Origin of the sequence: Streptomyces sp. NPDC002793, from assembly GCF_040295485.1 — a bacterium.
In the GTDB taxonomy this organism is placed as follows: domain Bacteria; phylum Actinomycetota; class Actinomycetes; order Streptomycetales; family Streptomycetaceae; genus Streptomyces.
The window spans coordinates 1-57,671 of sequence record NZ_JBEOVL010000012.1 but is presented as its reverse complement, the minus strand read 5'-3'; the positions used below and the strand labels follow the sequence as shown (position 1 = coordinate 57,671).

Genomic DNA, 57,671 nt, shown 5'->3' with positions numbered 1-57,671 from the left:
CCTCGTGCGGCTCGGTGATGCCCCGCGCCCCGTGCTCGACGGCGTACGCGTAGGCCGCGCGGGCGTCGGGGACCTCGATGGCGAGGTCGACCACGCCGTCGCCGTGCGCGTGCACGTGGTCGGCGAGGAAGGTGCCCCACTCGGTGGACGCCTTGATGACGGAGGTGAGGACGAAGCGGGCGGAGCCGTTGGTCAGGACGTAACTCGCGGTCTCGCGGCTGCCGTTCTCCGGTCCGGAGTAGGCGACGAGCTTCATGCCGAAGGCGGTCGAGTAGTAGTGCGCCGCCTGCTTGGCGTTGCCCACCGCGAAGACGACCGCGTCCATTCCCTTGACCGGGAAGGGATCGGCCTGCCGGGCGGTGTCGGGGGTGATGTGCACAGTCTCAGTCATGTCCGAAGGTTCCCGCCGCTTCGCAAGGTGCGCAACAGTTCGCGGATCCACTGGTCAATCTGCCCACCCTGGCGCCAGGATGGGCGGGCTGTCTGTACAGGCTGACCACCGGGAGGCGGATCATGGCGATCGATCGACTGGACGGCCGGCTCATCGTGCTGCTGGCCCGTGAGCCCCGTATCGGCGTACTCGAGGCGTCACGGCGGCTCGGGGTGGCGCGCGGGACGGTGCAGGCGCGGCTGGACCGGCTTCAGTCCAATGGCGTCATCCGCGGCTTCGGCCCGGACGTGGACCCGGTGGCGCTCGGCTATCCCGTCACCGCGTTCGCCACGCTGGAGATCAAGCAGGGCCAAGGCGCCGACGTGAGGAACCATTTGCGTGGCGTGCCCGAGGTGCTGGAACTGCACACCACGACGGGCCACGGCGACATGCTCTGCCGGCTCGTCGCCCGCTCGAACGCCGATCTCCAGCGGGTGATCGACCTGGTCGTCGGCTTTGATGGCATCGTCCGGGCCTCCACGGCGATCGTCATGGAAAACCCGGTACCGCTGCGTATTATCCCGCTGGTTGAGCAGGCTGCAGAGGACACCGACTGAGCCGAGGGAGCAACATGTGAATTTCTGGGAGTATGTGGGCACCAGGCATCAACAGCTACTCACGGATGCGTTCCAGCACGTCAGCGCCGTCTTCCAGTGCATGGTCATCGCCACCGTTCTCGGCATCCTGATCGGTGTGGTGAGTTACCGCAGCGGCTGGGGCGGCTCACTGGCGATCACCTCCACCTCGGCGATCCTCACCATCCCCTCGCTCGCGGCGATCGGCCTGCTGATCCCGCTGGTCGGCCTCGGGGTCCCGCCCACGGTGATCATCCTGACCCTGTACGGGCTGCTGCCCATCGTCCGTAACTGCATCGTCGGGCTGCGCGGGGTCGATCCGTCCCTCGTCGACGCGGCGAAGGGCATCGGGATGTCCCGGACCAAGCGGCTGTTCAAGGTGGAGCTGCCGCTCGCCTGGCCGCCCATCCTCACCGGCATCCGGGTCGCCACCCAGATGCTGATGGGCATCGCCGCCATCGCCGCCTACGCATCGGGCCCCGGTCTCGGTAACGAGATCTTCCGCGGGCTCGCCTCACTCGGAAGCGCCAACGCCATCAACCAGGTTCTCGCCGGCACGATCGGCATCGTCATCCTCGCTCTGCTCTTCGACGCCGCGTACGTACTGCTCGGGCGGCTCACCATCTCTAGGGGGATCCGTGCCTGAGACCGCCACCGGGACGCCCGAAGGGGCCCCGCCGCGCCCGGCCACCTCGGGCGCCACCATCCAGCTGGAGAACCTCTCCAAGTCCTACCCCGGCAGCCCCACTCCCGCCGTGGACAACGTCTCCATGGACATCAAGGCCGGTGAGACCGTGATTCTCGTGGGCCCTTCGGGCTGCGGGAAGTCCACCACGCTGAAGATGATCAACCGTCTGATCGAGCCGACGTCCGGGCGGATCAGGATCAACGACGAGGACGTCACCGACATGGACCCGGTGAAGCTGCGCCGCAAGATCGGCTACGCCATCCAGTCCTCCGGTCTCTTCCCGCACATGACGGTCGCGGAGAACATCGCCCTCGTGCCGAAGATGACGGGCTGGTCGAAGTCCGGGGTGAAGGACCGGGTCGAGGAGATGCTCGACCTGGTCGGCCTGGACCCCCGGGAGTTCCACGGGCGGTACCCGCGCCAGCTCTCCGGCGGGCAGCAGCAGCGCGTGGGGGTGGCGCGGGCACTGGCCGCGGACCCGCCGGTGCTGCTGATGGACGAGCCGTTCGGGGCGGTCGACCCGATCACCCGCGACCACCTCCAGGACGAGCTGATCCGGCTCCAGCACGAGCTGCACAAGACGATCGTCTTCGTCACCCATGACTTCGACGAGGCGATCAAGCTGGGTGACCGGATCGCGGTACTGCGGGAGCGTTCGCACATCGCGCAGTTCGACACCCCGGAGGCCATCCTCACCAATCCGACGGACGACTTCGTCTCCGGTTTCGTGGGGGCGGGCGCTGCCCTGAAGCGGCTCAACCTCACTCGCGTACGGGACGTGGGGATCGCCGACTTCCCCACGGTGACCGTCGAGGACCCGCTCCAGTCGATCTTCAACAAGCTGCGCGACGGTCAGCACAACGAGCTGCTGATGCTGGACCGCCGCAACCGTCCCTACAAGTGGCTGCGGCGCGGCGACCTGATGCGGGCCAAGGGTTCGCTCGCCAGGGCCGGGCAGCTGGTGCACGACACGGTGACCCGGGACGCGACGCTGCACGACGCCCTGGAGGCGGTGCTGACCGACAGCGGCGGACGGGTCGCCGTGACGGGCAGGCGCGGTGAGTTCATCGGCGTCGTCGACATGCACACCCTGATGAACTCCGTCCAGGAACTCCTGGAGGACGACCGGCTCACCGCGATGGAGCACGAGCACGATCTGGAGGAGCTGCGGGCCCACCGGACGGAGCAGGAGCTGGAGGGCGGTGGCAGCGGGCTATGACCCCCAGTCATCAGGCACCCCCCAAGGGTGCGCGACCGCCCGGAGAGCACGATGTGGGAGGCCACGCCTTCCGTGACGAGGAGGCGGAGCCCTTCGCACCGCCGTCCGGTCCGGCGCGCCGGATCACCTGGAAGAAGCTCGTGCTGGTGCCGGCGGTCCTCGCGGTCGTCCTCGTGGCGACGTACCTGTGGATCACCAACGTCGACCTCGACTCGATCGCGCGGAACTCGCTGGCCGGCGACAACGTCGAGGTGCGCTGGTGGCAGCACGTCAGGCTGACCGCCATCTCGACCTTCTGGGTACTGATCATCGCCATCCCGCTCGGCATCGCCCTGACGCGGCGCCGGCTGAAGAGGGCCGCCCCCTGGGTCACGGCGCTCGCCAACATCGGCCAGGCGACACCCGCGATCGGGCTGCTGGCCCTGCTGGTGATCTGGCTGGGCATCGGCCCCTCCACGGCGATCATCGGCATGGTGATCTACGCGGTCCTGCCGGTGCTCTCCAACACGGTGGCGGGACTGAACTCGATCGAACCGACCCTGGTGGAGGCCTCCCGGGGCATCGGGATGTCGGCGATGGGCACGCTCACCAGGGTGGAACTGCCCCTCGCGGTCCCGCTGATCCTCGCGGGCGTACGCACGGCGCTGGTGCTCAACGTGGGCACGGCGACCCTCGCCACCTTCGGCGGCGGCGGCGGTCTCGGCGACCTGATCACCTCGGGGATCCAGACGCAGCGCATGCCGGTGCTGGTGCTCGGATCCGTACTGACGGTGGTCCTGGCCCTGTTGGTGGACTGGCTGGCCTCGCTGGTCGAACTGTGGCTGACGCCGCGCGGACTGGAGGAAGCGTGAGGGTACGCACGGGCCTGGCATCGACGGCCGCACTCGCCCTCCTGCTCACGGGCTGTGGGCTGAAGAGCGGATCGCCGCTGGTGGACGAGGTGGAACCGGGATCGGTCGGCCAGGGGCAGCCGCTCAAGGGCGCGTCCCTGACGGTCACCTCGAAGAACTTCAGCGAGAACATCGTCCTCGGGCACATGATGGGCCTGATCTTCAAGGCGGCGGGCGCCGAGGTCCTGGACCGCACGAACCTGCCGGGGTCGATCAGCGCGCGCGAGGCCGTCGCCCAGGGCGAGGCCGACGCGCTGTACGACTACACGGGCACGGCCTGGATCACCTATCTGGGCCATGCCGAACCGATCGTCGACCCGCAGAAGCAGTGGAAGGCGGTCCGCGACGAGGATCTGGACCACGGGGTGACCTGGCTGCCGCCGGCCACCCTCGACAACACCTACGCCCTGGCCATCAGCAAGAAGAGCAACGCCGAGCACAAGCTCAGGACGCTCTCGGACGTGGCCGCGCTGGCGAAGAAGGACCCGAAGGCCGTCACGGTCTGCGTGGAGAACGAGTTCGCCTCGCGTGACGACGGACTGCCGGGCATGCAGAAGAAGTACGGGATGAAGCTGCCGGCCTCGAACATCCAGAAGATGGACGCCGGGATCATCTACACCCAGGTGTCGGAGTCCGACTCCTGTCTGCTGGGCGAGGTGTACACCACGGACGGCCGGATCAAGGCGATGAACCTGGACGTCATGGAGGACGACAAGCAGTTCTTCCCCAACTACAACGCCGCGCCGGCCATCCACACGGCGACCCTCGACAAGTACCCCGAGATGGTCGGGCTGCTGGCGCCGGTCACGAAGAAGCTGACGACGGAGCTGGCGCAGGAGCTGAACTCCAAGGTGGACGTGGACGGGCAGGACCCGCACGAGGTGGCGAAGGACTGGCTGGTGAAGGAAGGATTCATCAAGGAGGGCTGAGCGGCGCGCGGGCCGGACTCAGGCCGACCGTGCGGCCCGCGCCGCACGGTCGGCCTGACGGTCGACGGGGGCGGAAGAGAGCGGCGCGGCGCCGCGGGTCAGCAGCTCGGGACCGAGCCTTCCTGGTCAAGGGCGCGCAGCGAGGACACCGCGCTCTGCAGTGTCGTGACGGGGATCAGCTGCAGACCCTCGGGTCGCTCGGCCTTCGCCTGCTTGCACTCGGCCTTCGGCACCAGGAAGACGGTCGCGCCGTCGCGCCGGGCGGCCTGCGTCTTCAGGGAGACCCCTCCGACCGCGCCGACCGTGCCGTCGGCCTGGATCGTTCCCGTACCGGCGACAGTGCGCCCGCCGGTCAGATCGCCGCCTGAGCCGTCGCCGGCCAGCTTGTCGATGATGCCGAGCGAGAAGAACAGGCCCGCGCTGGGCCCGCCGACATCGGCGAGGTTCAGGGTGACGTCCACCGAACCGGGCTTCCTGTCCAGGTAGTTCAGGGCCGCGTCGACGGCGACGTTCTGCGACTTCTTCATGTCCTGGAGGTTGTGCCGCTCGATCTCCTTCTCGGAGCCGCCGGACGGGTAGACCGAGTCACGCGGCATGACCGCCCGGTCCGTCCTGAACCAGCTGTCCACCACGTCGCCGATCCCGATGTCGGCCGTCGGTGACGTGGCGAGGATCGTGGTCATCAGGAGCTTGCCGTCGGTGGTGCGGGACGGCGTTCCCTTGATCGTGATGACCGGCTTCCCCTTGTCCTCCCCCAGGACATCGGCGGTGGTGCCGGGCTGCGCCACGGTGAACGGCAGCGGCGCGAAGGCCGCCGTACCGAACAGGGCGAGTACGGGCAGCGCGCAGAGGGCGAGCGTGCGGGGGCGGGAGAGACGAATGGCCACCCGCCCAATCTATCCGCCGCCCGCCTCCGGCTCCGACCGCCCCGGCGGGGTCGCCCGATCCACCGGCCGGGCGGTCCGTACGCACAGCACGCCGGCGGTGGCTGCGGCCGTACCCCTTACCGCAGCGCGTCGGCGACCTCGCGGGCCGCGTCGAGGACCCGCGGCCCGACTCGTTCGGGCACGGCGTCGGCGAGCATCACCACTCCCACGCTGCCCTCCACGCCCGAGACCCCGACGAGTGGGGCCGCCGCACCACAGGCACCGGCTTCGAGCTCGCCCTGGGTGAGGGTGTAGCCCGGGTGGTCGGCCGTCTTCTGCCGGGCGGTGAGAATGGCCCGGCCCGCGGCGCCCCTGTCCAGGGAGTGGCGGAAGCCGGCCCGGTAGGCCACGTGGTAGTCGGTCCAGGTCGGCTCGACGACGGCGACGGCGAGCGCGTCCGCACCGTCGACGAGCGTGAGGTGGGCGGTGGCCCCTATGTCCTCGGCCAGCGAACGCAGCGCGGGCAGCGCCGCCTCTCTGACGAGGGGGTGCACCTGGCGGCCCAGGCGCAGCACACCCAGCCCCACTCGGGCCCGGCCGCCGAGGTCACGCCGGACGAGCGCGTGCTGTTCCAGGGTGGCGAGCAGTCGGTAGACCACGGTGCGATTGACGCCGAGTTTGTTCGACAACTCGGTGACGGTCAGGCCGTGGTCGGTATCGGCGAGCAGTTTGAGGACACGCAGTCCCCGGTCGAGCGTCTGCGAGGTCTCCGCGGTCACGACGCCCTCTCCCTCGTGGTGAGCGGGGCGGTTGTCTCTCCGGGGTGCCGACGCCGGTCCCACGACGACGCACACAGAGAGGCCGCCGACTGGCCATGGCACCGGCTGCGCTCCGCGGCCACATTGCCACGGGGCGTTCATATTTCGGGGACATTAGCGAGCGGGTCCGCTCAGCGGAAGCCCTCGTCCAGAATCCGGTCTCCCTCCGGAGCGGCACGGCATAACCGCCGGTCAGCGGCGAACCGTCCGGTACGCGAACATCTACGCGCGTTCACGTCGGGTGACGCGGGGCGACGCTCCGTGCATCACACGTGAACGATTGTTAACGCACCGTAAATAATTGAGCCGAAACTTTCCCCTCCCCCGGCGCTCGCCACGCCTCCCCGCGCCCCCTCGACAGACGCGAGCCCGGCCTCTCCCGGCCGGCCGAGGCCCCCGACGCCCTGCCCCGACAACACGACGGGCCCCGGCGCGGGGGCGGATCGCTCCGCCCCCGCGCCGGGGCCCGTGAGGGGCCGGGGTCACCGCATCCGGGTGGCCCACTCCTGGACCTTCTTGATCCGGTCCTGGATCTGCCCCGCCGTCGCCTCCGCGCTCGGCGGGCCGCCGCACACCCTCCGCAGCTCGGTGTGGATCACCCCGTGCGGCTTGCCGCTCTGGTGCGTGTACGCCGACACCATCGTGTTCAGCTGCTTGCGCAGCTCCAGCAGCTTCTTGTGCGTGACCACCGGCCGGTCCTCGGCCGCCTTCTCCAGGAGGTCGGCCTCCGCGGCCGGCTTCTGGCGGCTGTGCGCGATCTGCCGGGTCTGCCGCTTCTGGAGCAGCAGCTGCACCTGGTCGGGTTCGAGGAGGCCGGGGATGCCCAGGTAGTCCTGCTCCTCCTCGCTCCCCGGGTGCGCCTGCATGCCGAACTCGGCGCCGTCGTACAGCACCCGGTCGAAGACGGCGTCGGACTCCAGCGCCTCGAAGGGCAGCTGGTCCTCGGTCTCCTCGTCCTCCAGCTTCTCCGCGTCCGCGAGGAGCTTGTCCTCCTCGGCGAAGGGGTTCTCCTCGTCGCTGCCCTTCTTCGGCTTGTCGAGGACGTGGTCGCGCTCGACCTCCATCTCGTTCGCGAAGTCGAGGAGCATCGGGATGGTCGGCACGAACACGGAGGCCGTCTCACCCCGGCGCCGTGACCGCACGAAACGGCCGACGGCCTGGGCGAAGAAGAGCGGGGTCGAGATGGTCGTGGCGTACACGCCGACCGCGAGGCGCGGCACGTCGACACCCTCGGACACCATCCGCACCGCGACCATCCAGCGCGAGTCGTCCTGGCTGAACTTGTCGATGTTCTTGGACGCGGCCTTCTCGTCGGAGAGAACCACCGTGGGCTTCTCCCCGGTGACAGCCTTGAGGATCTTGGCGTAGGCGCGCGCCGACTCCTGGTCCGTCGCGATGACGAGCCCGCCCGCGTCCGGGATGCCCTTGCGCACCTCGGTCAGCCGCTTGTCGGCGGCGGACAGCACGTTGGGGATCCAGTCGCCGGTGGGCGAGAGCGCGGTGCGCCAGGCCTGCCCGATGGCGTCCTTGGTCATCGGCTCGCCGAGGCGGGCGGCGATCTCGTCCCCGGCCTTGGTGCGCCAGCGCATGTTGCCGCTGTAGCTGAGGAAGATCACGGGGCGGACGACCCCGTCGGCGAGGGCGTTGCCGTAGCCGTAGGTGTAGTCGGCCGAGGAGCGGCGGATGCCGTCGTTGCCCTCCTCGTACGCGACGAAGGGGATCGGGTTGGTGTCGGAACGGAACGGCGTACCGGTGAGCGCGAGCCTCCGCGTCGCCGGGTCGAACGCCTCCTGGCATGCCTCGCCCCAGGACTTCGAGTCACCGGCGTGGTGGATCTCGTCGAGGATCACGAGCGTCTTGCGCTGCTCGCACCGGTTGCGGTGCAGCATGGGGCGCACGCCGACACCGGCGTACGTGATCGCGACCCCGTGGTACTCCTTGCTCACGGGGCCGGCGCTGTACTCCGGGTCGAGCTTGATGCCTATACGGGCGGCGGCCTCCGCCCACTGCTTCTTGAGGTGCTCGGTGGGCGCCACCACGGTGATCTGCTGCACCACGTGGTGGTGCAGCAGCCATGAGGCGAGGGTCAGCGCGAAGGTGGTCTTCCCGGCGCCGGGGGTCGCGACCGCGAGGAAGTCGCGCGGCTGGTCCTGGATGTACTTCTCCATGGCACCCTGCTGCCAGGCGCGCAGCTTCCCGGCCGTCCCCCAGGGGGCACGGCCGGGGAAGGCGGGTGAGAGGTGGTGGGAGGCGGTAGTAGTCACGGTCTCCGGTTCGGGTCTCTCGGGTACGTGGGGCGCTGTCCGACGGGGCCGCAACCGGCCCGTACGCGATACGACAACCGGGCCACCCTACCGGCGGTCGGGGCGGAACCCCGTACGAATCAGCTGTGGCTCGGCACTGCTGAGACCCGCTTCACAGGGGACGGCTACCTGGCGGAGCCGGGCAGCCGCTCCGCGATCTTGGCCATGTCCAGCGCTCCTTGACACACACAGCACGAACCGCTCGGCATCGTCCACGTCGAAGCCCGCGTCGAGCGGATGCCGGTTCATGTGCAGGAAAACCCAGGTCACGTACCAGACGATGGGCTCGTTGCCGTCGACGAGCGCATGGTTGCGGGCCAGGGACTCCATGAGCGCCGCGGCCTGCTGCCGCACGTCCGGATAGGCGTCCTGGCCGAACACACTCGCCTGCGGGCGCGCCGGCGCTGAGTCGAGCAGTCCGTCCGTAGTCGCGTACCTCGGACGCCCTCAGCCGTTCCGCACAGCTCAGCATCTCGGACAGTGTCAGGTGCTGCGTCATGCCGGCCTCCGGTTCAGCTCCTCACTGACCTTCAGCACATGATCCGCTGCCTCGTCGAAGAGGCGCGGGTGCGCAGGGCGTCCGGCTCTTCCTCGGTACACCTCACATTCGGACCAGCCATGGCCTGGGTACCGCGCGGTACCACGCGGTACTAAGAATCCGTCCGTACCCGCGTAGCCACCCACACCCCCACCAGCGCCACCGCCGCCATCGGCAGGAACACCACGGTGAACGCCCCCGGGTGCGCCGTCGCCGTACCGCTGCCCACGGCCCCGTGGGCGGCCGCGCCCACCGAGCCGCCGCCGAGCGCGGCGAAGGCGGCGCCACCGGCGGCGAGGAGCAGTGCGTTGGCCAGCCCGTCCGAGATCTGCAGGGCGGCGGAGTTGGCCCCGGCTTCGTGCGGGGCCGACAGCTTCAGCAGCAGCACACTCGTCGACGCGATCACCATGCCCATGCCGAAGCACCCGAAGCCCCAGACCACAGCCAGTGTCCACACCGGCACCGCCTCGATCAGCACGCTGGGCGCGGCGACGATCGACAGCGTCACGCAGATCATGCCCACGACCATGAGGGGCCCCCGGTGCGGCTCCAGCCGGGGCCGGGCCAGTACGTACGAACCGAGCGCCCAGGTCAGCCCGCCTGCGGCGAGGGACAGGCCGGCCAGCGTCGGGGACAGGCCGCGCTGGGTCACGAGCATCAGCGGGACGAAGGACTCGGCGACGATGAACGAGCCTGCCGCCATCCCCCGCAGCAGGATCACCGCGGGCAGCCCCCGCGCGGCCCGTACGGTGCCCCGGGGCAGCAGCCCGCGCACGGCGGGCACGAGCAGCGCGGCACCGGCCAGCGCCGGCACCAGCGAGGCCCAACCGATCTCCTGCCCCGCGTACTGGAGCAGCCCGGCGCCCGCCGAGATCCCCAGCGCGAGCCGGATGCGGCGCCGGTCGAACGGCTCCGCCGCGGCCTCGGCGTCCGTGGGCCCGCCCGCCATCCGCCGTATCGCGGGCAGTGCGAGGCCCAGCGGGAGGAGGATGAGGACCGGGATGCCGACGAAGACCCAGCGCCACCCGAGGTGTTCCGTCACGGTCCCCGAGGCCAGCGGCCCGACGACGGACGGGACGATCCACGCCGCCGAGAAGCCAGCCATGATGCCGGGCCGGATCCGCTCCGGGTAGGCCCGCCCGATGACGACGTACAACGCCACGATCACGAGCCCGCCGCCTATGCCCTGGACGGCCCGCCCCAGGATGAACGTCCACATGTTCGCCGCGGTCCCGGAGAGCACAAGCCCCAGCCCGAAGGCCCCGATCCCCGTGGTGAGCGGGGCGAGCGGGCCACGCCGGTCGGCCCACTGCCCCGAGAGCACCATGGCGAAGAGGCTGGTGGTGAAGTACGCGGAGAACGCGAACGCGTAGAGCGGGATGCCGTGCAGCTCCCGTGCCGCGACCGGCATCGCCGTGCCGACGGCGGTCGCCTCGAAGGCGATGAGCAGGACGACGGAGACGATGCCGATGCTGAGCGCCCGATAGGTCCGCCCGAGGACACCTTCCGCCGGTTCGGTGACGGAGGTCTCCACGAGGGCGGCGGTGACCTCGGCGTCACGGGGTTCCAGGGCAGTCATGAGCACCAGCGTAAGGGCCGCACCACCGGGTGACTCCTGTCGGTGGTCGGTAGCCGGCTGGTCCCTTGGTCGTACGGCTACGGCCCCGGCCGGACCGCGAACATGAACGCGCTGTGGCAGTCGTGTTGCGGCGCACCCGCATCCCTTGAGCCCGGTTCCACCGGCCCGTACGGTCGACAACAGATCAAGAAATGCACGGCCGTGTGCCCGAGTGGTTCAGGGGCTCGACTGCAACTCGAGTTACACCGGTTCGAATCCGGTCACGGCCTCCAGCCCCCGCTCGAACGATGCCCGTCGCCGGAACCGGCGGCGGGCATCAGGCGCGGGGTCAGCCCGTGACCGTACCCGTCAGGAAAGCTGTCCAGGCGGCGGGGGCGACGGCGAAGGTGGGCCCGTCGGTGACCTTGGAGTCGCGCACGTGGACGGTATGGGGGCAGGTGGCGACCTCGACGCAGGCCCCACCCTCGTTGTTGCTGTAGCTGGACTTGAACCAGGAGAGCTCCGCCCCGACGGTCATAGTCGCCTCACCTTCGTTTCGATGAACTCATGCGACTTCCAGGGATTGAGCGCCTGCGCACGCAGGATGCCGAACAGATCGAGCATGTCGCCCACCTGCAGGTCACACGACCTCACACAACGTCACCATAATCGGAAGAGGCCTGCGCCGATCCGCACCGGGCAGGCCTCCCGACCGACCGTCAGCGGTACCGGATCACATGCAGTGCGTGGACTGCCGTCGGGTCGAAGGACACAGGGTCCTCGGAAGAGCCGTCGAACAGCATGACGCCGGTCGCCGTGGTGAGTCCGTTGACCAGCCAACCCACGGCTTCGCGGCCACGGCCGTCCGTACGGCGGATCCAGATCAGGGCGCGCGCGCCGGTCGGGAACGACGACAGTTCGTCCACCGCGGACGACCAGACCTGGTGGTCCGACGTCGAGAGGACAGACCCGAGCTGGGCGAGCGTTGGTTCGAACCAATGGGCATGTCCGTGCGCGGGTGGTGGCGGAAACTTTCCAGTGCCAGGATCTCCGCCGGCGTCCCAGTGGGCCAGCCAGTTCCAGGGATCGGAGTTCGGGAGGCCGAACGGCTCGTCCGTGTCCTTGGGGACGACCAGCGTCGCGTCGAGCATGGTGTCCTGCCAGCGTCCCTCACTCAGATGACGCCGCGTGTCACAGGAGAAGACCCATCCGCGCCTGGTTTCGTCCTCGACGCTCGGACGGACCAGCTCAGCCTGACCTCCGTACGCGTTCTCCAGCCACCGCCGTGCCTTGGTCAGCGCCGAATCGAAATCGGGCGCCTCGCGCTCCCAGGGTTGACGCGGCGCCCTCAGCGCCTCGGGTAGAGCCCGGACAAAGACCAACTCGCGAACGTGGTCAGTGTCCAACCGGGCGAGGGACGACGTCAGGCTGTCCAGGAAGACGCACCGTCCCCTGTTGTTGTGCGCGTAGATGAGATTTCCGGTCGCATCCAGCCCGCCGATCTCGCGGCGCACCCACACCAAACCCCTCGTATCGGGTCCGGTTTCAGCGACCGCTTTGACGATCTCGTCCCAACTGTCCGTGCGCACCCGCTCGAACTCCGGGAAGTACCGGCGGGTCACCCTGCTCCACCAGCCGGGAGCCTCGTCCGACGCCTGCCAGGGCAGCGGGACGGAAGGGCTCCCGTTAATCGCCGAGTGCAGCGCCACGACAGAGCCGCGGGCGTTGATCCTGCGACCCTGGCCCTGCACCCGGGCGACCGCCGCCTCGTACGACGGGGCCGGCTCCAGGTCCGCGAGGGGCGAACTCGGCGACGGGTGGAAAGGGGAGCTGCCGTCCTTGGGCACGACGGCCGAGGCCGCGAGCATCGGAGTGTGCGGGTATCCAGGCTGTTGCACGGTCCGGCAGGCCATGAGCCAAGCTGTGGCCGACTCGTGCACCGGGTGAGGTGAGGCCAGTTCGACAAGACCGCGATAGGTCCGATCGAGCCAGAGCGCGGCCTGGCGTGCGGGGGAAATCATGCTGTCAGTGCCTCGCTGGGGGCCAGTCGCCTGCCGCACGGAGAGCCATGTACTCGCTCACGGGGAGATGCGACGGGGGGAAATGGGCCGCGGATCCGTCGTGGGGGACCACGACCACGGAGGTGAACGGGGCGTCAATGAAGGCCCCAGTTTCGATGTGTTCCTTGAAGTCGAAGCGGACAGACCAGCCGTCGGTGAAGTGAATGGCAGTGTCCGGAAGCATCACCACGGAATCCGGCCTGTCCGGGTACGCGATGCTTTGCAGGAAACGAGCAGCCACCTTCACTGCTTCATCCTTGGTTACCATTTAGGGAGCTCCGTTGCGATACGGGATGTGTGCGATGGACGAGACGTTACTCTCCAGCCTGCCGAGGGTCCCGCTCTGGCCGTCGAGGAAAGTGACGCCGTGTGGAGTGTTCACGGCGTTGAAGATATGGGCTGTGCCGTCGGGACGACTGAGGTAGACAGCGCTTCTTGAGCCTTCCCCGCGTGCTTGGAGATCACGGATGATGTCGTCGTAGCCATCCACGAAGTCGTACTGACCCGCAGCCCTGTCCTTCAGTCCGAGCTGCTCCGGCGGAATGTGGCCACCGGCCTGCTTCGGGGCCGCGCTGACCTCGACGCCGTCCAGTCGGCGGTCCACAGTGACGGTATTGTGGCTGCAGTTGTCCACGTAGCCGGCATGTCCCGTCTTATTGACGTCTCGCATCCACGGATACTCGGAATCCAAGAATTCCTGAGCCTTCTTCGCGTCCACCGAGTCATAGTGAATGGCTTTCTCTTTCACCGTGTCCGTGCTACGCGCCAGGTCGCTCCAGCCCTTCGGCGCGAGACCGGAGGCGTCGTCCGCGTACTTCAGGCCGTTCGGCGGCACCTTCGTCGCAGCAGCCTCCATACCCTCCTTCATCCCGAGGCGCAGTCCACCCCGGGCGAGCCCAGCGCCCTTGGTGCCGACGAGTTCGGGGAGTAGGCGGCCGATGAACTCGGAGGGATCCTTCTTGAATCCGTCCACTGCGGCCTGGACGGCCCGCTCGGGATGTGCCACGGTCGACAACAACCCTGACAGCGTCATATTGACGTTCTGGCTGTACTCGGCGGGGTGGGTGAGGTTGTAGGCGTCGAGGGGGTTGAGGCCGCGGGCGAAGTTCAGCAGTCCTGCGGTGCCCTTCAGAGCGCCGCCGACGACGTGGGCAATTTCAGTGTTGTACGCCTGGTAGCCGTCAAAAAGGTTGTCGCCGAGTCGGTCCAGCGGCGGGGGCTCGGCGGGGGCGTGCGCCAGCGCCGCGTTAACCTTGCCACGAGCCGTCGCGGCAGCCGCGTTCCGCTGCTTGCGGGCCTCGGCGAGCATCTCCCGCGCCGCCTTGATGTCAGCTTTGCCGGGGTCCGTGAAGGGTTCGGGTACCGGCCCGGGGTCCTGGTCAGCCTTGACCTTCGCGTTGTACGTGTCGATGCGTTGGTTGTACGTCTTCAGGGCCTCCTCGGAGGCGGCCTTGCCCTTCTGATAGAGCGCGATCGCCTCCTTCGCCTGCCCTTGGGCCCACTTGACGGTTTCGGCATACGCGTCCAGGGCACCTCCCGCGGTCTCGCAGGCGTCCGACGCATGGAGCCACTTGGTTGGGTGCATCGCGAATTTCTCACGGAAGGCGTCACCGCCCTCGCCCCGCCAGTTCGTGGAGTCGAGACCTCGCATGCCCTGGCCGACCTTGTCGAAGGCCGCCTGAAAGTCCCTGAGGTGTTTCGCACTCGCGAGAATCTTGACGGGTTTGCCGTGGACGAGTTCGTTGGCGTCCTCGGTCTGGCCGAGTTGCTGTTCACCGGGAGTGGCCCCGAGGTCGGAGGCAAGGACGTCGCCGACGTCGGTCACAACATCGGCAGCACCGTGGTAACCGAGGCCGTCGAGGCCGTCGCCAATCTTGTTCGTGCCGTAGTCAATGCCCTCACCGACGATCCTCTTGCCCTCGTCGATACCGTCCTCGATCGCACCGAGGCCATCGTTGATGCCGTCCTTGACATCGCCGCCGAGGTCCTTGAGACCGTTACCGATGTCGTCGAAGACGCCCATCAGCTCTCGTCCCTGCCCTGCTGCTGGGCTGCCTCGGCGCGCGCCTCCGGAGATGGGCCGAAGGTGCTATCCAACATCCGGTTGTACTCGGCCTCCGAGACACCGAAGTCGTCGTGCATGGTCTGCGGGTTGAAGCCTGCCACCCCCATGGTCCGAGAGGTCAGCAGGTCGCGGCCGGTGTCCTTCCAGCCCTGCTCGATGTTCTCTCCCGCCCGTTCCCACGATTCCAGGCTGTAGTCGGCCCCGCCGAACGCACCGGACGTGGCGATCTCACCCCAGCCCTGCTGAGTGACCTCGTCCTCAGAGGCGTACGGATTACCGATCGCGGAGTTCGCGACGACCTTGAAGGTGCCCTCAATGTACTGTTCGTTCTCGTAATATGTACCGGCCGACAGGCCCGTGCGTACGGCGAACCCGTTGCCTTCCTGGACCAGTGAGCGCACGCCCCACTCCCAGCGCTCGCAGAACGATTTGAACTCCTGGGTGAGCCCATCCTCTCCCAACTCGAGCCCGGACAGCTCAATTTCCCCGAATCCACGCCCCATGCCGGCCTGGCCGACCATGCCCAGCTCTTTCAACTCGCTGAGCGCATCCGTCAGACCCTTGGCTATCAGATCCAGGCCCTGGGCCTTGAGATCCTCGCCGCCCTCACTCATCTCATGTCCCCCTCGTACATGTCGCTGTCGACCGCGGCCCCTTCGGACACGATCCCCTTCACCGGCGGGAAAATCACACCGTCAGGTCCGTCCGCGCAGTCCAGCGCCACGCCGCACGGCACCCCTGCTGCGGGGACTGCCACGTCCAGGAGACGTGCGCCCAGGATGGTCTGGTAGGTCCACTCACGGCGGAACTCCCCGCAGGCCTGAGCGTAGCGAGCAAGAGCCTGCTGGTCGGAAAAAGCCAGGATGAAGCGGATGCCGCTCAGATCGGCGGTCAGCAGGCCGCGCTCGTCGTCGGGTCCTGGCCCCTCGCCGAGCGGTACCAGGACCGGCGTTTCCCGGAACTCCTCCAGCAACGCCTCGAACTCCCGCCGCCGCACAGTGACCAGAGTGTCCTCGACTGGGACGGCATCCAACGGCATTGGAGATTCTGGAAGCGAAGACACCAACCCCGTGGGAGGGCCGCACGCCAGGCCCCCCGGTTCATCGGACTCGCTCCTCGGTCCAGCCATCTCCGCGTAATCCGCGAGCCGCGACTTCGGGAGACCCTCCCGCGGTTGCTTGTCTGCCGAGCTCTCATACTCAGCCATCTCCGCGTAATCCGCGAGCCGCGACTTCGGGGGAGTCGCCCGCGGTCGCTTGTCTGCCCAGCTTTCATACTCAGACATGGCGCCAATCATCACATCCACGAACCGCGCGCCGCAACGTACCTCTGTCGCGGCTCGTTTCCCGGCCAAGCAATTCGGACGACAGCGCCTTCACCACAGCATGCATTTCCAAGACCGAGGCACCATGACCGCTCCCTCTTCGGTGGGGGCGCGCACTTGGCTGCTGCTCTGGCGCACCCCGGAGCTGCAGTCTGAGGCCTCTGGTACGAAGCCAGACGAGCGTCGGTCGCAACATCCGACCGAGGTTCACCGCTGAGGCAGGGCGTAATCAGGTGGTCGGGCCCTGGCTCGGAGGACCGCCGTACGGTGCGCCGGGTCCAGGACCACCGGCAGGGGGCCCGTACGACGGGTAAGGGGGCTGCGGTTGCTGCTGGTACGCGTGCGGGGACTGATACGGGTACGTGGGCGGGGACGGGACAGTCCGGGCGGCGCCCCGTCGGCGGGAGCGGACGGTCATGACGGCCGCCGCCGCACCGATGAGGACGACCGCGCCGATGCCCAGGCCGATCCAGAGCGCGGTGTTGCCCTTGTCGTCGGTGGCAGGGGCTGCGGCGGCCGGCTCATCGCTCTCTTCCGAGCCGCCTGTGGCCTTGGACGGTTTCGCGGAGGGCTCTGGGGAACCGGCCGCAGCGAGATCCGGGAGCGGGTACTCGTCGGCGGGGCCCGGGTCGCCGGGATTCGTCAGCGCGATGCGGGGGCGGACGATGCCGTGACCGATGTCGTCCACACGCTCCTCGCCGGTCGTGGGCCCGCCTGCCGTGTTGAGGAGTACCCGCAGCACCTGGTTGTTGGTCCAGTCCGGGTGCTTGGACCAGATCAAGGCGGCGGAGGCGGAGGCTAGGGCCGTGGCAGCACTGGTGCCATGCGAGGTGCAGACGTTCGTCGCGCTCTGGCAGGCGTGGATCATCTCCTCGCCGGGCGCGGAAAGGTCCACGTGGGGGCCATATTGGGATTCCTCTGTCCTCTGCAGGTCCCTGCCAACGGCCGCCACGCCAACGGCCCCCGGAGTTGCCGCCGGATACTTGACACCATTGGCCCTCTCCGCATCATTACCCATCCCCGCAAAGACCAATGATCCCTTGCCAAGCGCATATTTCACCGAGTCCGTCAATTTCTGCGAACCTTTGCTCGCAGCCAGCGAGATATTGATGACCTGGGCGCCCTCGTCAGCGGAATACCGGATGGCTGCCGAAACTGTCGCGTTGAACTGCTCGTTGTCTTCCGCAAGGTTGGCAGCCTTTTCGGGGACCCGGACGGGGAGGACCTTCACGCCGGGCGCCAGACCGAACGCACCGTCTCCGTCCCGACTGTTGCCTGTTCCAGCGATCAGGGCAGCCATACTCGTGCCGTGACCGTCGTAGTCAGAGTGCTCGTCACCGGACTCACCCGGAGCAAAATTCCTTCCGTCAAGGATTTTTCCCTGCAGATCAGGGTTTGACGTATCGACTCCTGAGTCGATCACCGCAACGGTGATGCCATCCCCTGTACTGCTCCGCCACATCTCCTCAGCCTTCATCGCTGTCAGATGCCATTGATTCGAACGCACCGAATCCGCCTGAGCAGTTCCTGCCCCAGCAGCCACCAGAAGTGCCGCAAGTGCCGTCGACACGAAGGCCCTCTTCCGGCCCCTGTGCACACTACTGGTAAACATTCGCATCCTTATCCGAGGACTTTCCATCAGTCGATGACGGGAGGCACGACGCGTCGTCCACCCGGCTGCCAAGTCTCTTCGTCTTCGATCAGGTAATCGGGGCGCTCGCCACCTTCTTCGCGGCGGGAACTACCAGGCCGAGATCCGGATGGCCCTGGCGATACGCGCCCCGCCTGTCCAGCAGCACGCCCAGCTTCGTTGCCCCGGACAAGGCCTGTGCCACCGGGCGTGAAGGGACGTTCACCTGAACGCGCCGTCTGCTGGGGTCGGCCGCCCACGATCCCGCCGGCCGGAGGCCGTCCGCCCGTGGCCCCGCCCCGAGCAGCGCCGCCGCCGCTCATGCCGCTGTGGCCCATGGGGCCGCGTCCTTGCGTCCCCTCCCCGCCGACAACCGTTCCACCCGGAAGCCCCCGTCCGGTGGGCTGGGCTGTCGGCCTGCCACCGAAGACGCCCGCATCACCGCGCGGCGTTCGGGTTGCCGAGGCCGATCCAGGCACGCTCTGGCCAGGTAGCAACGGCGAGCGGACACCCGACCCTGCGTTCTTCGCGCTGTCGGATAGGCCTGAAATCGGCCGTGAGCCGCCGCCGAACGCGGGTGGCATCACCGCGAGCCCTGGAGTAATAGCGCCATCCGGCTTACCCGTCACCAGCGGCCCCGGCGGTGACACCGAGGACGTGGACGTGGACTGCGGCAGTGTCGCTGTGCCGTTGACCTCCATACTGACCGGAGTTTCCGGGTGGAGCGGCGAGCGGATCGCTGATGAGTCGGGACCACCCGGACTCCCAGGTCCCGTTGCCAGGGGTGACGTGGGGTGCGTGGTCGCCCCGCGAATCACGCCTTCGCTTTCGCCTTCTGTAGCGCCCCTGCGACCAACGGGTGCGCCCCATGTTTCCGACGAAACGACGGCGCTACCACGCTCCGGCACGATCTCCCCCGGCGGAGGCGGAAAGGCCGGCCTCTCCAGGCCGTCCATCTGCGAGGCCGACAACGCGTACGACTGCGCCAGCTTCCGCATCTCCGCCGCAGCCTCCTGGCGGTTCGCCTCCTTCGCGGCGATCAGCGTTTCTGCCGACTTCTGCGCCACCGCCGACGCGTCCGGGTCGTTCCGTGCCTCCAGTGCGGCGTCCAGGTTCGCCTGGGCCCCCGCGTGTGTGCGCGGGATGGACACCTGGGCAGAGGCGAGCGAGTCGGAGGCGCGGGCCAGCCACTTCGCCGCGCCCTCGCTGTAATCCCCCAGTCGCAGCGTCGAGTTCACCAGGTCCGCGCTCCAGGTGCGGAACGCGTCCGCGCCCTCGCCCTTCCACTCGACCGTCTGCGGACGGCCCCTGAGCTCTTCCGCGATCTCGCGGATCTTCTTCGCCGCGCTCACCAGCCGGTCCGACGCACCCTGGATCGCCCCGCTGTTGGCCACATCCAGCCACGCGAGCATCTCCTCGTGCGACATGCTGTCGAACGGCGTGCCCTGCCCTGCTTCCCCGTGGTCCATCCTTAGCCCCCGTCTGTCCGCCGTGCCGTTCTCGCGCACGTCGTCGTCATCAGATCGCCCCGGTGGTCGGCTTCGGCTTGGGCACGTCCTGGGGCGCCTGCCCGTTTCGCTGCCCCGCCGGGTCGTACTCCCCGCCGTAGTGCTCTTCCACCCCGTCGCTGATCGCGAGCATGCGGCGGCGGAGGTCCTCGTCGATGTTCGCGTAGCCGTTGTGGGAGGCGAGCACCGCGATGCTCATGCCCTCGATGCAGTCCGAGAGCAGCTTCGAGAGCGACTCCAGCTCCGTGATCACCGTCTCGTACGACATGAACAGCGAGGCTGCCTCTGCCCACCGGTTGTCGCCCCCGCCGAACTGCCGGCGTGAGATGGGGTCTTCCCCCAGCTGCCTGGGTCCCGCCGGGGACTCCTTCAGGTCGCGCAGGACTTCTTCTATGTGGTTACGGAACTTCGTGAACGACGTGAGCTCCGTGACCAGGGACGCCACCGCGATGCCCGCCATGAACCCCGGCATCGCCACCGGTCCCGCTCCACCCTCGCTCGGCAGCACAGCGCCCTCCCCCGGTACGGACTGCTACAGCTTCTGAGTCACTGTAGCCAGCATCGGTGTCACGCCGCGCCCCCGGGTCACGCGTACATGCGTATCTGTACCCGGAGCGTTACGACTTGGGCGTGGCCACCGCCGCCTGCGGGCGGATCGGGAGGCGGTTGACCGGGCGGCCCGTCGCGGCGCGGACCGCCGAGGCCACCGCCGCGGGGGAGGTCACCACCGGGGCCGCCGAGGCGGGCTTGGCACCGAAGGGGGCGACCACGTCGCGTTCCTCGATGAGTTTGACGATGCGGATGTCCGGCGCGTCCAGGGACGTCGGGAGCGCGTACCCGGTGAGGTCCGGGTGGCGGATCAGGCCGCGGGCCGTACGGAGGTTCTCCGTGAGGGCCGCGCCGATGCCCTGGGTGACGCCCGCCTCGATGCGGGTCGCCAGCTGGGACGGGTTGAGGATCCGGCCGACGTCCTGGGCGACGGCCATCTCGACCACCCGGACCGAGCCGAGTTCGATGTCGACGTCGACCACCGCGCGGACCGCGCAGAAGGCCAGGCCCACGAACGCGTCGCCCTGACCGGACCCGTCCAGCGGCTCGGTGGGGTGCGGGCGGCACTGGGCGGTGGCCCAGAGTTCCTTGCCGTCCATCGCCTCCATGACCGTCGTGGACAGCACACCGTCGTACGAGGTGATCTTGCCGTCGGCGATCTGGAGCAGTTCGGTGGACATGCCGAACTTGTGGGCCAGGGGCTGGAGCAGCTGTGTGCGGACCATCTTGGCGGCGCGCTCGATGGCGCCGCCCGAGACCCAGGTGTGGCGGCCGTGTGTCGCCGGGCCCGCGGGGGGCTGGTCGGTGTCCACCGCCGCCACGTGGACCTCCTCGACGCCCAGCGTCTCCTGGACGATCTGGCGGGCGAGCGTGGTGAAGCCCTGGCCGGTCTCGACTGCGGCGCAGATGACGGTGGCGACACCGTCATGGACCCGGACCGTGGCCGTGGAGACCTCGTCGGCGCCCTCGGCGCCGAGCATGTGGACCATGCCGAGGGCGTAGCCGACGCCGCGGCGTACGGCTCCGGGCTCACCGGCGCCCTCCGGGCCTCCGGGGAGCAGCCAGTCGTCCTCCGGGCCGTCCTTGGGCAGGGCGGGAAGCGGGTAGTCGCGCAGTTCGCCGAGGAGTTCGGCGACGGGCGCGGGGCAGGTCACGGTCTGGCTGGTGGGCAGTATGTCGCCCGTGGAGAGGACGTTGCGGAGGCGGATTTCGACCGGGTCCATGCCCAGCTTCGCCGCCAGCTTGTCCATCTGGCCTTCGTAGGCGGCGCAGACCTGCATCGCGCCCTCGCCCCGTACGTGTCCGGAGGGCGGGTTGTTCGTACGGACGGCCCAGCCCTCGATGAAGGCGTGCGGGACGACGTACGGGCCGCAGGCGAAGGCCACGGCGGCGGCCAGGGATTCGGACGAGGAGTCGGCGTACGCGCCGGCGTCGAGGAGGATCTGCGCCTCGACCTTGACCAGCCGGCCCTCGGTGTCCGCATGGTGGCGGTAGCGCAGGAGGGTCGGGTGGCGGTGGGCGTGCCCGAGGAAGGACTCCTCGCGGGTGGCGGCCAGTTTGACGGGGCAGCCGGTGCGCAGGGCGAGCAGGCCGAGCGGGATCTGGAAGCCGGGGTCCTCACGGTCGCCGGTCGCCCCGGGGACGCCGGTCACGACGACCTTGACCCGGTCGGAATCCAGGCCGAAGCAGGCGGCGGCCAGATCGCGGTCGGTGTGCGGGTCGGTGGACGCCGTGTACAGCTCCACACCGCCGTCGGGCCGGGGCACGGCGAGGCCGGCCTCCGCGCCGATCGGGGCGGGGTCCTGACGGCCGATGCGGTACAGGCCCTCGACGATGACCTCGCCGACGGTGTCCGGGTCGCCGTAGCGGAGCGGGATGTGGCGGATGAGGTTGCCGTCGGGGTGCAGGGGTTCGGCGGCGAAGGCCTTCTCGGGGTCGGTGACCGGTTCGAGGACCTCGTACTCGACGGCGATCGCCGCGGCGGCCAGCCGGGCGGTGTCGGGGTGGTCGGCGGCGACGGCGGCGATCGCCTCGCCGTGGTGGCGGACGAGCTCGGAGGCGAACACGGGCCGGTCGACGACCCGGCGGCCGTACGAGCCGTCCCCGGGGATGTCCTCGTGCGTGACGACCGCGCGTACGCCCGGCATGCCGGCGGCGGCCGTCGTGTCGATCGACAGGATGCGCGCGTGGGGGTGCGGGGACCGCAGCACCGCGGCCCACAGCAGTCCCTCGGCCCACAGGTCGGCCGCGTACGGGAAGATGCCCTCGGTCTTGGCACGGGCGTCGGCGGGCGGCAGCGAGGAGCCCAGACCGAGCGCGGGCAGCTCCTGGTCCGGGGCGGGCCCCTCGGGCGGCGTCGTGTGCGTGGTGCTGGTCGCGGTGGCTGCGTCGCTGGTCACGCCGCCTCCTTGTCGTTCGCTCCGCTACGGCGGCTGGTGATGGGGATGACCGGTGGTGCGGGGGACGACGCGGTGTTCACCGGACGTCTCCCTCGTGCGTCTGGACGCTGCCCTCGCCGGGGGCTGCCTGGTGCGGGATGCGCGCCTCACCGTCGTCCGGAGCGGTGATCGCCGCCTCCGCGGTCGCCTCCCGGCCCGCGACGACGTCCCGGACGGCGTCGAGCACACCCCTGTAGCCGGTACACCGGCAGAGGTTGCCGCACAGGGCCTGCCGGGTCTCCAGCTCGCTGGGGGCGTGGTTGCCCTCCAGGAGGTCGTGAATGGTCATGGCCATTCCGGGGATGCAGAAGCCGCACTGGACGGCCCCGCAGTCGGCCAGCGCCCGCTGGACGTCGGACGGTTCGCCGTCCACGGCGAGGCCCTCGACGGTACGGACCTCGCTGCCCGCCGTGGTGGCGGCCGGTACCAGGCAGGAGGCCACGAGGCGGCCGTCGACCTGGACGTTGCAGGCGCCGCACTCGCCCTGCGAGCAGCCGTCCTTGGCACCGGCGAGGCCGAGGCGCTCGCGGAGCACGTACAGGAGCGACTCTCCGATCCAGGAGTCGCTGACGGGACGGTCCACGCCGTTCACGTGGAGGACGTACGAGGCCGAGGGGTGTTCGCTGGGGCCGCTCGGGACGGCGACGGGCTCGGGCTCCCCCGTGGGTTCGGGCTCCCCCGTGGGCAGGGGCTGGAGCTCGGGTTCGAGGGCCTGTTCCGGGGCGGGCCCCGCCTCGGCCTGAACCTCGGGCGCGGGCACCTCGGCAGCGGGCGTCTCCGGTGCCTCGGGTACCTCGTGCGCCTCGGGTACCTCGTGCGCCTCAGCTACCTCCGCCGGGTCGGCTACCTCCGACGCCTCGGGCACCTCCGACGCCTCGGGTACCGCAGCCTCCGCAGGGCGATCCGGCTCGCTGACGGGCTCCTCTGCGACCGGGGCGACCGGGGCCACCTCGACCTCGGGTGCCTGGGGTGCCTGCGGTACCTCGGGAGCCTCGGGAGCCGCCTGCACGTGCTCAGGGGGCTGCGGCGCCTCCGCAAGCTCGACGGGCTCGGCGAACTCCAGGGGCTCCACGGGCCCGAACGGGGCTTCCACGGCGGCGGGCTCGGGCTCAGGCGCGGGAGGCGGCTCCTGCGTCGCCCACGGGGCGGGGGCCCCGCCGGGCAGCGTGGCAGGAGGTGAGTCCGCGTACCACGGGGACGCCAGCGTCGACGCCGCGAACTCGCCCGACTCCTCCGGGAGGTCGCCGTTCGCCACCGGAATCGTCCACTGACCGGTGTGACCGGCGGGCTCGGGAGCCGGCTCGGGCTCGGCGTGGGCGGTCTCGGTGAAGTTCCACTGGGCCGTCGTGGACGACGTCTGCGCGTACTGCGACGTGTCCGGGTACGGCTGCTGGTAGGGGTCCTGTCCGTACGGATCCTGTCCGTACGGGTCCGGATGCCCGTTCGGGTCGGGCCAGTGCACCGCCTCCGGCGTGGGTTCCTCGGCCGGGGTGTGTCCGGCCGCCCGTTCCTGCTGGCTCTGCGTCTGCAGGACCCAGCTGCCCGTCGCCGCGGGGTCGAGGCCCGCGGCCGGGGTCAGCGGCAGGATCATCGGCGGCACGTAGCTGTGGCCGGGGGCGGCCAGCGGGTCGCTGCCGAGGTCGGCGAGGTCCTCCGGCACCAGCTGCACGAAGGCGGTGGCGTCGGCGTCGTACTCGCCGCTCTGCGGGGTCTGCTGCCAGCCGGTGTACGGGTCGGGCTGCCCGTGCCGCTGCTCGGGGTTCTCTTCATTGCTCACGACAGTGCCCTCCCCAGCGCGCGTCGGGCGAGCGCGGCGACCGTGCGCCGCAGGTGCAGGATGGCGGGCGACAGCGGAGGGGCTTCTCCCCCGTCGTCCGGTGGAGCCTGGTCCGGGATGCAGGCCGCCGCGACGTACTCGCCGAAGGCGGCGAGCGCGTCGGGGGCCAGGCCGCGTTCGCCGTCCCAGTCGATCAGGGAGGCGATCCAGCGTTCGGCCTCCAGGGGCCGCAGCGGCATCGGGGCGATCGCGCCGACCGCGCAGCGCACCCCGCGCCGGGCCGGGTCCAGCACGATCGCGACGGAGGCGGTGGCGCGGCCGGGGCCGGTGCGGCCGGTCGCCTTGAGGAACACCTGGGGCGCGTGCAGCAGCGGTACGCGGACGAAGCCGATCAGCTCGGCGGGTTCGAGCATCTCGCGGCCCGCCAGCAGGTGCGAGACGGGGATCTCGCGGCGGGCGCCGGCGGCCCCCACGATGACCAGCTCGGCCTCCAGCGCGGCCAGGACCGGCAGGGCGTCGCCCGTCGGGGCCGCGGTGGCGATGTTGCCGCCGAGCGTCCCGGCGTTACGGATCTGGGGCGGGCCCGCGGCGCGCGCGGAGGCGGCCAGCGCGGGAATGAGTGCGGCGAAGTCGGGCCGCCCCATGCGCGCGTGGGTGAGACCGGCGCCGAGAAGCGCGTGGCCGTCCTGATAGTGCCAGCCGCGCAGCTCGCTGATCCGGCCGAGGCCGACCAGCCCCGAGGGGCGCAGCAAACCCTTGTTGACGGCTGACATGAGGTCTGTGCCGCCGGCCACAGGAACGGCGGCGGGCATGGCGCCGAGAGCTTCCACGGCCTCGTCGAGCGAGGCCGGGAGCGTCACCGACTGCATCGCCTGCGGTGCGTGCGTGGTCAACCCAGCTGCCCCTTCCCGGTGTCCCGGCAGTCCCGCCTGTCCGCCGTACGGTACGTGCTCACGGCCGGGACGTGGCAACTCTGGCACATCTTCCGGGCTGTCCGACGCGAGGGTCCACGAAGGGTGTTTCCCTCCACGACCAGGGGAAAAGTCACCTTTGACAGCGCTTCTTCCCCGCGCACGAATTGCCACCCTTCGGCGCGTTCGTACGACTTATGGGGTTCCCCTGGCCGGTGGACGGCCCAGCCGTCACACGGTCGGGGGTGGTCCCTCGATCGGGCGACCCAGGACGCCGGGCCGACGTTGCCACGGCCGTGGACCCGTGGGCGGGCGGTAGTCGACCCCGAGGGCGTCGAGCCGGGCGTAGTGAGTGTTCATCCGGCGTTCGAAATCGGCGAAGTCCCTTTCGCCGGAAGGCGGGAGCGGTGACCAGGCGACCTCGGCGAAAGCGGCGAGCCTCGGGAACACCTGGTAGTCGACGCGGCCCTGGTTCTGCATGACCTCGGTCCAGACGTTGGCCTGGGTTCCCATGACGTGTCCGGCCGCCGCCTCGGAGAGGCCCGGGGGCACGGGTTCGAAGCGGTAGACGTCCTCCAGGGTGCGGATGTACCCGATGGGCATCGGCTCGTCGGGGCCGCCGTCCTGACGGTAGTCCAGGTACACCTGCTGCACGGGGCACATCACGACGTCGTGCCCGGCCTCGGCGGCGGCGATCCCACCGGCGTAGCCCCGCCACGACGTCACGGCCGCGCCCTCGGCGAGGCCGCCCTCCAGGATCTCGTCCCAGCCGATGAGACGGCGACCCCTGGCGGTGAGCCAGCGGTCGAAGTGGCGGATGAACCAGGACTGGAGCTCGTCCTCGTCGGCCAGTCCGGCCTCGGCCATGCGGGCCTGCGCCGTCGGTGACGCCTTCCACTGGTCCTTGGGGCATTCGTCACCGCCGATGTGGATGAACGGTGAGGTGTCGGCCGGGAAAAGATCGAGAACCTCTTCGAGGACTCCTTCGAAGAAGCGCAGGGTGTTGTCAGTGGGGGCGAGTACGTTCGGATTGACACCCCAGGTGTCCCACACGGAAAGCGCGGAGGTATCGATGACGTCGGAGTTGCCCAGTTCCGGATACGCGCTGATCGCCGCCTGCGAGTGGCCCGGGATGTCGATCTCGGGGACGACACGGATATGCCGCTCGGCGGCGTACGCGACGATCTCGCGGATGTCGTCCTGCGTGTAGAAACCGCCGTGCGGTGTCTCGTCCCACAGTTCCGAGGCGCGGTGGCCGTATTTGGTGCGCGCGCGCCAGGCGCCGATCTCCGTGAGACGGGGATGGCGCTTGATCTCGACGCGCCAGCCCTGGTCGTCCGTGAGGTGGAAGTGGAAGACGTTCAGTTTGTGGGCTGCCAGCAGGTCGAGCATGCGCAGCACGCCGTCCTTGGGCATGAAGTGGCGCGCCACGTCGAGCATCAGACCGCGCCAGCCGAAGCGCGGGGCGTCCTCGATGTCCGTGAGGGGGATCTCCCTCGGGCCTCCCCGGCCGAGGGGCGCGCGGCGGAACGCCTGGGGGCCGAGGAGCTGGCGGAGCGTCTGCGCGCCCCAGAAGACCCCGGCGGCGCTGCCCCCGGTGATCCTGACGCCCCGGCCGGGCGCCGCCCCGAGCCGGTAGGCCTCGGGTTCCAGCGAGGGATCGATGCGCAGGCGGAGGGTGTTCGGGCCCTCCTCAGCGCCCGGTGCCGAGGGGCCGAGCGGCAGGCCGAAGGCGGCCCCGAGCGTGGTGCGCAGCCAGTGTTCCGTGCTCTCGGTGCCGGGGCCGGCCATGACGGTCGTCGCCCCGTCGAGGAGGAATCCGCCACTGTCGGGGAGTCCGCCGCTGCCGTCGCCGCCGGCGCGCACCGGCGCGGGAATCAGGTTGTCCATGAGTCAGTCCTTCACCGCGCCGCCGAGTCCGGAGACCAGGCGTCGCTGCACGAGGACGAAGAAGACCAGTACGGGAATGGTCATCACCGTCGAGGCCGCCATGATCCCTCCCCAGTCGTTCTCGTCGGGTTTGAAGAAGACCAGCAACGCCATGGGGAGCGTCGACTGGGAGGTGTCGCTGATGATGAACGATTTCGCGAACAGGAAGTCGTTCCAGGTCGAGATGAAGGAGAAGACGCTGGTCGCCACGAGCCCGGGGAAGACGAGCGGGAAGAGGATCTGCCACAGGAAGCGGGTGCGGCTCGCCCCGTCGATGTAGGCGGCTTCCTCCAGGGCCTCGGGGACGGCCTTGACGAAGCCCCGCAGCATCCAGATGGCGAACGGCAGCGAGAAGGCCAGGTGAGGCAGGATCAGCGCGCCCAGGGTGTTCAGCTGGCCGAAGTCCCGCATCAGGAAGAACAGCGGAATGGTCAGCGCCTCGACCGGCACCATCTGTGCCACGAGGAACATGATGAGCAGGGTGGTGCGGAATTTGAAGCGGAATCGGGTCACGGCCGTCGCGGCGAGGAAGGCGATCAGCGCGGAGGCGAGGACGACCGTGCCGGCGACGACGAGGCTGTTGAGGAAGTAGCGGCCGAATTCCTGCTGTTCGAAAACCCGGCGGAACGAGTCGAGGGACGGGGACAGGGTCCAGGGGCGGGCCTCGGTGGACTGGATCTCGCCGGCCGGCTTGAAGGCGGAGAGCACCATCCAGTACAGCGGGAAGGCGACCGCGGCGGCGATGACGAGGGCCGCCGCCTCCGCCGCCAGCCTCCCGGGCCGGCGTACCCGCAGAAGAGCGCGTGGGCTCACAGTTCCTCCCCCTGGCGCCGTACGAGGCGCAGATAGACCAGCGTCACGGCCAGCAGGATCACCAGCATCACGACGCCGATGGCCGAGCCGAGGCTGTACTGCGAGGACGCGAACGCCTTCTGGTAGGCGTACACGTTGAGCACCAGGTTCTGGCCGGCGATGCCGCCGCCGTTGGTCATGACGTAGATCTGGGTGAAGACCTTGAAGTCCCAGATGACCGACTGGATGGTGACGACGATCAGGATCGGCCGCAGCATCGGTGCCATGACCGACCGCCAGATCCGCCACTGCGAGGCGCCGTCCAGCGAGGCGGCCTCCAGCACTTCGGTGGGGATCGCGCGGATGCCCGCGTACACCGTCACCATCACGAACGGGAAGGAGCACCAGAGCACTTCGAGGAGCACCAGGGCGAAGGCGCTGTAGCGCCCGTACGTCCAGGAGAAGTCGCCGAGTCCCAGCACCTTGTTGACCGGGCCGAAGTCCGGGTCGAAGAGGAAGACCCAGACGGTCGAGCCGGTGATCGCCGGGGTGGCCCAGGCGCCCAGCGCGGCCATCATCAGCGCGAGCCGGGGCAGGGCGCGGATCCGGGTCAGCAGGACGGCGAGGGCGCAGCCGACGAACAGGGTGGCGAGCACGCAGGCCGTGGCGAAGAGCACGGTCGCGAGGAGGACCTGCCAGAACTGGCTGTCGCCGAAGAGCGTGGCGTAGTTGCCGAAGCCCTTGAAGGTGGTCGGTTCGCCGCCGCTGACCTGGGCCTGGGTGTACTCCAGGAAGGAGATCAGGCCCAGCTGGTAGATCGGGTAGACGAGGAGCCCGCCGAGCAGGACCAGCGCGGGCAGCAGATAGAGCCAGGGGGTCCAGCCGGAGCGCCGCGCGGGTGATGCCGGGCGGCGCCGGGGCGTGCGGGCCGGAGCTCCGCTCGCCCCGGGGCCGGCGGGGACCTTGTGGAGGGTCGTGTCCGCGGTCATCGTCAGCCCGCGTCGGCGAACGCCGCGTCCATCTTCTTCGCCGCGTCGTCCGAGGCGGTGGCCACGTCCTTACGGCCGCTGACGATCTCCTGGAACATGGTCGGCAGGACCAGGGAGGCGTCGATCTGGCCCCAGGCCGGGGAGGCCGGGACGAACTTCGCTCCCGCGTCGAGCGTCTCGACGAAGGGGCCGACGAAGGGCTCCTTCTCCGCGGCGGTGTCCAGCACGTCCGTGTAGGTCGGCAGGAATCCCATGGCGTCGAACATCTTCGCCTGGGTCTTCTTGCCGGTCAGCGACTTCATCAGGTCGACCGCGAGGGTGCGGTGCGAACTGCTCCTGAGTACGCCGATGTTGTTGCCGCCCGCGAAGGCCGGGGCGATCGAGTCCTTCTTCACGCCGGGCAGCGGTACGACGGCGTACTTGCCCTTCACCGTGCCCGCTTCGACGGCGGCGTGGCTGAAGTCGCCGCCGATCGCCATGGCCGCCTTGCCGGACGCGAAGGCGGTGACGGTGGCGTTGCCGCCCATGGCCGCGCACTTGGCGGCCGGGCAGTTGTCGTCGCCGAAGAGCGAGGTGTAGGCCTCGATGCCCTTGCGGGCCTTAGCGCTGTTGATGGCGGACGCGTAGGTCACGCCGGTCTCGTCGGCGAGTTCGCCGCCGTGCGCCCAGATGAAGGGCATGGCGCCGTAGGTGTAGGCGCCGCCGACCGCGAGGCCGTACAGATCGGGCTTCTCCTGGTGGACCTTCTTGGCGGTGGAGATCAGTTCGTCCTGCGACTTCGGCGGCTCGATGCCCAGGTCCTCGAAGACGTCGGTGCGGTAGTAGAGCGCCCGTACGCCGACGAAGAGCGGCGCCCCGTACACCTGGCCGCCCACCGTCACGGACTGCTTGGCGGTCGGGTCGGTGTCCTTGGCCTCGTCCCAGGCCGCGAACTCCTTCGTGATGTCGGCCAGTCCGCCGTCCTTCACGTATCCGGCCGTGTCGGTGTTGCCGTACTCGATGAGGTCGGGAGCGCTCTCCGGGTCGTTGAAGGCGGCCTTGATGCGCTGGGCCCGGGTGTCGACGGGTATGTACTCGATCTCGACCTCGGCCCCTTCGTGGGACTTCTCGAAGTCGGCGACCGCGGCGTCCACGACCCTCTCCTTGGGCTTGTTCCCGACCTCCTGGAAGAGCCAGACGCGGAGCGTTCCGGTCTTCTCGTCGCCCTCGGCGCCGGTGTCGGAGGTCTGCGGCGCACAGGCGGTGGCGGTCAGGCCGGCCAGCACAAGAGCTGCGGCCGGGGTGGCAATTCGGGCAGAAAGCTTCATCCGGGACCCCTACCGGTCAATCGTTGCATTCCATGCAACGCGCGTTTCGTTCTGCACAACTCGCAGGAGACTAAGGGCGGCTCAGCACGCCGACAAGTGGTCTCAACCACTCTGTGACCACGTGGTGCAGCCCGTGCAACGCGTCCGTGGGCGCGGACACGCGAACGGCCCCCGCGGTACGCGTCGCCGCGCACCCCGAGGGCCGGGGGTCGAAACCGAAGAAACCGAAGGAACCAGATAAACCGGAAAGTCGGGAAAGAGGGAGGAGGGACGGAGGGACGGGGTGATCGGGAAAGGGAGTGAAGGCCGGTGCGGCTACTTCTTGCCGCTGTTGTCCTTGCCGCCCTTGCCCTTGTCCTTGTCGCCGCCGGCGCCCATGGACTCGTAGATCTCCTTGCACATGGGACAGACCGGATACTTCTTGGGGTCGCGCCCCGGGACCCAGACCTTGCCGCACAGCGCCACCACGGGAGTGCCCTCCAGGGCACTCGCCATGATCTTGTCCTTCTGGACGTAATGGGCGTAGCGCTCGTGGTCACCGTCGCCGCTCGACACCTGCGGCGTCGGCTCTACGAGGGTCCCCGTACCTGCCCCGCGATCGGGTTCAAGAGTGCTCATAACTGCCAAGCGTACTGAATTGCGCCGTGCATCAGTTCAGCGAAGGGTCGTCCGGATACGTCGCGATCATCGCCAGTTCGCTGCGCTGCCGCCGCAGCACCGCCCGCCAGAGGTTCTCCGGGTGCGGCGAGGAGACGTCGCCGGGCTCCGAGTCCACCACGTACCAGGCGCCGTCCGTCAGCTCCGTCTCCAGCTGACCGGGGCCCCAGCCCGCGTATCCGGCGAAGATCCGCAGCGATCCGAGCGTCGCCGCCAGCAGTTCCGGCGGGGCCTCCAGATCGACCAGGCAGATCGCCCCGTGCACCCGGCGCCACCCGAGGGGCCCCTCGTCACCGGGGATCACCGCCACGCCCAGCGCGGAGTCGAGCGAGACCGGGCCGCCCTGGAAGACCACGTCCGGTTCACCGGTCAGGCCGGCCCAGGACTGCAGGATGTCCCCGACACCCACCGGGGTCGGGCGGTTCAGGACCACGCCCAGTGAGCCCTCCTCGTCGTGGTCGAGGAGCAGCACCACCGCACGGTCGAAATTCGGATCCGCCAGGGCGGGCGCGGCCACGAGTAGCCGTCCTGTGAGCGAGGACACCTCCGTCATGGCACTGATGATCCCGCATCTGCGGCCTCCGCGGGGGCCAAGTGGCCCGCCCGGTTCCGGACGGCGCCCGTCCGCAGCTCAGGGGGTACGGGCGCGGCAGGGGCGCACGGAGGGCACGCCGGCGCGGGGCCGCCGGACGGGCCCCGCGGACGGTGACCCTCCGCGAACCCGGGGGTGCAGAGCGTGTTGTGGCGAATTCATGACGTTCGTATGCCCCCCGGTGACTTACGGAACGGGGGCCGGGGGCCATTACCCTTTTGATGGCCCCCTGCCCGACCACTTCGGAACGCGAGATACATGACCGGCACAGACGATGTCCTGCTTGTCCACGGCGGCACCCCGCTGGAGGGCGAGATCCGCGTCCGAGGCGCCAAGAACCTGGTGCCGAAGGCAATGGTCGCCGCGCTGCTCGGCAGCGGGCCCAGCCGGCTCCGCAACGTGCCCGACATCCGCGATGTGCGGGTGGTCCGGGGGCTGCTGCAGCTGCATGGCGTGACCGTCCGCCCCGGTGACGAGCCGGGCGAACTCATCCTCGACCCGTCGCACGTCGAGAGCGCGAACGTCGCCGACATCGACGCCCACGCGGGCTCGTCGCGCATCCCGATCCTCTTCTGCGGCCCGCTGCTGCACCGGCTGGGCCACGCGTTCATCCCGGGTCTCGGCGGCTGCGACATCGGCGGACGGCCGATCGACTTCCACTTCGAGGTGCTCCGCCAGTTCGGCGCGACCATCGAGAAGCGTGCGGACGGCCAGTACCTGGAGGCCCCGCAGCGCCTGCGGGGCACGAAGATCCGGCTGCCGTACCCGTCGGTGGGCTCCACCGAGCAGGTGCTGCTGACCGCCGTCCTCGCCGAGGGCGTCACCGAGCTGTCCAACGCGGCTGTCGAGCCGGAGATCGAGGACCTCATCTGCGTACTGCAGAAGATGGGCGCGATCATCTCCATGGACACCGACCGAACCATCCGGATCACGGGTGTCGACCAGCTCGACGGCTACACCCACCGGGCGATCCCGGACCGGCTGGAGGCCGCCTCCTGGGCGTCCGCCGCGCTGGCGACCGAGGGCAACATCTACGTGCGCGGCGCCCAGCAGCGCTCGATGATGACGTTCCTCAACACCTTCCGCCGTGTCGGGGGCGCGTTCGAGATCGACGACGAGGGCATCCGCTTCTGGCACCCGGGCGGCGCCCTGAACGCCATCGCGCTGGAGACGGACGTGCACCCCGGTTTCCAGACCGACTGGCAGCAGCCGCTCGTCGTGGCCCTGACGCAGGCCGCCGGCCTGTCGATCGTCCACGAGACGGTGTACGAGTCCCGGCTCGGCTTCACCTCGGCGCTCAACCAGATGGGTGCGCACATCCAGCTCTACCGCGAGTGCCTCGGGGGCTCCGACTGCCGTTTCGGCCAGCGGAACTTCCTGCACTCGGCGGTCGTGTCCGGACCCACGAAGCTCCAGGGCGCGGATCTGGTCATCCCCGACCTGCGCGGCGGGTTCTCGTACCTGATCGCCGCTCTGGCGGCCCAGGGGACGTCCCGGGTGCACGGTATCGACCTGATCAACCGCGGTTACGAGAACTTCATGGACAAGCTGGAGAAGCTCGGCGCGAAGGTCGAACTGCCGGGCGGCTCACTCGTCTGACACACCGCCCGACGCGCTCCGGCGCACGCACGGTGCTGCCGCACACAGCATTGCGCACCCCGCACCACAGTCCGCCGCCCCGGCCCCACAGAGTTTCCCGTGGGGCCGGGGCGGCGGACTTTTCGGTTACCCGTCGCCCGACGTTCATGACCGGTGTCACCGAAGGCCTGTACAGAGCCCCAGGAGGCGGGCGGCCTTCCCCGGAGCTACCGAGGGGCGCCAGGGCGCCGCAGGCCGCCTCACAGCGCCCGTACGGCCTCTGTGCGCGGGACTTCGGAGGCTCCGGGTACGCCGAAGGGCGGCCGTCCTGGTCGGGACGGCCGCCCTTCTTGCTGCCTGGGGGCTTTGCGCGCCCCCTGAGGCCTTACTTGCCCTTGGCGGCTTCCTTGAGCTTGGAGCCCGCGGAGACCTTCACGCTGTAGCCGGCCGGGATGTTGATCGGGTCGCCGGTCTGCGGGTTACGAGCGGTGCGAGCGGCACGGTGGGTGCGCTCGAAGGTCAGGAAGCCGGGGATGGTGACCTTCTCGTCGCCCTTGGCGACGATCTCGCCGACGGTCTCGGCGAGGGCGGCCAGAACGGCGTCGGCGTCCTTGCGGGTCACCTCGGCACGGTCGGCCAGGGCGGCCACCAGCTCACTGCGGTTCATGTTTGTACTCCCGTGTTCTTCTTGCCTGTGAGGCGTGAGATCGAAGCCGATGCTGCCAGGGCCCTCTGACAGTCCCCGGACCCGGGTCTGATGTCAGACCCTCGCGCCCGAATACGCATCCTGCCCCCACCTGCGGCGCTAACGCCAATCCGGAACCCCTCGACGTCACACGAAAAGCACCACCGCATGCCCGTGATGACGTTCCGTCGACTCCCTGGAGCGGTCCGCAGCGGATGCCGGGCCTGTGGGGCTCGCTGCCCGCCCACCCTAAAGGGGCGTTTGGGACGCCGCGACCCGCGACGCGCCGTACGGGGCGCCCGGACGTGAGCTACGGCACCGTCCGCGGGAGTCGTGGCCGACCCCCGCGGACGGCGTGTGGCGGGCCGCCCGGAGCTACGGCCCTACGCGGGGTCGGTCGCCGCCTCGGCGACTCCGGCCGCCTTCGCGGCCTCGCGGACGGCGCCGGCGACGGCGCCCGCGACCTTGTCGTTGAAGACCGACGGGATGATGTAGTTCGCGTTCACCTCGTCCTCCGCGACGACACCGGCGAGAGCACGCGCCGCGGCGAGCATCATCTCCGTGTTGACGGTGCGGGACTGGGCGTCCAGCAGACCGCGGAAGACACCCGGGAAGACCAGCACGTTGTTGATCTGGTTCGGGAAGTCGGAGCGCCCCGTGGCGACGACGGCCGCGGTCTCGCGGGCGATCGCCGGGTCCACCTCGGGGTCCGGGTTCGCGAGCGCGAACACGATCGCGCCGTCCGCCATGGCCGCGACGTCGGAGCCGTCCAGGACGTTCGGCGCGGAGACACCGATGAAGACGTCGGAGCCGGCGACGGCCTCCTTGAGGGTGCCGGTGACGCCCTCGGGGTTGGTGTTGTCGGCGATCCAGCGCAGCGGCGAGTCCGGGGTGGCGTCCACCAGGTCCTCGCGGTCCGCGTGCACCACACCGTGGATGTCGGCGACGACCGCGTGCTTCACGCCCGCGGCGATGAGGAGCTTGAGGATGGCCGTACCGGCGGCTCCGGCACCGGACATGACGACCCGTACGTCACCGATGGACTTGTCCACCACGCGCAGCGCGTTGGTCAGCGCGGCGAGGACGACGATCGCGGTGCCGTGCTGGTCGTCGTGGAAGACGGGGATGTCCAGGGCCTCGCGCAGCCGTGCCTCGATCTCGAAGCAGCGGGGGGCGGAGATGTCCTCCAGGTTGATGCCCGCGAAGCCCGGGGCGATCGCCTTGACGATCGCGACGATCTCGTCGGTGTCCTGCGTGTCCAGGCAGATCGGCCAGGCGTCGATGCCCGCGAAGCGCTTGAACAGGGCCGCCTTGCCCTCCATCACGGGCAGCGACGCCATCGGACCGATGTTGCCCAGGCCGAGCACCGCCGAACCGTCCGTGACCACCGCGACGGAGTTCCGCTTGATCGTCAGACGGCGGGCGTCCTCGGGGTTCTCCGCGATCGCCATGCAGACCCGCGCCACACCCGGGGTGTAGATCATCGAGAGGTCGTCACGGTTACGGATGGGATGCTTCGACGCCATCTCGATCTTGCCGCCGAGGTGCATCAGGAACGTACGGTCGGAGACCTTGCCGAGGACGACGCCCTCGATGTCCCGCAGACCTTCGACGATCTCGTCCGCGTGCGAGGTCGAGGAAGCCGCGATCGTGACGTCGATCCGAAGCTTCTCGTGACCGGAAGCGGTTACGTCGAGGCCGGTGACAGACCCCCCGGAGGACTCCACGGCCGTGGTGAGCTGGGAGACCGCTGTGCCGCTCGCGGGCACCTCCAGCCTGACCGTCATCGAGTACGAGACGCTGGGCGCCGTTGCCATGGCCGAGTCCTTCGCTTTCCTGAGCTTCGTTGCCGCGCGCGACGCGGGCCGCAGCCCCGTACACGCGTTCCGATCGTCGCACCTACCGGCCGGTAGCAGTTAATGCCTGCCACTTTTCGGAAAGTTTTTTCCACCATACGAGAAGTAGGTGTCCTACGTAACCCGTAAACAGAAACAGACCCGCGCCACCAAGAGGTGACGCGGGTCTGTCTTCTTCAGTCAGGTGACACCGGCCCGCCATGCTCGCCTCGCGGCAAGTGGTCGCTCGAAGCGACTAAGGTTGGGCCCGGGGGCTTGGATCGAGCCGGTGCCGACTCCAGGCTAACAAAGACCCCGGAGAAGTGATTCCCGCGCGACGGGACGACCCGTGAAAGTACTCCGCGCGCGGGAGCCGGCCGCCGCCCCTCAGTCCCTCAGCAGGTCGGGAACACCGTCCTCGTCCGGCATGTCGCGCTCCCCCGAGACCACGGTGAGCTGCTGCGTCGCACGGGTGAGTGCCACGTACAGCACCCGCAGTCCCGCCGGGGACTCGTCGGCGATCTCCGCGGGGGAGACCACCACCGTGGCGTCGTACTCCAGGCCCTTCGCCTCCAGGCTGCCCAGCGCCACGACCCGCTCGCCGAGCTCCTCCAGCCAGGCACGGGCCTCGGCACGGCGGTTCATCGCGACGACCACGCCGACGGTGCCGTCCACCTCCGCGAGCAGCCTGCGGGCCTCCTCGCGGACGGTCGAGGCGAGGTCCCCGTCCCGCACCGTCACGAAGCGCGGCTCCACACCCGTCGAGCGGACCGCCGCCGGGGACTCCATCCCCGGCATGGCCAGCGCCAGCACCTTGGCCGCGAGCTCGGCGATCTCCGCCGGGTTGCGATAGTTCACGGTGAGGGTGAACTGACGCCGCGGCCGGCTGCCGAGCGCCTCGTCACGGGCGGCGGACGCCTCGTCCGGGTCCGACCAGGAGGACTGCGCCGCGTCACCGACGATCGTCCACGTGGCGTGCCGGCCACGGCGGCCGACCATCCGCCACTGCATCGGGGTCAGGTCCTGCGCCTCGTCCACGATGACGTGGGCGTACTCGGTACGCTCCGCCGCCAGCCGCTCGGCCCGCTCCCACTGCGTCTCCTCGCGCTGCGGCATCAGCTCCTCCAGACCGGTGAGCTGGTCCAGCGGGTCGGCCTCCCGCTTCCGCTTCGGGCGGGCCGGAGTCCCCAGCAGGGTCTGCAGCTCGTCCAGGAGCGCCACGTCGTGGACGGAGAGCGGACCCTTGCCGTCCTCGTCCAGCCGCCTCAGCGAACGCGCGAGGCGGCGCACCTCGCCCTGGTTGAGGATCCGGCGCGCCCACCGGTTCAGCCGGCGCTCGTCGGACATCTCGGCCAGCACCCTGCGGGGCGTGAGCTCCGGCCACCAGGCGTTCAGGAAGGCCAGGAACGGGGTCTCGGTGGACACGTCCTCGTCGAACGAGGAACGCAGCTCCGCCACCAGCCCGGGGTCGGTGTAGCGGCCCCGGCCCGACGACTTGTTCCACAGGGCGTCCAGGAGCAGTTTGCGGGCGCGCGGGCGCAGCAGGTTGACCGGCGCGGTGCCGCCCAGGACGTTGTGCCGGATCCGCCGGAGCTCGTCCGCCTCCAGCTCGACACGGGCACCGAAGGCCACCACCCTCAGCCGGGTCGGGGTGCCGGCCTCGGCGGGGGCCTCACCGAACTCCAGCTGCCCCTCCTGGGGGGCGGGCCTGGGCGCGGGCTGCTCCAGCGCCCCGCGGGCCGCCTTGCGCAGCACGTGGAGCATCCGGGACGAGCCCTTGATGCGCGCGACGGCGGGTTCGTCGTAGGTGGTCGCCCCCTCCACGCCCGCGGCCTCGTCGGACAGCGAGCCGACCGCACGGATCGCGACCTGGCCCTCCTCGCCGAGCGAGGGCAGTACCCCCTCGGTGTAGGCGACCAGGAGCGGGGTCGGGGAGACGACGAGGATGCCGCCGGAGTACCGCCGCCGGTCCTGGTAGAGCAGGTACGCGGCCCGGTGCAGGGCCACCGCCGTCTTGCCGGTGCCGGGGCCGCCCGACACCTCGGTGACGGACGCGGCGGGCGCGCGGATCACCAGGTCCTGCTCGGCCTGGATCGAGGAGACGATGTCCCGCATCGTGTGACTGCGGGCCTGCCCCAGCGCGGCCATCAGGGCGCCGTCACCGATCACGGGCAGTTCGTCGCCCTTCAGCCGTGCGGTCAGCTCCGGGCGCATCAGGTCGTCCTCGACCCCGAGGACCCTGCGTCCCTTGGAGCGGATGACCCGGCGGCGTACGACCCTGCCGGGCTCCTTGGGCGTCGAACGGTAGAACGGCGCCGCCGCGGGTGCGCGCCAGTCGATGACCAGCGGCGCGTAGTCGGAGTCGAGCACTCCGATGCGGCCGATGTGGAGGGTCTCCGCGATCTCGGCGGTGTCGTCCTCCCCCACGGCGTCGTCGGCCGCCTCCACGGAGGTGAAGGCGCCGTCCGGGCCGCGTTCGCCGTCCTTGCCGCGCAGCAGGTCGATCCGCCCGAAGAGGAAGTCCTCGAACTCGTTGTTCAGCCGGTTGAGGTGGACTCCGGCCCGGAAGACCTGGGCGTCCCGTTCCGCGAGTGCCCCGGGGGTGCCTACCTGGCCCCGTTTACTGGCGTCCTGCATGAGAAATTCCGCCTCGTCGATCTTCTCTTCGAGACGGCGGTAGACCCGGTCCAGATGTTCTTGTTCGACTCCGATTTCCCGGTCCCGCAACGAATCGACAGCGGCATCCTGCGCGGCCACCGAGGCCCCTTTCTGACGTGCACTGGGCAGCCGTCAACCGTACGCGAAAGGGGGGCCCGAGCGCACCTGTCGCCCGGGTCGCGTTTCACGTCACCGCAGGGCCTTCGCACGGCGTCGGTGCCGGGCCACCCGCTCCCGGTTGCCGCAGACCTCGCTGGAGCACCAGCGGCGTCGTCCGCCCCGTGAGGTGTCCAGGTAGAGCCGTCGGCAGGCGTCTCCCTCGCACCGCCGCAACGCCGCCCGCGCGACCGGGTCCGTCAGCAGGTCCACGGCGTCCCTGGCCACCGCGGCGAGCAGCGCCCCGCACGCCGGTTCGTCGCTCAGCGCCCGTACGAGCGCTCCGCCCTGCCCCCGCACGGCCCGCAGACCCGGTGGGGCTCCCGCTGCCAGCGCGTTGACCCGCTCCAGCGCGCTGTCGGCGCTCGTGCCCGCCAGTTGGGCCGACATCAGCCGGTCGATGCCCGTGCGCAACTGGCGGAAGCGTGCCGCCCAGGTGTCGTCGACGGCTGCCAGCGGTGTCCCGGGCGGGACCAGGCGCGCGGCCACCAGCCAGGCGGCGAGCCGCGCGGGGGAATCGAGCAGTTCGTACGAGCCGGAGGTCTCCGGCCCCGTCGCCACCAGGTCCAGACAGGCGCGACCGGAGTCGAACCGCCGTCCGGGTGCGCCCGTGCCCGCCGCCATGAGCCTGTCACCGCCTCGGGGGTCCTCTGTGGGGGGAGAGGGAGTCACCCCCAGAGTGCCCGCATCCGGCCCGCCCCGGAACCCCTCCTGCCGCCCGGGCCCGCGCCGCGCCGTACGCCCGCTCAGCTCTGCGGCGGGCCGTCGTGCAGGATGCGCTGGAACAGCCGGTGGTCCTGCCACGCGCCGTCGATGTGGAGGTAACGCGGCGCGGTGCCGTAGAGCTCGAAGCCGCACTTGGCCAGCACCCGCTGCGAGGCCGCGTTGTCCAGGACCGTCCCGGCTTCGACCCGGTGCAGGCCCAGGTCGTCCCGCGCGGCTTCGCAGACCCGGGTGACGGCGGCCGTGGCCAGTCCCCGGCCCGCCCGTCCCACGTCGGTCCAGTAGCCGAGGCGGCCGTTGCGGAACGGCCCGCGCTCGATGGCGCCGAGCGTCACGGCGCCCACCACCCGGTCCTCGTCGTCGGCCAGCGCCCAGGGCATCACGCGCCCAGCGTCCCGGTCCGCCAGCAGGCCCGTCAGCCGCTGGAGCTGGCCCTCAGGAGTGAAGTAGAGCTCGGGGCGCACGGGATCCCAGCGGCGCATGTACGCACGGCTGCGGGTCAGGGCCTCGGCGAACGACGCGGCGTCGTCCAGGGTCACGGGCCTCAGCCGGACCCCGTCGGTCAGGGGGTGGGTGTCACTGATCATTCCCTGACCGTAATCCTGCCGTCAGGGCGTGTCGTACTTGGTGTCCGCCGAGGGGTCCAGCGCCAGCCGGTACCCCCGCTTGACGACCGTCTGGATCAGCCGCGGCACCCCGAGCGCCGTACGCAGCCGGGCCATCGCCGTCTCGACGGCGTGTTCGTCCGAGCCGCTGCCGGGCAGCGCCCGCAGCAGGTCGGCGCGGGAGACCACCCAGCCCGGCCTACGGGCCAGCGTGTGGAGCAGGGCCATGCCGGCCGGGGGGACCGGGCGCAGGGCTCCGTCGACCAGCACCGCGTGGCCCCGGATCTCGACCTGGTGGCCCGCGACGGGGAGCGCACGGGCCCGGGCGGGCAGTTGGGCGCAGAGCACCTGGACGAGCGGTCCCAGCCGGAAGCGTTCCGGCTGGAGGGTGTCGATGCCCCTGGCCTGCAGCGGCAGGGCGGTGACCGGTCCGACGCAGGCGGTGACGACGTCGTGGCTCAGGGCGGACAGCACCTCGGGGAGCATGCCGCGGGTCTCCGCCCGGTTCAGGTAGGAGGCGGCGGCGGGGGCGCTGGTGAAGGTGAGGGCGTCCAGGCCCCGGGCGACGGTGAGGTCGAGCATGCGGTCGAGCGGGGCGATGTCCTCCGGGGGCATCCACCGGTAGACGGGTACGCCGACGACCTCGGCGCCCGCCACGCGGAGCGACTCGACGAAGCCGGGCAGGGGTTCGCCGTGCAGTTGGAGGGCGATCCGGCGGCCCGCGACGCCCTCGCCCAGCAGCCGGTCCAGCACCTCGGCCATCGACTCCGACTGCGGCGACCACGCCTCGGTGAGCCCGGCCGCCCGGATGGCGCCCTTGACCTTCGGACCACGGGCCAACAGCTCTATGCCACGCAGCAGTTCGAGGAGTCGGTCACCGATGCCCCAACCGTCGGCGGCCTCGACCCAGCCCCGGAAACCGATGGCGGTGGTGGCGATCACGACGTCGGGGGCGTGGTCGATCAGATCCTTGGTCGCGTCCAGGAGTTCGCTGTCGTCCGCGAGCGGCACGATCCGCAGTGCGGGCGCGTGCAGGACCGCGGCGCCCCTGCGCGTGAGGAGCGTCCCGAGCTCCTCGGCGCGACGGGCTGCGGTCACCCCGACCGTGAAGCCCGCCAGGGGCCCGTGCTGTGCGTCGTCGTCGTGCATGGCGTGATACCCGGCTCTCGTCCCGCTGGTGCTCGATGATGCGGAGGACCGAGACTGTCAACCCTGCGTGACAGTCTCGGTTCTCCTGTATTTCCCGCCCGTTACGTCCTGCGACACACTGTGGTCACGCTCACACCTCGGCATAGCTGAGCTGCGGCTTCGTGGCCACCGCTGCGGTACGCCGAAGGTATACCGCCCACGTGAGGGTGAAGCAGACGGCGTAGAAGCCGAGGAAGCACCAGAAGGCGGCCGTCCCGGCGCCCGAGCTCGCGAAGGACTGACGGAACGCCAGGTTGATCGCGAGACCGCCCAGGGCGCCGATCGCCCCGATGAGTCCCATGGCCGCGCCGGAGAGCCGACGCCCGTACGCCGCCGCCTCCTCGCCGCGCAGGCCCTTGGCCAGGCCGTGGGCGTGGAAGATGCCCGGGATCATCTTGAACGTCGAACCGTTGCCCAGCCCCGTCAGCACGAACAGCGCGATGAAGCCGACGAGGAAGACCGGGAGCGACTCGATTCCGGAGGCGTGGACGACGACGCCGGTCGCCGCCGCCATGGCGGCGAAGTTCCACAGGGTGATGCGGGCACCGCCGTAGCGGTCGGCGAGCCAGCCGCCCGCGGGCCGGATCAGGGAGCCGAGCAGCGGGCCGATGAAGGTGAGCGAGGCGGCCTGCAGCGGGGTCCGGCCGAACTGGGTCTGCAGGACGAGCCCGAAGGCGAAGCTGTAGCCGATGAACGAGCCGAAGGTGCCGATGTAGAGCACCGACATGATCCAGGTGTGCGGTTCGCGTACGGCCTGGAGCGCAGCCCCCGTGTCGTTCTGGACGGGGCGGAGGTTGTCCATCTTGAGCGCGGCGCCCAGGGCGGCGACAAGGATCAGCGGCACGTACACCCCGAGCACGATCCGTGGGTGCGCGGCGCCCGCCGTGCCGATCACCAGCAGGCCGATGAGCTGGACGACCGGTACGCCGATGTTGCCGCCGCCCGCGTTGAGCCCGAGCGCCCAGCCCTTCTTGCGCAGCGGGAAGAAGGCGTTGATGTTCGTCATCGAGGAGGCGAAGTTGCCGCCGCCGATGCCGGTGAGCGCGGCCACGACGAGGAACGTGGTGTACGAGGTGCCGGGCTCCATCACCCAGAACGCGGCGACCGTCGGCACCAGGAGCGACAGCGCGCTGAAGATGGTCCAGTTGCGCCCGCCGAACAGGGCGACCGCGAAGGTGTACGGCACCCGGACGACGGCGCCGACCAGGGTGGCCGTGGAGATCAGGAAGAACTTCCCGGCCGGGTCGACTCCGTACTCCGGTCCCATGAAGAGGACCATGACGGACCACAGGGACCAGATCGAGAAGCCGATGTGCTCCGAGAGCACGGAGAACCACAGGTTCCGGCGGGCCACCTTCTCGCCCGTCGCGCGCCAGAAGGTCTCGTCCTCCGGCTCCCACTGCTCGATCCAACGACCGGCCATCACGCGCCTCCACAGGGGTCGGGGTGTTGTCCTGCCGACGCTAGGGAGTCCGCGTTTCGGTGCGGTGCCGTGAGGTGACCGGTGCGCAACCTTGCTCTCACTCGCCGGCGTGGGGCGCGGTGAGCACCCCACGCCGGCCGGTCAGGCCCGGCGCCTCCGGTCCGCCCCGTTCGGCCACAGGCGGGGCCGGCGCTTGGCGGCGACGTCCTCGACCCAGCCGAACGCCAGGATCGCGAGACCGATCAGCGGCCAGATCGCGAGGAAGGTCAGCACCTCGTACGACCGGTCGATGTACGTGCTGAACGTGTCGCCGAACCACGGGACGGACCAGAGCTGGTCCACGAGGTGCACGGCCGCCATCAGCAGCAGGTTGTGCCACAGGTAGATCGTCACGGCCCTGTTGTTGGCCAGCGTGATCAGGCTGTCCCAGCCGGCGAGCCTGCCGGGGAGCTTCTGCCAGGACGGGGCGTAGACGAGGAGGATCGCGCAGAAGCCGAGGGACCAGGTGGCCTGGGCGAGCGGGATCTCGTCCAGGTTCCAGCCCTCCGCGGTGAGGTGCCCGGACGCCCACCACAGGCCGAAGCCCATGACGATCGCGGCGCACGACACCGCCAGATAGCGCGGGATCTCCTTGAGCAGTCCGTCGTTGTGCGCGAAGCCCAGGATCCAGCAGGACCCGAACACGGCGAAGTCGAGCAGCCCCTCACCGAGGGTGCCGGGCACCGTCACCAGGCCGGTGCCGATCACGGCGGTGAGGGCGATCGGGGCGAGCAGCGTGACCCACGGCAGCTTGCGGAACGCCTTGAGCAGGAGGGGCGAGGCCAGGACGAACCAGAGGTAGGCCCGGATGTACCAGAGCGGTCCCGCGGCCTGGTCCGCCCAGCTCAGCTCCAGCCAGCCGCCCTCCGAGCCGCTCTCCCCGGGAAAGGGGGGCGAGCCGATCGGGAACAGGTAGCTGCCGAGCTTGATGAACCACCACAGCCCCTCCTCCCGGACGGGCTTCCAGCTCAGCGCGAACATCATCGGCACGACGACGAGCGAGAACGCCCACATCGGCGGGAGGAGCCTGCGCAGCCGGCCACGGATCACGCTTCCGGCCGGCCGGGCCAGCGAGCGGGCCATCAGCGAACCCGCCAGGGCGAACATCACGCCCATGGACGGGAAGAGGACGGTCAGCCAGGCCCAGCCGAAGAGGTGGAAGACGACCACGCGGACGAGGGCCACGGCCCTGAGCAGGTCGAGATAGCGGTCACGTCCGGGCCTGGCCGGGGTGGCTCGGGCCTCGGCGGTGGGCAGCGGCGGCGCGGTGTGCGCCGTGTACGTGGCGTCGGGGTAGGTCATGCCACCGGCCTCCGGTCCTTGTGTGTGTCCTTGCGGCGGGTCGGCGCTCCGCCGGGCGCCTCCACCACGCCGGTGCGCCGCAGCTTCTGCCAGCGCAGTCGGCCACCGGTGAGCGCGGTGATCCAGGACTGCAGCAGCACGACGTACATCAGCTGCCGGTAGAGGATCTGCTGGAGCGGCAGCGAGATCAGATGGGTCATGCGCTCCCGGTCGAGCCGGAAGGCGTACGCCGCGCAGACGGCCTGCACCAGCAGGACCCCGAACCAGGCCGCGACCGTCTTCCCCGTCGGGCCGAAGACCAGTCCGTACAGCAGGAAGACGTCGATGAGGGGCGCAAGCAGCGGGGCGACGACCATGAACAGGGAGACGAAGGGCAGCCCCACCCGTCCGAAGCGGCCCGATGGCCCCCGCTCGATGACCGCGCGGCGGTGCTTCCAGATGGCCTGCATCGTGCCGTACGACCACCGGTAGCGCTGTGACCACAGCTGCTGCACGGACTCGGGGGCCTCCGTCCAGGCCCGGGCGTTCTCGGCGTAGACGACGCGCCAGCCGTCGCGGTGCAGCGCCATGGTGACGTCGGTGTCCTCGGCGAGGGTGTCCTCGCTCATGCCGCCGATCCGGTCCAGCGCGCCCCGGCGGAACGCACCGACCGCACCGGGGATGGTGGGCATGCAGCCCAGGAGGTCGTACATCCTGCGGTCGAGGTTGAAGCCCATGACGTACTCGATGTGCTGCCAGGCGCCGATCAGCGAGTCGCGGTTGCCCACCTTGGCGTTGCCCGCGACGGCTCCGACCCTGGGGTCGGCGAAGGGCTGCACGAGCTCGCGCACGGTGGACGGCTCGAAGACCGTGTCGCCGTCCATCATCACGACGATGTCGTGACGGGCGTGCGCGATGCCGTTGTTGAGGGCCGCGGGCTTGCCTGCGTTGCGCTGGCGCACGACCCGGACGTTCGGGATCCACATCGCTTCGACGAGGTCGGCCGTGCCGTCCGTCGAGCCGTCGTCGATGACGATGACCTCGATCGGATGGTCGCTGGCCACCAGGGACCGCACGGTGGCCTCGATGCACGCACGCTCGTTGTAGGCGGGGACGAGGACCGACACGGGCCGGGTGAACGGATCGCCCCAGCTGAAGCCCTTGCGGCGCACCTTCCTGGCGTGCAGGAAGGAGAGCAGCAGCATCAGCCCGAAGCGGACCATGACCAGGACGCCGATGACCGCGAGACCGACCACCAGGGCGCTGGTGACGTGCCCGGAGATGGTCACCGCCCCGACGAAGGCCTTGCCCTTCCAGAGCGCGAACCCGGTGACCGGGGTGTGCGCGCTGGGGGCGCCGAGCGCCGCGGTCAGGTGAGTGAACTCGTAGCCCCGCTCCTGCATCTGGGGCAGGAACCTCCCCAGGGCGGTCACGGTCTGGGACCGGTCGCCGCCGGAGTCGTGCATCAGGATGATGGCGCCGTCGCCGTGCTCGGGCGTGGCCCGCTCGATGATCGCGTCGACACCGGGGCGCTTCCAGTCCTCGCTGTCGGTGTTGTTCACGACGGTGAGGTAGCCGCGGCTGCCGATGTACTGCGTGACCGGCCAGGACTTGTTGTCCATGGCCTCGGAGAACGAGGAGTACGGCGGCCTGAACAGGGAGCTGCGGATGCCGGCCGCGCCCGCGAGCACCAGTTGGTTCTGGGAGAGCTCCCAGTCGATGCGGCTGGTGGTCTGGAAGGAGAGGTCGGGGTGGTTGAAGGTGTGCAGCCCGATCTCGTGCCCCTCGTCGACCATCCGCCGCACGAGGTCCGGGTAGCGCGAGGCCATGGTGCCGGTGACGAAGAAGACGCCGTGCGCGTCGTGCTCCTTGAGCACGTCCAGGACCTTCGGGGTCCAGACGGGGTCGGGGCCGTCGTCGAAGGTCAGGACGATCCTGTGGTCGGGTATCCGGAGCGTCTCGGCGGGCTTGCCCGGTCTTCGGGCGTCTATGACCGGGCCGCCTTCGAGCACGTCGTCCGGCACCTGCGTGATGGGGGCGGGAGCCTGGACGCGGTGGTCGGCGAGGATCTCGCTGTGCACGTATCCGCGCAGCATGAGCATGGAGAGCAGGGCCACAAGGAGGACCGAGGGAAGCAGGTAGCGCATGGGAAGTCTGCGCCGGACGGTCCGCTTCTTCTTCCTCGGGTTGTGCCTGCCCCGCGAAACGGGGGTTGTCATCTACTGAGCGCCTTCTTGTGGTTGCACCGGTGATTCCGAGGGGTCCGGGGACGTCGGCGGGCTCTCCTCCACGGACGGCTCCGCGGTGATCGACGGCGACGACTCGGCGGACGGCTCGTCGGAGGAGGGCGCCTCGGGAGCCGGGTCCGCAGGGGTGATGTCCTGGGGGGCCTCGACGGACACGGGGGCCGAGGCGCTCGCGCCCGGCTCGGCCGGGCCGGCCGTGGGTGCGCCGTCCGAGGGAGCGTGCGTGGCGACGTCGGAGGCCGAGGCGGAGGCGCTGGGCAGGGCCGCGGGGCTCTCCTGCACCACGTCGACACCGGGCGCGGGCCGCACCTCGACCTCTTCCGAGCCCTTCTCCTCCTGCCCGGAGAGCGGCAGCCAGGGAGCGCTGGAGTTCCCCCCGAGGACGGAGACCACGAGCGTCACGGCGTACACGGCGCAGATCGTGGCGAGCACCCAGCCCGCACGTCGGTACGTCTTGCTGCGGCGGCCGCTCTCGTCGACGAACACCGGGCCGTCGGACGGATCGGGAGGGCCGGGTCGAGTGGGCAGTTCGGAGAGCTGACGGCCCAGCCCGTCCAGTTGGACGGTGACCTCGTTCGGCTCATGCGTATGCCCGAGCCGGGTGTTTTCGCGCCAATTTTCCACAGATGTTCGCACTTCCCCCACTCAATGAAACCGGCGCGCGGGAAATGACTGGAATCTTGCCATCGGACCGGGCCCCCACCCTGCCCGCACGCCCCCTGTCACCGCGTACCGAACCTTGAATGTAGCGCACCCCGGCGAAGATCAGAGGTCGGTATCACCAGCTGTTCATGAACGGCGATCCATAAGTGAGAGATCGTCTTCCGGCAGCCACGAATTAGATGGCCTGACCATCCACCCTTCTGTCCCTGCGAGTTCCTCCACCGCGGCACGCAACGCGGTCAGTCCGGGGTGGTCGAGCCCCTTGCGCCAGACCATCAGCAGCGGCGACAGCGGGACGGGCCGCACGAGCGGACGCAGCACCGTCCCGGGCAGTGGCGGGAAGCCCGCGACGGCCAGTACGGGGTTCCCGGTCTTCGCCATGACCCGCTGGAATTCGGCCACTCCGACGGCGAGCGGAGCCGGTGGAGCCAGGACGATGCCCCACTCCGCGAACAGTCCGGACGCGAGATCCGTCCACTCGGCCGTACGCGGATTACCCGCCCCGGCGTAGACGGTCTCACCGGCCAGATCGCCCAGACCGACCTCCTCGCGCCCTGCCAGGGGGTGAGCACGGGGCAGGAGAACAGCCATCGGCTCGTACCGCACCGGCTGTACGGAGAGCTGGGCGAGCGCCACCGGAGGCAGCCCGGCGGCGCGGCCGAAGGAGACGTCGAGCCGCCCGGCGAGCACCTCACCGGCCGCCCAGGTCAGCCCGCTCTCGAAGCGCGCCATCAGCTCGCACTCCGGCGCGAGCTCCCGCGCCCGGGCCAGCACCCGCGCCGCCGTCATCCCGTCGGTGTTCAGATCGACGAGCAGCGGCCGGTCCGCCGGTGCCGTGGCAGCGGCGACGAGGGCGGCGTGCGCGTCGAGCACCCGCCGGGCGTGCGGGAGGAGGCGCTCACCGTCCCCGGTGAGCGTCACGTGCCGGGTGGTGCGCACGAAGAGCTCCCGGCCGAGCTCGCGCTCCAGCCTGCGGATGTCCCGGCTCAGCGCCTGCTGGGCGACGTAGAGCCGGGCGGCGGCACGGGTGAAGTGCAGCTCCTCGGCCACGGTGACGAAGCCGCGGAGGAGCCTGGGGTCGATGTCGGGGGTAGGCACGTCGGCAATCTACAACAGCAGTGCGTCAATGGGCCCTGATCAGGTGTTGGACGCCGCGGGGCACGGACCCGAGGGTGGACGCGTGCCCCAGGAAACCGCCACTGCCCCTCTGCCTCGTTCGGGTCCGTACCTGCGACTGCTCGCCACCCCAGGCGCCCGCGCCTTCACCGCGGGCGCCCTCCTCGCCCGCATGCCCATGGGCATGTTCAGCGTCAGCGCCGTCATCATGATCGCCGGGGAGCACGGTTCGTACGCCCTCGCGGGCGCCGTCACCGCGACCGGCCTGGCCGCGACAGCCGTGGTCGCCCCCTGGACCGCACGGCTCGTCGACCGGCACGGCCAGGCCAGGATCGCGGTGCCCGCAACGGCGATCGCGGTACTCGGCTCGCTGGCCCTGGTGCTCTGCGTGCACTACGACGCACCGGTCTGGACGCTCTTCGCCGCGTACGCCGCGACGGCCACCAGTCCGAACACCGGCGGGATGTCACGGGCTCGCTGGGCCCATCTGCACCGGGGCGACCCGGGGGCCCTGCACACCGCCAACTCCTTCGAACAGGCCGCCGACGAGCTGTGTTTCATGCTCGGCCCGGTCGTCGCCGCGTCCCTGTGCGGGGCGCTGTTCCCCGAAGCCGGCACGCTCACCGGCGCGATCCTGCTCATGACCGGCGTCCTGGTCTTCGCCGCCCAGCGCGCGACGGAGCCCCCGGTGGCGCCCCGCACACCTGCGGCCTCACCGCTGCGCACCCCGGGCGTGCCCGCGCTGCTGATCGTCTTCCTGGCCACGGGGGCGGTGTTCGGGTCGATGGAGGTCGTCTCCATCGCCCACGCGGGGGGCGCCATCCTGGCCCTCCAGGCAGCCGGCTCCTGTGTGGCGGGCCTGGTCTACGGCTCGTTGCGCCCCGCCGGGGACGTGCACGGCAGGCTGCTGTTCTGCCTGGCCTGCATGACGGCCCTGATGTCACTCCCCCTGCTGGCCGCGACCACGACCGACGCACTGCCGGTGCTGGCCGGCTGCCTGCTGCTGGCCGGGGCGGCCACGGCCCCCACCATGGTCACCGGCATGACACTGATCCAGCGGCTCACCCCGGCGGCACAGATCAACGAGGGCATGACGCTCGCCGTCACGGCGCTCCTGGGCGGCATAGCGGCGGGTTCGGCGGCGGGCGGCTGGCTGGTGGAGCACGCCGGGACGGTCGCCGGGTACGGAGCGCCGATGTGCGCGGCGGCGCTGGCCCTGGTCATCGCCACGGCGGCGCACCTGGTGCGGCGCCGGTCGGTTGTTCCGGTCAGGGTGCGGTCATGAGATTGCGGAGGCTGCCGACCAGGGCGTGGACGTCACGCTCGGCGGGCACCTCTACGGGGAGCCGAGCACCGGGATCCCGATGGGCGACTGTTCAACACCTGACGACCGGCGGCCGCCCCCTCGTCCTCGACCAGTGTGTGCACGACGGAGTCACGCCACTCGCCGGCCTCCCCCTGACCTCAGAGCTGCCGGCAACGGTCCGGAACTCTGAACGAGTCGTGGTCCCCACCCCCGTATGCGCGGGTGGGGACCGCCCGCCGTGTGCGCCCGTGGCCACCGCCTCGTGCACATGATGGCCAACAGCAACGACCTGGGCAGGCCGGCGAGTCGCCTCATCGCCGAGCCGCGTCCTGAGGCGGCGGTTGTTTCGCCGACATCAGTGCATCTCAGCAGCGAGAACGGCGGACAGGCCCACTCAAAGGATGCGCAGCCGGGTGATGCGCTGCGGAGTGCCGTCCAGGATGCCCTTCTTCTGCCACTTGTCCATGCTGATGGTGCGTCCGTTGGACACGAACCGGATCTTGTTGTTTCCCGAGGCGACCCCGGTCACGTTGGAGAACTGCCTGTTGGTCACCCCGGCGTTGGCCATGCAGAAGCTGCTGGCGCCGTTGTTGTAGGTGACCTTGACGATGTCGGTCCTGGAGTCGCACGGCGTGCTGTTTATGGCTGCCGCTGAACTGATCGGCAAGGCGACCACCACAACTCCCGTTGCGATGACTCCGACAGCAAACCGCTTGAGCGAGCGTTCCATCATTACTCCTGTTTTGCAGTGATCCTGTTTTTGTTACTTCGAGTTGTTTTTGGCAAAGAATTGCCGGACTCCACCGGGCCGGTTACCTGCGAGCCCGCGCTCGGCGTGACGGGCCCCAGCGGCCTGCCCCACAGACCACTCCGCACCAAGAGGCAGTTCACACAGATCAGATAACGCTGACGGCATCACAAGACGTCAGCGCATCGAGCTTTTCACTTTGTTGACGCCTCTCAAGGCCAGAGTGATCAGCAGAACGAGAGGATATCGATTCGCTCCATGTGACGATCTTTTCGCACAGAGGACAACAGAGCGTCGGCCGCGGGGAGGAAGGCGGCCTAGTTCGCAGGACCTAGTGTTGCGACCCGCAGGGTTGTCCACGTGGCTGTCGGCGGGTGGCCTCCGACAGCAGGGCTCGATCAAGTTCCCTGCGGTCCGGGGTTGTTGCCGATGCCCAGGAATGGGAGGGCTCGTTCGGGCTGGTCTCGGATTGTCCGGGTGGTCTTGGCGATGCTGGTCGCTCCGAGGATTTGAGCAGGCCGATGGCGAGGTTGTGGAAGGTGGCCATGGCGCGAGGTCCGGTGCCGGTGTGGAGGGTGGAGGCGTCCTCGACGTAGGTCACGTCTCTGATGTGGTGCAGGGCTTCGATGCGCCGCTCGGGCCGCCCTGCTTCAGGATGGACTTCCTGTTCCGTCATGATTGCGCGCCTCGGTGATGCAGTGGTGCAACCGGTTCCGCACGTCCCGCAGGTCCGCCATCTGCCGGTCGAGGCGGTCGAGTTCGGCCGCGAGCAGCTCCAGCAGCTCCTGTGACGCCTCACCCGAGTCGGCGAAGGGCAGCACCTCGCGGATGGTTCTGCTCGGCAAGCCCACGGAGTAGAGCTGCTGGATAAGCCTGACCCGTTCGACGGCACCGGCCGGATACTGGCGCTGGCCACCCGGATTCCGGGTGGAGTACAGCAAGTCCTGCTGCTCGTAGTAGCGCAGCGCCCTGACGCTGACGCCCGCCTTCGCGGCTACCTCTCCGATCCGCATGCGCGACCTCCTGACGTGACTCCGCGCCTCGCTTGCACCTGACGTTGGCGTCAGGTTTTAGCGTAGTGGACACGGCGCGGACCATCCCGCGCGAATCCCGGGGCAGGCCCGTGACCAGCCTGTCTCCCACTCATTTTTCAGTAACCCTGGAGAAATCAGCGATGTTCATCAGGAGCACGTCCGTGATCGCCGAAAACGCAGCGTGGTCGGCATGACCAATATCAACAAAACCGTCGTCGTCCTGGGCGCCACGGGGCAGCAGGGAGGCTCGGTCGCCGCCGCGCTGCGGGCCGACGGCTGGGGGGTGCGCGCGGTCGTGCGCGATCCGTCCGGTCACCGGGCCCGTTCCCTCTCAGCCTCCGGCGTCGAAACTGTCCGCGGTGACCTCGGGGATCCCGAGTCGCTCCGAGCGGCCTTCTCCGGCACCCACGGTGTCTTCAGTGTCCAACCGAATTCCGGCCAGGTCGGCGCCGACATGACCAATGAGGACGAGGTCCGCTTCGGCACAGCGGTGGCGGACATCGCCGAGCGCTGCGGCGTCGCCCACCTCGTCTACAGTTCGGCGGTCACCGCGGGCTCGACGACGGGCGTCGACCATCTCGACACCAAGAACCGTATCGAGGCCCATCTTCGGAATCTGGACATCGCCGACACCATCATTCGACCCGCCACGTTCATGGAACTCCTGGTGACCCCCGAAACGGGTCTCGACCGGGGTGGACACCTGTCATTCCTGATGCGCCCCGACCAGGCCATGCAGTTCATCGCGGTACGGGACATCGGCCGCATCGTCGCCACGGTCTTCGGCTCACCCGATCGCTACGTCGGCCGCGTCATGGAGATTGCCGGTGACACTCTCACCGGCAAGGCCCTGGCCGAGCATCTGACCCGGGCCGCCGGCCGGCCGATCAGCTACAGCCGCCTGCCGGCACAGGGCGAGGTCCTCAGCAAGTTGGAAGCACTCGTCGACGACGGCAGGCTGGCGGGAAACGCGAACCTTGACGCGTTGCGCACGGAATTCCCCTTCCTGCTGCGCTTCGACCGCTGGCTGGCCGGCCCTGGTGCGCGCCTCCTCGATGAGGCGCTCGGTTCCACGGACGACACCGACATCGCTCCGCGCTGAACGAGGCCTCGAGCGCTTTCCGACCTGGCCGGGCAGGCGGTGGTCGGGTGGAAGGCGGTGTCCGGACGTGCGGAAGCTCCTGGCGGACGGGTTAACGACCAAGATCGCCTGTCCCACCGGGAGCTTCCGCCTGCTTGTCCACCTATCCGGCATCGATGTGTCCACGTCGACTGCGCTACCTACCGGCCCTCTGCGGGCCCCTGCGTCCGCACGACGCGAAAAAGCCTCCGCCCCGCGAGTGAACTCGCGGGGCGGAGGCTTACATGGGGTGGTGGAGATGGCGGGAATCGAACCCGCGTCCAACGGTGCGGAACCAGGGCTTCTCCGAGTGCAGTTCGCTACGCTTTTCTCGGCCCCGGAGGTCACGCGAACAAGCCTCCGACAGGCCCAGTCACTGTTTGATTTCCTTCTAGGCCCCGTGACCGGGCTTAGAAGTTTAGATCCCTAGTTGATGCCAGGATCCGGGTCGGGATCACTCCCGGGCTGACACTCCGCAGAGTCTTCGCTTAGCTGCTAATTAGGCAGCGAGGGCGAAGGCGGAGGAATCGCGCTTGGAATTGGCGATTATTGTTTGCGACATATGGTTTACGAGATCATTGCCGCTTCCTCGACTCGCTTCCCCTGCTTCGACATCCGCTGTCGAAACCGATCATCCCCATGTTGTTTTTTCAAATACGCACACCCTCTGTGGGGTGCACGGCCCATCGTACGTGAACAACGCACGCGGATGCCACCGTATTCCGGCGGCTCCGGGGCGCGGGCCCCGGGATCGTCCGGTGCGGGCTCGGCTAGGCGCTGCGCTGGCGCCGGCGGGCCGCCGAGATCGCGCGGTTCGTCTCCCGCGTGTCCTGCTTCTCGCGCAGCGTCTGGCGCTTGTCGTACTCCTTCTTGCCCTTGGCGAGCGCGATCTCGACCTTGACGCGGCTGCCCTTGAAGTACAGCGCGAGCGGCACGATCGTGTGACCCGACTCCTGCGACTTCGCCTGGAGCTTGTCGATCTCGGCCCGGTGCATGAGCAGCTTGCGCTTGCGCTTGGCGGAGTGGTTGGTCCAAGTGCCCTGGACGTACTCGGGGACGTGGATGTTGTGCAGCCACGCCTCTCCGTTGTCGATCTGGACGAAGCCGTCGACCAGCGACGCCCTGCCCATCCGCAGCGACTTCACCTCCGTACCCATCAGCGCGAGGCCGCACTCGTAGGTGTCGAGGACGTGGTAGTCGTGCCGCGCCTTCTTGTTCTGCGCAATCATCTTGCGCCCGGTGTCTTTTTCCTTGGCCATAGTGCGGTCATTTTCGCACTACGACCCACCCCCGAGGCCACTCAATACCGTCCGGCCCCGCTCCTGGGCCTCAGGACCGGCCCCGACGTCCGGTGTGATTCCGGTTCCCTCGACGCTGCGGCCCGCCGGAGTGCGGTAGTGCCCGACGGTCAGCTCGGCCACCGAGCCCCCCGGGAGCTTGCTGGGCATCTGCACGGACCCCTTGCCGAAGGTGCGTGACCCCACGGTCACGGCCCGCCCGCGGTCCTGCAAGGCGCCGGTCAGCAGTTCGGCGGCGCTCATCGTGCCGCCGTCGACCAGGACGACCACGGGCCTGCCGGTGTCGCCGCCGGGCTCCGCGTACAGGGCGCGCTCCTCACCGTGCACGTCGTACGTGGCGACGAGCCCGCCGTCCAGGAACGCGGAGGAGGCGGTGACGGCCTCGGTGACCAGTCCGCCCGCGTTGGCCCGGAGGTCCAGGAGGATCCCGGCGTCCCCGGGCGCCTCGTCCACGGCCTCACGGACGGCGGTGCCGGCGCCCTTGGTGAACGCGGCGACCTTGATCAGTACGGCGGAGGAAGGATCGGGGCCGAGGCGCCGGACGCTCACCGGGTCCGTGCTGAGGCGGGCCCTGCGCAGGGTCGTGGTCCAGGAGTGGGCGCCCCGGCTCAGCCCGAGGACCACGGAGGAGCCCTCGGCCGCCCGCGTCCGGTCCCCGCGCAGCAGTGCGACCACTTCGGCGACGGGGCGCTTGCCGACCGCGCGGCCGTCCACCGTGCGCAGCAGGTCTCCCTTGCGTACGCCGGCCCGGTCCGCCGGACCACCGGCCTTGACCCCGGTCACGGTGACCTCGCCGCGTTCCGAGCGGCGGGCGGAGACCCCCACCCCGGTGTACGAGCCGTCGAGGGCCTGCTCGAACTCCTCGTACTCCCGCTCGTCGTACACCGCGCCCCAGCGGTCCCCGCTGCGGCTGACGACGTCCTCGGCGGCCTCGGCTCCGGACTTCCCGTCGGCCTCCGCGTCGGCGACCGCGTCCGCGATCTCCTCGCGGTCCACGGGATCCACGTCGGAGGCGACCGCACGGGTCTTTATCCTCGTGCCCGTGTCGTCCTCGCGGGGCAGGGACCCGGTGGCCGCGGCGGTGGCAAGCACGCTCGCGAACACCAGCGTCAGGGCCGCCCCGCGGCAGACGCCGCGGGGTTTCAAAAGGTACGTATGGCCCGGCATGTGGCCGAGTGTAGGACAACGCCCCGTCCGCACACGGCTTGTTGGCCGCATGCCGAACGGGGCGCTCGTCACACCTTGAGGTACTTGCGCAACGCGAAGAGAGCGGCAACGGCGGGCATCAGCAACCCGATCGCGAGGACCAGCGGAAGCTTCGTGAGCACCGCCTCCCAGCCGATGAAGTCGATCAGGTTCAGCTTCTCCTGGAGCGCGAGACCGCCGTCGATCAGGAAGTACCTCGCCGCTATCAGGATCACGCAGGCGAGCAGTCCGCCGATCAGGCCGGCGAACGCGGCCTCCATGATGAACGGCATCTGGATGTAGAAGCCCGAGGCCCCCACCAGCCGCATGATGCCCGTCTCCCGCCTCCGGCTGAACGCCGAGACGCGGACGGTGTTCACGATGAGCATCAGCGCAATGACCAGCATCAGCCCCATCAGGAAGATCGCGGCCACGTTCATGCCGTTCATCAGCTCGAAGAGGTTGTCGAGGATGCTCCGCTGGTCCTGGACGGACTGCACCCCGTCACGGCCCTCGAAGGCCGTCGCGACCACCTTGTACTTCGTCGGGTCCTTCAGCTTGACCCGGTACGACTCCTGCATCTGGTCCGGCGTGATGTTGCCGGCCATCGGCGAGTCGCCGAACTGCTCCTGGTAGTGCTTGTACGCCTCGTCGACCGTCTCGAAGAGGACCGGCTTCTCGACGGCCTCCATCTTCTCGAGGTCGGCCTTGATCTCCTTCTTCTGCTCCGCCGTGACGGCGCCCTTGGCGCACTTGGGCACGTCCTTGGCGTCGTTCTTGTTGCAGAGGAAGATCGAGACGTTGACCTTGTCGTACCAGTAGGTCTTCATCGAGCTGACCTGCTCGCGCATCAACAGCGCACCGCCGAACAGGGCGAGCGAGAGGGCGACGGAGACCACGACCGCGAAGGTCATCGTGAGGTTACGACGAAGACCGACGCCGATCTCCGACAGGACGAACTGGGCGCGCATGGCGTCCTTTCAGTACTCGATGCTCAGTGCTGGTAGCCGTAGACGCCACGCGCCTGGTCACGTACGAGACGGCCCTGCTCGAGCTCGATGACGCGCTTGCGCATCTGGTCGACGATGTTCTGGTCGTGGGTCGCCATGATCACGGTGGTGCCGGTCCGGTTGATCCGGTCCAGCAGCTTCATGATGCCCACGGAGGTCTGCGGGTCGAGGTTGCCGGTCGGCTCGTCCGCGATCAGCAGCATGGGGCGGTTGACGAACGCCCTCGCGATCGCGACGCGTTGCTGCTCACCACCGGAGAGCTGACCGGGCATCCGGTCCTCCTTGCCCCCGAGACCCACGAGGTCGAGGACCTGCGGCACGGCCTTGCGGATCTCGCCGCGCGGCTTGCCGATGACCTCCTGCGCGAAGGCCACGTTCTCGGCGACGGTCTTGTTGGGGAGGAGCCGGAAGTCCTGGAAGACGGTGCCCAGCTGGCGGCGCATCTGAGGCACCTTCCAGTTGGACAGCCGCGCGAGGTCCTTGCCGAGCACGTGGACCATGCCCGTGCTGGCGCGCTCCTCCCGGAGGATGAGCCGCATGAAGGTGGACTTGCCGGAGCCGGAGGAGCCCACCAGGAAGACGAACTCGCCCTTCTCGATGTCGAGTGAGACGTCCCGGAGAGCTGGACGGCTCTGCTTCGGGTAGGTCTTGGAGACGTTGTCGAATCGGATCACGGATGCACCACGGTCGGCCGGGGGTAGGTGAGCGTGACCATACGCGAACCAGGTGAGGGCGTGCAGTCGGCGCCCGTCAATGAGGGATTTGTGACAGAAAGCGGCAGGGAACGAAACGGGGCGTGCCGGACCTCGGTCTGATCCGACCGCGAGGCCCCCGGTCACGGGCCGCGCCCGAAGCCGCGCGAGCTGGCACAGTGGTAGGGGGAACGGTTGCGTTTCCCGGAGCGTTGTGCGGAGAGAACGTGGAAGCGGCTCCCGCCGCGCGGGAGGAGGAATGCGCATGACCTATGACCGACTGGTGTGCGCGAACTGCGCGGCACCCGTGAACGAGGGCCGTTGCCGTGTGTGCCGGGCCAGCAGGGAGCGGCAGCCGGACCAGGGACCGTTCGCGGGGCTCAACCCGGCGATGCTGATAGCGCTGATGGTGATCCTGGTCGCCGCCCTGGCACTGCTGGCGCACCAGGCCGCCTGAGCGGTCCGGCGGCACCCCGCCGGCGAGCGGCGGGTCCGAGACGTGCGCGTACGGCCGCAGGAGCGGTTCCGGTACGCCGAAGGGCCCGGGAGAGTCGAAAGCCTCTCCCGGGCCCTTCAGTGTGCGCTGACGGGTGTCAGGCGGCCGTGCGACCGCCACCGGCCAGACGCGGCAGGATGCGGAAGCCGATGCCACCGGCGATCATCGTCGCGGCACCGATCAGCAGGAACGTGGTCTCGGCCGCACCGGTCTCGGCGAGCTCGTCCTTGCCCTTGCTCTGCTCGACCGGCTGGTTGCCGATGCTGTCCGTGTCGGTGTTGTCACCGGCGTCCGGGTAGACCGGGTCAGCGGTGGACCCACCGGAGGGGCCTTCGGTCGGTCCACCGGTGGGGCCGTCGGTCGGCTCATCGGTGGGCTCGTCGGTCGGGGGCTCCTCCGTGGGAGGCTCCTCCGTCGGCGGCTCCTCGGTCGGGGGCTCCTCCGTGGGGGGCTCCTCGGTCGGCGGCTCCTCGGTGGGAGGCTCCTCCGTCGGGGGCTCCTCGGTCGGCGGCTCCTCCGTGGGAGGCTCCTCCGTCGGCGGCTCCTCCGGGGTCTCACCCGGGTTCGGCGGCTCTACGGTCGGGTCATCACCGGGCTCCTCGGCGCCGAGGCCCAGGTCGACGTCGACGTCGGCGCTGACCTCGGTCCCGTCGATTCCCAGACCCAGGCCGAGGCCCGCGGCCTGTGCTGCGCCCGCTGCGGTGAGCGAGGCACCCGCGGCAATAACCGCACCAGCGGCTATCCGCGCGACGCGGATTCGCGTCTTCTTGGTCATCTGTTGCTACCCCCAGTAGCTGATCTCGTCGATGGAGCAGCCTCATGCGGTCCACGGCCCTGCGGGGTCATTCGTACTGCAGGGCCACGCCGTACCGTGGTCATCCCGCCCGCCCCCGATCACACCTGTCCCAGACATAAGCGTGCTGCCCTAGCACCCTGTCCAGAGTTAAGGACTACGTCAAGGCCATTCCGGGGTCATTAGGGCGGCTATGGGGGAACTTGACGGGTATTCGGAATCACGACTGTGACTCATTCGCCACATCCTCCCCCGTTATCTTTTTCGCGGTCCTGCAATGGGACCGCTGGCCTCCGGGCCCGGCATGACTGTGTCCCCCTGTCGAAGACATGACCTGGGGGGTGGTGTCACCGGGTCCGGGAGGTGCCGTCGGAGACGCTGATGAGAGGTCCGGCCACCGTCCGGTCCGGCGCAATGCCGGGCAGTTCGCGGGCGGCAGGTCTGCATAACG

The 57,671-nt window shown here is 69.7% G+C and carries 50 protein-coding genes, 1 tRNA gene, 1 other RNA gene and 1 pseudogene (1 of these 53 running past the window's edge); 10 read left to right on the top strand and 43 right to left on the bottom strand.

Going from position 1 to position 57,671, the window contains the following annotated elements; all coding sequences use genetic code 11:
• Positions 1-391, bottom strand: partial view of a 4-hydroxyphenylpyruvate dioxygenase gene (gene hppD / locus ABT001_RS14160; RefSeq protein ID WP_351276484.1) — the beginning only. The gene continues 755 nt to the left of window position 1, outside the view; the window shows 391 of its 1,146 coding nt (coding positions 1-391); its start codon is at positions 389-391; its stop codon lies off the left edge, out of view.
• Between the two features lie 122 nt (positions 392-513).
• Between hppD and ABT001_RS14155 the strand changes: the two genes are divergently transcribed.
• From ABT001_RS14155 to ABT001_RS14135, 5 genes are read left to right on the top strand one after another with little or no spacing between them, the layout of a single operon-like run.
• Positions 514-987, top strand: a complete 474-nt coding sequence (locus ABT001_RS14155; protein ID WP_351276482.1) for an Lrp/AsnC family transcriptional regulator — start codon at positions 514-516, stop codon at positions 985-987.
• Positions 988-1,003: 16 nt separating this feature from the next.
• Positions 1,004-1,651: an ABC transporter permease gene (locus ABT001_RS14150; protein WP_351276480.1), complete on the top strand. Its 648-nt coding sequence runs from the start codon at positions 1,004-1,006 to the stop codon at positions 1,649-1,651.
• Entirely contained in the window at positions 1,644-2,912 is a 1,269-nt protein-coding gene (locus ABT001_RS14145) for an ABC transporter ATP-binding protein (RefSeq protein WP_351276478.1), read from the top strand. Before ABT001_RS14150 ends, ABT001_RS14145 begins: the two co-directional genes overlap by 8 nt.
• Positions 2,909-3,763, top strand: coding sequence for an ABC transporter permease (locus ABT001_RS14140; protein ID WP_351276476.1), 855 nt, complete (start codon positions 2,909-2,911; stop codon positions 3,761-3,763). Before ABT001_RS14145 ends, ABT001_RS14140 begins: the two co-directional genes overlap by 4 nt.
• Positions 3,760-4,731, top strand: a complete 972-nt coding sequence (locus tag ABT001_RS14135) for a glycine betaine ABC transporter substrate-binding protein (RefSeq protein ID WP_351276474.1) — start codon at positions 3,760-3,762, stop codon at positions 4,729-4,731. Before ABT001_RS14140 ends, ABT001_RS14135 begins: the two co-directional genes overlap by 4 nt.
• A gap of 98 nt (positions 4,732-4,829) precedes the next feature.
• On the opposite strand, the gene ABT001_RS14130 is transcribed toward ABT001_RS14135, so the two are convergent.
• The 5 genes and pseudogenes from ABT001_RS14130 to ABT001_RS14110 form a co-directional block, all read right to left on the bottom strand.
• Positions 4,830-5,618, bottom strand: a complete 789-nt coding sequence (locus ABT001_RS14130; protein ID WP_351276472.1) for a S16 family serine protease — start codon at positions 5,616-5,618, stop codon at positions 4,830-4,832.
• 116 nt (positions 5,619-5,734) lie between these two features.
• Positions 5,735-6,376: an IclR family transcriptional regulator gene (locus tag ABT001_RS14125; RefSeq protein ID WP_329037781.1), complete on the bottom strand. Its 642-nt coding sequence runs from the start codon at positions 6,374-6,376 to the stop codon at positions 5,735-5,737.
• Between the two features lie 521 nt (positions 6,377-6,897).
• A complete protein-coding gene (locus tag ABT001_RS14120; protein ID WP_351276470.1) occupies positions 6,898-8,679 on the bottom strand; it encodes a DEAD/DEAH box helicase in 1,782 nt (593 codons plus the stop codon).
• A gap of 164 nt (positions 8,680-8,843) precedes the next feature.
• Positions 8,844-9,217: pseudogene (locus tag ABT001_RS14115) on the bottom strand (type II toxin-antitoxin system death-on-curing family toxin).
• Between the two features lie 151 nt (positions 9,218-9,368).
• Positions 9,369-10,835, bottom strand: a complete 1,467-nt coding sequence (locus ABT001_RS14110) for an MFS transporter (protein ID WP_351276468.1) — start codon at positions 10,833-10,835, stop codon at positions 9,369-9,371.
• Between the two features lie 197 nt (positions 10,836-11,032).
• On the opposite strand from ABT001_RS14110, the gene ABT001_RS14105 reads away from it, so the two are divergent.
• A tRNA-Cys gene (locus ABT001_RS14105) sits at positions 11,033-11,107 on the top strand.
• Between the two features lie 56 nt (positions 11,108-11,163).
• Here the strand turns inward: ABT001_RS14105 and ABT001_RS14100 are convergent.
• The 18 genes from ABT001_RS14100 to ABT001_RS14015 all read right to left on the bottom strand — a co-directional run bounded on the left by ABT001_RS14100 (position 11,164) and on the right by ABT001_RS14015 (position 31,303).
• A complete protein-coding gene (locus ABT001_RS14100) occupies positions 11,164-11,352 on the bottom strand; it encodes a DUF397 domain-containing protein (RefSeq protein ID WP_351276466.1) in 189 nt (62 codons plus the stop codon).
• Between the two features lie 181 nt (positions 11,353-11,533).
• Positions 11,534-12,835 carry a YrhB domain-containing protein gene (locus tag ABT001_RS14095; RefSeq protein WP_351276464.1) on the bottom strand — a complete coding sequence of 434 codons (1,302 nt, stop codon included), beginning with the start codon at positions 12,833-12,835 and terminating at the stop codon, positions 11,534-11,536.
• Positions 12,836-12,839: 4 nt separating this feature from the next.
• Positions 12,840-13,142 carry a YrhB domain-containing protein gene (locus ABT001_RS14090; protein WP_351276462.1) on the bottom strand — a complete coding sequence of 101 codons (303 nt, stop codon included), beginning with the start codon at positions 13,140-13,142 and terminating at the stop codon, positions 12,840-12,842.
• The gene (locus ABT001_RS14085; protein WP_351276460.1) at positions 13,143-14,897 is read right to left on the bottom strand and encodes a putative T7SS-secreted protein; all 1,755 of its coding nucleotides are present in this window, start codon (positions 14,895-14,897) and stop codon (positions 13,143-13,145) included.
• Complete coding sequence (locus ABT001_RS14080; RefSeq protein ID WP_351276458.1) at positions 14,897-15,553, bottom strand: hypothetical protein; 657 nt, start codon at positions 15,551-15,553, stop codon at positions 14,897-14,899. Before ABT001_RS14080 ends, ABT001_RS14085 begins: the two co-directional genes overlap by 1 nt.
• The gene (locus tag ABT001_RS14075; RefSeq protein WP_351276786.1) at positions 15,550-15,978 is read right to left on the bottom strand and encodes a hypothetical protein; all 429 of its coding nucleotides are present in this window, start codon (positions 15,976-15,978) and stop codon (positions 15,550-15,552) included. Before ABT001_RS14075 ends, ABT001_RS14080 begins: the two co-directional genes overlap by 4 nt.
• Positions 15,979-16,492: 514 nt before the next feature.
• Positions 16,493-17,833: a type VII secretion-associated serine protease mycosin gene (mycP, locus tag ABT001_RS14070; protein WP_351276456.1), complete on the bottom strand. Its 1,341-nt coding sequence runs from the start codon at positions 17,831-17,833 to the stop codon at positions 16,493-16,495.
• A gap of 68 nt (positions 17,834-17,901) precedes the next feature.
• Positions 17,902-19,362 carry a hypothetical protein gene (locus ABT001_RS14065; protein WP_351276454.1) on the bottom strand — a complete coding sequence of 487 codons (1,461 nt, stop codon included), beginning with the start codon at positions 19,360-19,362 and terminating at the stop codon, positions 17,902-17,904.
• Positions 19,363-19,411: 49 nt separating this feature from the next.
• Positions 19,412-19,909 (bottom strand): DUF2563 family protein, encoded by a 498-nt coding sequence (locus tag ABT001_RS14060; protein WP_351276453.1) that lies wholly within the window; start codon positions 19,907-19,909, stop codon positions 19,412-19,414.
• A 109-nt stretch (positions 19,910-20,018) separates the two neighbouring features.
• On the bottom strand, positions 20,019-22,349 hold the full coding sequence (locus ABT001_RS14055; RefSeq protein WP_351276451.1) for a xanthine dehydrogenase family protein molybdopterin-binding subunit: 2,331 nt from the start codon (positions 22,347-22,349) through the stop codon (positions 20,019-20,021).
• Between the two features lie 76 nt (positions 22,350-22,425).
• The gene (locus ABT001_RS14050) at positions 22,426-24,165 is read right to left on the bottom strand and encodes a (2Fe-2S)-binding protein (protein ID WP_351276449.1); all 1,740 of its coding nucleotides are present in this window, start codon (positions 24,163-24,165) and stop codon (positions 22,426-22,428) included.
• Complete coding sequence (locus tag ABT001_RS14045; protein ID WP_351276447.1) at positions 24,162-25,058, bottom strand: FAD binding domain-containing protein; 897 nt, start codon at positions 25,056-25,058, stop codon at positions 24,162-24,164. Before ABT001_RS14045 ends, ABT001_RS14050 begins: the two co-directional genes overlap by 4 nt.
• A 249-nt stretch (positions 25,059-25,307) precedes the next feature.
• Complete coding sequence (locus tag ABT001_RS14040; protein WP_351276445.1) at positions 25,308-26,966, bottom strand: beta-N-acetylhexosaminidase; 1,659 nt, start codon at positions 26,964-26,966, stop codon at positions 25,308-25,310.
• Between the two features lie 3 nt (positions 26,967-26,969).
• Entirely contained in the window at positions 26,970-27,818 is an 849-nt protein-coding gene (locus ABT001_RS14035; RefSeq protein ID WP_351276443.1) for a carbohydrate ABC transporter permease, read from the bottom strand.
• Entirely contained in the window at positions 27,815-28,786 is a 972-nt protein-coding gene (locus ABT001_RS14030) for a carbohydrate ABC transporter permease (protein WP_351276441.1), read from the bottom strand. The genes ABT001_RS14035 and ABT001_RS14030 overlap by 4 nt, the downstream gene beginning before the upstream one ends.
• Positions 28,787-28,788: 2 nt before the next feature.
• A complete protein-coding gene (locus tag ABT001_RS14025; protein ID WP_351276439.1) occupies positions 28,789-30,093 on the bottom strand; it encodes an extracellular solute-binding protein in 1,305 nt (434 codons plus the stop codon).
• A 315-nt stretch (positions 30,094-30,408) separates the two neighbouring features.
• The gene (locus tag ABT001_RS14020; RefSeq protein WP_351276437.1) at positions 30,409-30,711 is read right to left on the bottom strand and encodes a DUF3039 domain-containing protein; all 303 of its coding nucleotides are present in this window, start codon (positions 30,709-30,711) and stop codon (positions 30,409-30,411) included.
• A gap of 31 nt (positions 30,712-30,742) precedes the next feature.
• Positions 30,743-31,303: a YqgE/AlgH family protein gene (locus ABT001_RS14015; protein WP_351276435.1), complete on the bottom strand. Its 561-nt coding sequence runs from the start codon at positions 31,301-31,303 to the stop codon at positions 30,743-30,745.
• A gap of 297 nt (positions 31,304-31,600) precedes the next feature.
• Here ABT001_RS14015 and murA point away from each other — a divergent pair, with 297 nt between their 5' ends.
• Positions 31,601-32,941, top strand: a complete 1,341-nt coding sequence (gene murA / locus ABT001_RS14010) for a UDP-N-acetylglucosamine 1-carboxyvinyltransferase (protein WP_351276433.1) — start codon at positions 31,601-31,603, stop codon at positions 32,939-32,941.
• 364 nt (positions 32,942-33,305) lie between these two features.
• Here the strand turns inward: murA and ABT001_RS14005 are convergent, their stop codons facing one another.
• From ABT001_RS14005 to ABT001_RS13955, 11 genes are all read right to left on the bottom strand, one after another.
• Positions 33,306-33,587, bottom strand: a complete 282-nt coding sequence (locus ABT001_RS14005; protein WP_003968811.1) for an HU family DNA-binding protein — start codon at positions 33,585-33,587, stop codon at positions 33,306-33,308.
• Between the two features lie 401 nt (positions 33,588-33,988).
• Positions 33,989-35,422 (bottom strand): NAD-dependent malic enzyme, encoded by a 1,434-nt coding sequence (locus ABT001_RS14000; protein ID WP_351276431.1) that lies wholly within the window; start codon positions 35,420-35,422, stop codon positions 33,989-33,991.
• A gap of 405 nt (positions 35,423-35,827) precedes the next feature.
• The gene (locus ABT001_RS13995) at positions 35,828-38,197 is read right to left on the bottom strand and encodes a HelD family protein (RefSeq protein WP_351276429.1); all 2,370 of its coding nucleotides are present in this window, start codon (positions 38,195-38,197) and stop codon (positions 35,828-35,830) included.
• Between the two features lie 90 nt (positions 38,198-38,287).
• Complete coding sequence (locus ABT001_RS13990) at positions 38,288-38,878, bottom strand: CGNR zinc finger domain-containing protein (protein WP_351276427.1); 591 nt, start codon at positions 38,876-38,878, stop codon at positions 38,288-38,290.
• A 122-nt stretch (positions 38,879-39,000) separates the two neighbouring features.
• Complete coding sequence (locus tag ABT001_RS13985; protein ID WP_351276425.1) at positions 39,001-39,564, bottom strand: GNAT family N-acetyltransferase; 564 nt, start codon at positions 39,562-39,564, stop codon at positions 39,001-39,003.
• 21 nt (positions 39,565-39,585) lie between these two features.
• On the bottom strand, positions 39,586-40,731 hold the full coding sequence (locus tag ABT001_RS13980) for a uroporphyrinogen-III synthase (RefSeq protein ID WP_351276423.1): 1,146 nt from the start codon (positions 40,729-40,731) through the stop codon (positions 39,586-39,588).
• Positions 40,732-40,861: 130 nt separating this feature from the next.
• Complete coding sequence (locus ABT001_RS13975) at positions 40,862-42,193, bottom strand: nitrate/nitrite transporter (RefSeq protein WP_351276421.1); 1,332 nt, start codon at positions 42,191-42,193, stop codon at positions 40,862-40,864.
• 141 nt (positions 42,194-42,334) lie between these two features.
• Entirely contained in the window at positions 42,335-43,534 is a 1,200-nt protein-coding gene (locus ABT001_RS13970; protein WP_351276419.1) for an acyltransferase family protein, read from the bottom strand.
• Positions 43,531-45,732 (bottom strand): bifunctional polysaccharide deacetylase/glycosyltransferase family 2 protein, encoded by a 2,202-nt coding sequence (locus ABT001_RS13965; RefSeq protein ID WP_351276417.1) that lies wholly within the window; start codon positions 45,730-45,732, stop codon positions 43,531-43,533. Before ABT001_RS13965 ends, ABT001_RS13970 begins: the two co-directional genes overlap by 4 nt.
• Positions 45,733-46,383: a hypothetical protein gene (locus ABT001_RS13960; protein ID WP_351276415.1), complete on the bottom strand. Its 651-nt coding sequence runs from the start codon at positions 46,381-46,383 to the stop codon at positions 45,733-45,735.
• A 165-nt stretch (positions 46,384-46,548) separates the two neighbouring features.
• The gene (locus ABT001_RS13955) at positions 46,549-47,520 is read right to left on the bottom strand and encodes a LysR family transcriptional regulator (protein WP_351276413.1); all 972 of its coding nucleotides are present in this window, start codon (positions 47,518-47,520) and stop codon (positions 46,549-46,551) included.
• Between the two features lie 28 nt (positions 47,521-47,548).
• Here ABT001_RS13955 and ABT001_RS13950 point away from each other — a divergent pair, with 28 nt between their 5' ends.
• A complete protein-coding gene (locus ABT001_RS13950; protein ID WP_502967470.1) occupies positions 47,549-48,823 on the top strand; it encodes an MFS transporter in 1,275 nt (424 codons plus the stop codon).
• Positions 48,824-49,238: 415 nt separating this feature from the next.
• On the opposite strand, the gene ABT001_RS13945 is transcribed toward ABT001_RS13950, so the two are convergent.
• Both ABT001_RS13945 and ABT001_RS13940 read right to left on the bottom strand, forming a co-directional pair.
• The gene (locus ABT001_RS13945) at positions 49,239-49,574 is read right to left on the bottom strand and encodes a beta/gamma crystallin domain-containing protein (protein WP_351276409.1); all 336 of its coding nucleotides are present in this window, start codon (positions 49,572-49,574) and stop codon (positions 49,239-49,241) included.
• A gap of 668 nt (positions 49,575-50,242) precedes the next feature.
• Positions 50,243-50,605 carry a MerR family transcriptional regulator gene (locus ABT001_RS13940; protein ID WP_351276407.1) on the bottom strand — a complete coding sequence of 121 codons (363 nt, stop codon included), beginning with the start codon at positions 50,603-50,605 and terminating at the stop codon, positions 50,243-50,245.
• A gap of 211 nt (positions 50,606-50,816) precedes the next feature.
• Here ABT001_RS13940 and ABT001_RS13935 point away from each other — a divergent pair, with 211 nt between their 5' ends.
• Positions 50,817-51,728 carry an NmrA/HSCARG family protein gene (locus ABT001_RS13935; RefSeq protein ID WP_351276405.1) on the top strand — a complete coding sequence of 304 codons (912 nt, stop codon included), beginning with the start codon at positions 50,817-50,819 and terminating at the stop codon, positions 51,726-51,728.
• 269 nt (positions 51,729-51,997) lie between these two features.
• Here ABT001_RS13935 and ssrA read toward each other — a convergent pair.
• From ssrA to ftsE, 5 genes are all read right to left on the bottom strand, one after another.
• Positions 51,998-52,385, bottom strand: a transfer-messenger RNA (tmRNA) gene (gene ssrA / locus ABT001_RS13930).
• 131 nt (positions 52,386-52,516) lie between these two features.
• On the bottom strand, positions 52,517-53,005 hold the full coding sequence (gene smpB, locus ABT001_RS13925) for an SsrA-binding protein SmpB (protein WP_351276403.1): 489 nt from the start codon (positions 53,003-53,005) through the stop codon (positions 52,517-52,519).
• A gap of 18 nt (positions 53,006-53,023) precedes the next feature.
• A complete protein-coding gene (locus tag ABT001_RS13920) occupies positions 53,024-54,211 on the bottom strand; it encodes a S41 family peptidase (protein WP_351276401.1) in 1,188 nt (395 codons plus the stop codon).
• A 68-nt stretch (positions 54,212-54,279) separates the two neighbouring features.
• The gene (ftsX, locus tag ABT001_RS13915; RefSeq protein ID WP_351276399.1) at positions 54,280-55,200 is read right to left on the bottom strand and encodes a permease-like cell division protein FtsX; all 921 of its coding nucleotides are present in this window, start codon (positions 55,198-55,200) and stop codon (positions 54,280-54,282) included.
• 23 nt (positions 55,201-55,223) lie between these two features.
• On the bottom strand, positions 55,224-55,913 hold the full coding sequence (gene ftsE / locus ABT001_RS13910; protein WP_351276397.1) for a cell division ATP-binding protein FtsE: 690 nt from the start codon (positions 55,911-55,913) through the stop codon (positions 55,224-55,226).
• Between the two features lie 283 nt (positions 55,914-56,196).
• Here ftsE and ABT001_RS13905 point away from each other — a divergent pair, with 283 nt between their 5' ends.
• Complete coding sequence (locus ABT001_RS13905; protein WP_351276395.1) at positions 56,197-56,388, top strand: hypothetical protein; 192 nt, start codon at positions 56,197-56,199, stop codon at positions 56,386-56,388.
• 136 nt (positions 56,389-56,524) lie between these two features.
• Here ABT001_RS13905 and ABT001_RS13900 read toward each other — a convergent pair whose 3' ends face one another.
• Entirely contained in the window at positions 56,525-57,202 is a 678-nt protein-coding gene (locus ABT001_RS13900; protein WP_351276393.1) for an LPXTG cell wall anchor domain-containing protein, read from the bottom strand.
• Between the last annotated feature and the right edge of the window lie 469 nt (positions 57,203-57,671).

Excerpts from the sequence above, each read along its gene's own strand:
- ABT001_RS14015 (WP_351276435.1), bottom strand. The coding sequence starts at position 31,303 with ATGACGGAGGTGTCCTCGCTCACAGGACGGCTACTCGTGGCCGCGCCC.
- ABT001_RS14100 (WP_351276466.1), bottom strand. The coding sequence starts at position 11,352 with ATGACCGTCGGGGCGGAGCTCTCCTGGTTCAAGTCCAGCTACAGCAAC.
- ABT001_RS13900 (WP_351276393.1), bottom strand. The coding sequence starts at position 57,202 with ATGACCAAGAAGACGCGAATCCGCGTCGCGCGGATAGCCGCTGGTGCG.
- ABT001_RS13935 (WP_351276405.1), top strand. The coding sequence starts at position 50,817 with ATGACCAATATCAACAAAACCGTCGTCGTCCTGGGCGCCACGGGGCAG.
- ABT001_RS13965 (WP_351276417.1), bottom strand. The coding sequence starts at position 45,732 with ATGACAACCCCCGTTTCGCGGGGCAGGCACAACCCGAGGAAGAAGAAG.
- ABT001_RS14080 (WP_351276458.1), bottom strand. The coding sequence starts at position 15,553 with ATGAGTGAGGGCGGCGAGGATCTCAAGGCCCAGGGCCTGGATCTGATA.
- ABT001_RS14025 (WP_351276439.1), bottom strand. The coding sequence starts at position 30,093 with ATGAAGCTTTCTGCCCGAATTGCCACCCCGGCCGCAGCTCTTGTGCTG.
- ABT001_RS13905 (WP_351276395.1), top strand. The coding sequence starts at position 56,197 with ATGACCTATGACCGACTGGTGTGCGCGAACTGCGCGGCACCCGTGAAC.
- ABT001_RS13945 (WP_351276409.1), bottom strand. The coding sequence starts at position 49,574 with ATGGAACGCTCGCTCAAGCGGTTTGCTGTCGGAGTCATCGCAACGGGA.
- ABT001_RS14000 (WP_351276431.1), bottom strand. The coding sequence starts at position 35,422 with ATGGCAACGGCGCCCAGCGTCTCGTACTCGATGACGGTCAGGCTGGAG.
- ABT001_RS13940 (WP_351276407.1), bottom strand. The coding sequence starts at position 50,605 with ATGCGGATCGGAGAGGTAGCCGCGAAGGCGGGCGTCAGCGTCAGGGCG.
- ABT001_RS13920 (WP_351276401.1), bottom strand. The coding sequence starts at position 54,211 with ATGCCGGGCCATACGTACCTTTTGAAACCCCGCGGCGTCTGCCGCGGG.
- ABT001_RS13950 (WP_502967470.1), top strand. The coding sequence starts at position 47,549 with ATGGGCCCTGATCAGGTGTTGGACGCCGCGGGGCACGGACCCGAGGGT.
- ABT001_RS14005 (WP_003968811.1), bottom strand. The coding sequence starts at position 33,587 with ATGAACCGCAGTGAGCTGGTGGCCGCCCTGGCCGACCGTGCCGAGGTG.
- ftsX (WP_351276399.1), bottom strand. The coding sequence starts at position 55,200 with ATGCGCGCCCAGTTCGTCCTGTCGGAGATCGGCGTCGGTCTTCGTCGT.
- ABT001_RS14040 (WP_351276445.1), bottom strand. The coding sequence starts at position 26,966 with ATGGACAACCTGATTCCCGCGCCGGTGCGCGCCGGCGGCGACGGCAGC.
- ABT001_RS14030 (WP_351276441.1), bottom strand. The coding sequence starts at position 28,786 with ATGACCGCGGACACGACCCTCCACAAGGTCCCCGCCGGCCCCGGGGCG.
- ABT001_RS14155 (WP_351276482.1), top strand. The coding sequence starts at position 514 with ATGGCGATCGATCGACTGGACGGCCGGCTCATCGTGCTGCTGGCCCGT.
- ABT001_RS14075 (WP_351276786.1), bottom strand. The coding sequence starts at position 15,978 with ATGCCGTTGGATGCCGTCCCAGTCGAGGACACTCTGGTCACTGTGCGG.
- murA (WP_351276433.1), top strand. The coding sequence starts at position 31,601 with ATGACCGGCACAGACGATGTCCTGCTTGTCCACGGCGGCACCCCGCTG.
- ABT001_RS13980 (WP_351276423.1), bottom strand. The coding sequence starts at position 40,731 with ATGCACGACGACGACGCACAGCACGGGCCCCTGGCGGGCTTCACGGTC.
- ABT001_RS13970 (WP_351276419.1), bottom strand. The coding sequence starts at position 43,534 with ATGACCTACCCCGACGCCACGTACACGGCGCACACCGCGCCGCCGCTG.
- ABT001_RS13990 (WP_351276427.1), bottom strand. The coding sequence starts at position 38,878 with ATGGCGGCGGGCACGGGCGCACCCGGACGGCGGTTCGACTCCGGTCGC.
- smpB (WP_351276403.1), bottom strand. The coding sequence starts at position 53,005 with ATGGCCAAGGAAAAAGACACCGGGCGCAAGATGATTGCGCAGAACAAG.
- ABT001_RS14065 (WP_351276454.1), bottom strand. The coding sequence starts at position 19,362 with ATGGACCACGGGGAAGCAGGGCAGGGCACGCCGTTCGACAGCATGTCG.
- ABT001_RS14095 (WP_351276464.1), bottom strand. The coding sequence starts at position 12,835 with ATGATTTCCCCCGCACGCCAGGCCGCGCTCTGGCTCGATCGGACCTAT.
- ABT001_RS13975 (WP_351276421.1), bottom strand. The coding sequence starts at position 42,193 with ATGGCCGGTCGTTGGATCGAGCAGTGGGAGCCGGAGGACGAGACCTTC.
- ABT001_RS14140 (WP_351276476.1), top strand. The coding sequence starts at position 2,909 with ATGACCCCCAGTCATCAGGCACCCCCCAAGGGTGCGCGACCGCCCGGA.
- ABT001_RS13985 (WP_351276425.1), bottom strand. The coding sequence starts at position 39,564 with ATGATCAGTGACACCCACCCCCTGACCGACGGGGTCCGGCTGAGGCCC.
- ABT001_RS14020 (WP_351276437.1), bottom strand. The coding sequence starts at position 30,711 with ATGAGCACTCTTGAACCCGATCGCGGGGCAGGTACGGGGACCCTCGTA.
- ABT001_RS14110 (WP_351276468.1), bottom strand. The coding sequence starts at position 10,835 with ATGACTGCCCTGGAACCCCGTGACGCCGAGGTCACCGCCGCCCTCGTG.
- ABT001_RS14090 (WP_351276462.1), bottom strand. The coding sequence starts at position 13,142 with ATGGTAACCAAGGATGAAGCAGTGAAGGTGGCTGCTCGTTTCCTGCAA.
- ABT001_RS14085 (WP_351276460.1), bottom strand. The coding sequence starts at position 14,897 with ATGGGCGTCTTCGACGACATCGGTAACGGTCTCAAGGACCTCGGCGGC.